Origin of the sequence: Hymenobacter lapidiphilus (assembly GCF_013377885.1) — a bacterium.
In the GTDB taxonomy this organism is placed as follows: Bacteria; Bacteroidota; Bacteroidia; order Cytophagales; family Hymenobacteraceae; genus Hymenobacter; species Hymenobacter lapidiphilus.
The window spans coordinates 1-57,671 of record NZ_JABKAU010000011.1 but is presented as its reverse complement, the minus strand read 5'-3'; the positions used below and the strand labels follow the sequence as shown (position 1 = coordinate 57,671).

The window sequence follows — 57,671 nt, the reverse complement described above, 5'->3', positions numbered from 1 at the left end:
GCGGCCGTCGAGTCCGTACAGGCTGATTTCCTCGGTTTCCTTGGGCTGAAACGTCCGGTCGAACAGGGCCGGGCCGTTGGGCTCGTCGCCCTCACTGGCGCGGTCGAACAGCTGCACCCGCACCGTGCCATCGGCCAGGCGGTTCACCAGGAATACCTCGCCCTTGTTGGAGCCCACCACATCCACGCGTTGGGCCAGCAGCAGGTAGTAGCGGTCCAGGGCCGCGGGCAGCTGCTGAATGCGGGCCTTAAGCTTGCGGTTGATGTTGTCGGCCGATAGGTTTTTCAGCTCGGGCGGCAGTGTGGCTGTGGCCTCATCAATGGCGGCCGGCGTGATGCTGGCCTGCAGATACTGCGCAATTCCCTGCCACTGCTGGCGGTTCAGGCTTTGCAGCAGGAACCGGTCGAGGTGGCGGGCGGGCCAGTTCAGGCTCTTCATGTCGCCAAACTCGGCCTGAAAATCCTCGATGCTGGGCAGCGCCCATTCCCGGTTGGCCAGGTAGCTCAGCTTGCCGTTCCAGAGGGTAAACGCCTGGTCCCGGTCGCGCGGAATAGGTTTGTAGAGGGCTTTTTTACCATCTTCGTAAGCCGCCCACTTCCAGTTGTCCTCGTGCTTGCCGAAGTCGGCCACCAGCATGTCAAAAGCCCGGGCCCGGCCCAGCGCCAGGGCATCTACGCGGTTGTCGTTGTCTTTATACAGCTGCCGGAAGAAGCTGAACGAGCGGCGGATATTGTCGGCGCCTGCGAAGCCCGGCAGATTGGGCTTCGGGTCCTCGGGCCGGTCTTCGAGCGTGCCCAGCAGGCCGGCATAGTCGGCGCGGTAAGGGCCGAGCTGCTGGTTGTCGGGCAGCACAAACAGCCGGGGCCGGGCGTGCAGAATGTCGGTTTTATCGAGCAGCGAGCTGATAACCAGCGCCGAGTAGGGATGGGCCGTGGGCGTGATGTCGCGCAGCACGTCGGCGGCAAACGAGCGGCGCAGCTCGGGCGGCAGAATCTTGGTTACGTCCTTGTCAACCGACCGGAAAACGTACTCCGACGAGTCGGCGGCAATCAGCTTGAGCGAAGTCGTCTGGCGTCCGCCGCCCCGCCCAAAGGGCCGCAGTCCGCCCAGTTCGGTGCCCAGGTTGAGCGTGCGCACCTGCACGGGCTGGGTCCAGGAGGTGCGGTAGCCCGGCCCCAGCCAGAACCGCGACGAGCGGGTGCCAGCGTACTGTGCCCCGGCCGGCAGCGTCTGCACGGCCACAAACGGCCCATCGGGCTTCACGTCGGCTACCCCCTTCGGGGCCGAGGGGCACTCCGGAATAAAGCTGTTCACGGGTACGCCTGGCAGGCGTGGCTCCTGGCAGGCGCTCTGGAACAGCGTGCTCGCGTAGGCTTCGCGCACAGGGCTGGCATCCACTTTATCGTCGTAGGCTGCGGATGTCGGACGGCCCCCGGTCTTTTCAACGTCTTTATCAAACGTGAAAAAGGTGGTTTTCACGGTGCCGTCGGTGTAGTAGTCAAGCTCCGAGAAACCCTGCTTGGCCGCATTGAACGCGGAGCTGGCGTTGCCGGCCACGTACCGGGCTTCGGCAAACGAACCCGCCACCAGGTGGTAGCTGCCCTGCTGCGACGTGAGCTGGAGGCTGTAGTCGTGGGCGGCGGCATACACCGCGCCGGGGTGGTCGCGCAGGGTGTTGAGTACTTCGCGCTGGAACTGCTGGTAGCCCGGGTTGGCCAAGTCGCGGGGGGTGCCCACGTTCTGGCGGTAGGCCGCATTAAGGGCGCCAACTACCGGGGGCCACAGGTAGCGGCCCAGCGGCAGGTGCCCGCCATACTCGCCGTTGCTGACGACCGGCTGGTGGCCTACCAGTAGCACGTTGCGGCCCTTGGTATCGTCGAGTACATCCTGGAGCTGTTCGCGAAACTCTTCCTGGGTCAGCGTCGAGCAGTCGGTATCGGGGGCTTCGGGCTTGCCATAGGGATGGGTGAACCAAGGCGAGTTGAGAGCCACCAGCCGCACCAGTGGCGCTATGTCTACGATATAGGGGCCGGGGCAGCCGTTTTCGGGAATGAAGGTATGCTTGCCGTTGTGCTCCTCGATATACTTTTCGAGCCGCCGCACCCGCTTCAGGCCATCGGGGCCGGAGTCAGCCCAGTCCTTATCACCAGGTACAAAGTAGATTTTACCATTGGGCAAGCCTTGCACCAGGGCCAGCAGGGCATCGATGCGCGCCGTCTGGCCGGTGTGGCTGGAGTCCTGCTTATTGCCCAGGCCTTCCTGGCTCACCATATCGCCCAGGTGCACAACCGTAAACGGGCCGGTTTGCTGCTCCAGCACCCGGCGCAGGGCGTTGAGGTGGCGGGCGGGCAGGTTGGGCCCGGCCGTGTTGCCCAGCAGAAAGACCTTGTGGGCCGGCGGCGTTTGGGCGAAAACCGACAACGAAGCTGTCAGGCTCAGGCCCGTTAGCAGTGTACGGGCGTAACGAACTACCATAGAAGGAAGGGTATAAGGATTTCTTCTACGTACCGGCCCGGATTCCGATTTAATCCGGCTTTAGTTTCTATTACCTACACGCTTCAGGCCACTCGCAGCCTGCGCAATACGGCCGCTTGTACCAGCAGTAGCAGTGCGCACGGCAGCAGTACCCATTTCACCTCGCTTCGCAGCACCCGGGCACCCCATTCGCCCAGGAAATTTTTTATACCAATGGGCGAAACGGCAATCGGCCGGAACCCGAAGAAGTGCCGCTCGGCATCAAAAGGGCTTAAAAAGGCCACACCCAATCCACCAGTAGTCATGGCATCGAGCACGCCGTGCGAGGCGGTAGCCAGAAACAGCAACGCCCACAGCCGCCCACGCGGCGGCGCGCCGGCCCTGCCGCCTACTAATACTACCACCACGCTGGCCACTACTACAGCCGCTACCAGCGAGTGGCTCAGGCCCCGATGGCCCCACAGGCTGTCGTAGGCAATGTGCAGCTTGAAACCGACTACATCGGCGTCGGGCAGAAAGGCGCAGGCGGCGGCCAGCAGCCACCAGGGCCAATAGCGCCGCTCTGGCAGCAGCAGCTTGGCCAACGTGGTACCCAACACGCAGTGCCCTACGATAGAAGCCATAGAAACAAGGGAGGGGAGAAGTAGCAGGAGTTACCGGTAGGCAGCCCGAAACTACTCAATCAGCAGCTTTTGGGTAGCAGTACCTTCGGCGGTAGGCAGCGTAACCAGGTAAAGGCCGGGGGAGGCCGGCAAGGCCAGCTCGGTAAGGCGGGAGGCCAGCGGCTGCCGGCTCACCAACTGCCCCAGCATGGTACGAATAACCGCTTCGGCTCCGGCCACGGGCTGGCTGGCCAGCGTGAGAGTAGCGCGGCGCTGGGCCGGGTTGGGGGCCAGCGTGAAGGCTGCTGGCTGGCGTGCGCTGGTAAGAGCCGTAACGGTTTTGCCCACCGTGAATTCGTGCTTAACTACCGTGCCTTCGTAGGCTACTTCGAACCGCCAGCTACCGGGTACGGCCGTTGTCGGCATTTTGAGCGGCCAGTACCAATATGAGGAGGCGAAGTGTGCCGCTGTCGAACTATGATTCCACTTCGCAAAGACCGTATTATCGGGCCGGTAAACGGTATAGGCGCTGGCTTGCCCCTGGCGCTGGTCGTGGTAATAGGCCGCGAAATAGGCGGTTTCGCCTACCATCAGGTTGTCGCTGAGATTGGTTTGGTCGGGTTTCGGGCAGGCTTCAAATACCGGCGCCTGCTGATGCGTGAGGACGGCATTGACGGTTGGCTCGTAATAGGGCTTTTGCGCCGCCCAGGAGCTGGTTGCCGCGCCGCATGGGCCCGCATACGGGTCCACAACCTTGCCCTGCGCATCGTGCAGTTCGAAGTGCAGGTGCGGGCCCGTAGAGCTGCCCGAACTACCCACCGTGCCCAGTACTTCGCCCGCCGCAACGGTTGCGCCGAGCTGCTTGCCGGTTACCGAACCTGTTTTCATGTGCCCGTACCAGGTCACCGACCCATCGGTATGGCGCAGATACACCGCGTTCCAGTTGGCATTGGACAGAACGCAGTTGAGGTCGAAGTTGCCGTCGAAGCGGCCGATGATAACGCCGGGAGCAGCCGCTGTAATCTGGGCCTGTCCGCTGTCCATCATATTTTGGTCGAAGGGCCAGAGGAAAATGTCGGTGCCGGCGTGGTTGTAGTTGCCCGTGTCGTAGGTGCGGGTATTGCAGTCCCAATCCTGGAGTTTCCCAATTATCGGGTTGTGGTCGACAAAGTTGGAAACCCCGTAAATGCTGTTGTATTTGAAGCCAGCGGCCTGGCGTAATGGCCAATCGAGCAGAACAGTAGCCTCCGGCCGGGCTGGCTCAGCAGGCAAAAGTCCCTGACCGACAAGCTGCCGCACGTTTCGGGCCAGCATACTATCGATTACAACTCTTTGCTCACCCGAGAGGCAAATACCGACCGGCGGCGAATAGCCACCCCCACCTGCCGGAATGCTGCTCTGACCCAGAGCCGAGCCCATGCCTAAGCTGGCCACTAAAGAGAGGAGTAAATGCTTCTGCACAGCCCGGGTAGTTAAGTTGATGTGTATGCTGATTTGAGTAAAACTTACCCTAATGAGGGCCGCGAGCTTATTTTCGATGTCCTGCGGTTCGCGCTACAGTTGCAGTGCGTAAGGTTGACTCATGATACTAAATTACATATAATTTATATTATATATTAACTTTTCAACTGTCTCTACTCGGGCCGATGCGAGTCAGACGTGGCCCCATGGCTACTCGTCTGCCAACTCCTGCCGCAGCAGCCGGGCCACATGGGGCAAACCGGTGGTGGCTGGCTCGGTGATGAAGTGCAGCCGCGGCCGGGAGGCTATCGGGGGGCGGCCAGGGTCGATGACGTAGATAGGCGCGTTACGAGGCACGTAATCGAGCAGGCCGGCCGCCGGATATACCTGTAGTGAAGTGCCCGCCACCAGCAGCACGTCGGCGGTTTCTACTTCTTCCATGGCTACCTCCATCATGGGCACCGCCTCGCCAAACCACACAATATTGGGCCGTAACTGGTAGCCCTTCGCGCAGTTCTCGCCCAGCTCAATCCGGTCGCTGCTCATGGGGTACACCAGTTCCTCATGGCGCGAGCTGCGGCTCTCGAACAGCTTGCCGTGCAGGTGCAACACCTTGGTTGAGCCGGCCCGCTCGTGCAAATCGTCCACGTTCTGGGTAATCACTACCACCTCAAACTGGTCTTCCAGCCCGGCCAGGGCTAGGTGGCCGGCGTTGGGTTGGGCGACGCGGGCGGCGGCCCGGCGCTGGTTGTAAAAGTCGAGCACCAAAGCCGGGTTTTTGGCCCAGCCTTCGGGCGTGGCTACGTCCTCGATGCGGTGGCCCTCCCAGAGGCCATCGGAGCCCCGGAACGTGGCCAATCCGCTTTCCGCCGATATGCCGGCACCAGTTAAGGCTACAATCTTCTTCATAATGCGTGATGATGGAGTGGGGGGTGTGATGCCGGTATTGATTGGTTGGTCTACTCAAACCGGCCCAGCTCGGTTTTTCTGAACGTCCATTCCGGCGTGCCTACGCGCTCCTGCTGCGGGTCGAGGTAGAACCAGGCACCCAAGCCGGTTTCGTCCCAGAGGTTGGTAAGTACGTGCATCTGCTGGGCGGGCATGTAGCTCTGGGCCAGCAGCACCAGCCGGCGCCCCGTGGCGGGCTGCTCGGCCACATCGAGCACCAGCACGGCGTGGCCCGGCGAGCCACCCCGGATGAGCACGTCGCCGGCCTGTACCTGGGCGAGGGGTGTGGGCTGCAGCTCCTTGCTCAGCGAAAGGGTACCGGCATAGGTGAAAATCTGGTCGAGGTAGCGGCGAAAGTTGGCGTGGCTGGGTGCTTCGGCCGGCCGGGCGGTGGGCAGCACGTCGTCGCCCTTCACCGTAAAGCCCCGGCCCGAGTACCAATCCTGGAAGCCGATGTCGTCGCCGCTGGTGAGGTGGAAGTGTACCTGATCGGGGTTCTGGCTGAACAGGTACTCGGCCCGCAGCCGGATAACGGCATCGGCACACTGCTGCAGGTCGCGCTGGCCCACATCAAGGTCGAGCACGGCGGCATGCACATCCTGGCGGTCTTTGGGCTGGCCATTGTAGAGCTTCACCGGCGTGCCGGCCGGCAGCAGCGGCAGGTACCGCAGCCAATGCCCAAACGAGCCCTCCGCTGCCGCCATCCGTTGGTAGCCGGCGGGCGGTGCAAACCGGGCGGCCACCGTCTGGCTGGGCTGGTAGCGGCCCGCCGGCAGCCAGGCGTACACCTTGGGGGCAGGGGGGGCGGGCAGCGGCGGCCCGGGCCCCTCCATCGTGGCATCAGCACTGTTTTCGGGAAGCGCACCGGCCGCCGATTCGGAGCTGGGCCCGGTACAGTTCAGCAGCAAGGGCAGCAAGAGTAAACAGCTTTTTCGCATTTAAAGTAGCCTCAGGAATAGTAGACCTGAACGCGAATGCAGGTTAGTTATTTGCTGCTTCAACCACAAAAAAAGCTCCGGCCAGTTACGGCCGGAGCTTTGCAAAAGTGCGGTTTGGCACAAATTGCTGACACCAGTAAAGGTGGTTCAGAACTCAGGCTATTCCGCTTTCTTGGCTGTGGGCTTCTTCGCCGCTGGTTTTTTAGCGGCCGTGGTGCCAGTGGCTTTCTTGGCCGGAGCTTTCTTCTTGGCAGCTGGTTTTTTAGCCGCCGCTTTTTTCTTGGCCGGCGTGTCGGTTTTTTCTTCGGCGGCAGGGGCCGCTTTCTTGGCGAAGCGGCCGCCGCGAGCGGGCTTGTCAGGCGTGGCCTCGGCCAGCTCCAGGCAGCGTTCCAGCGTCAGCTCCGTGGGCTCCTCGCCCTTCGGAATCTTCACGTTCTTCTTGCCCGCCACAATGTAAGGTCCGAAACGACCATTGAGCACCTGAATGTCAGGGTTTTCGGGGAAGGCCTTGATGAGCCGCTCGGCATCGGCCTTGCGCTTGGCCTCAATCAACTCCACGCCCTCGTCGCCCGTAATAGTGTGCGGATCCTGGTCTTTGCGTAGCGAGTAGAACTTGCTGTCGTGGCGGATATAAGGGCCAAAGCGGCCGAGGGCAGCCGTCATGCTCTTCTCCTCGAACTCGCCCACCACCCGCGGCAGCTTAAACAAGTCGAGGGCTTCTTCAATGGTCAGGCTCTCGATAAACTGGCCTTTACGCAGGCTGGCGTACACCGGCTTCTCATCTTCGGGGGCGCCTTCGAGCGGCTCAATCTGCACGTAGGGGCCGTAGCGGCCGAGGCGGGCAGTCAGCTTCTGGCCCGTTTCGGGGTGTAGGCCGATTTCACGGGTGCTGCCCAGCGTGCTGCGCTCAATCTCCTCGCCCAGCTCCACGGTTTTGTGGAATGGCGTGTAGAAGCCGCTCAGCATGTCGGTCCAGTTGTCGAGGCCGTCAGCAATACGGTCAAACTCGTCCTCCACCTTGGCCGTGAACTGGAAATCGACAATGGCGGGAAAGTGCTCTACCAGAAAGTCGGTGACCACCATGGCCACATCGGTCGGGAACAGCTTGGCCTTATCGGCGCCGTAAGTTTCGGTCTTGAGCTCCGTCTTTACCTGCGGGCCTTCCAGCGTGAGCACGTGGAACTTGCGTTCCTTGCCCTCCCGAGAGTCCTTTTCCACGTAGCCGCGCTTCTGAATGGTGCTGATGGTAGGCGCATAGGTCGAAGGCCGGCCGATGCCCATTTCCTCCAGCTTTTTTACCAACGAGGCCTCCGTGAAGCGGGCCGCCGGCGAGGCGTACCGCTCGGTAGCCGTAAACTGCTGCAAAGGCAGCTGCTGGCCCACACTCAGGGGTGGCAACCCGCGCGAAAACGACGATTCGGCCGGCTCGTCGCTGTCCTGCTCGTCGTCCTTGCTCTCGGTGTAAGCCTTCAAGAAGCCCTCGAAGGTGATAACCTCGCCGCTGGCCGTGAGCGTAACGCCCGGCTGGGTGCTGATGCCGATGGTAGCAACCGTGCGCTCAATCACGGCATCAGCCATCTGCGAGGCCATGGCCCGCTTACGGATGAGGTCGTAGAGGCGCTGCTCCTGCGAGTCGGAACCGGCCTTGAGCAGCGTGAAGTCGGTGGGTCGAATGGCTTCGTGGGCCTCCTGGGCCGAAGCCGACTTGGTTTTGAAGTGGCGCGTGTGGGCGTACTCGGCGCCGTAAGCATCGGTAATAGCAGATTTAGCGGCCGCAATAGCATCTTCCGATAGGTTCAGCGAGTCGGTACGCATGTAGCTGATGCGGCCGGCTTCGTAGAGCTTCTGGGCCACGCTCATGGTCTGGGCCACCGAGAAGCCGAGCTTGCGCGAGGCTTCCTGCTGCAGCGTGGAAGTGGTGAATGGCGGCGCGGGCGTGCGCTTGCCGGGCTTCTGCTCCAGGTTCTGGATGGCATAATCGGCGCCCACACAACGGGCCAGGAAGGCCTCGGCCTCGGCGCGGGTTTTGTAGCGGGTGGGCAGTTCAGCTTCGAGCACCGCCCCCCGGCCGGCATCGAAACGCGCCACTATCCGGTAAGCCGAAGTCACCGTAAAGCCACTGATTTCCCGCTCACGGTCTACCACCAGCCGCACGGCCACGCTCTGTACCCGGCCCGCCGACAGGCCGGCCTTCACTTTTTTCCACAGTACCGGGCTCAACTCGAAGCCCACCAGCCGGTCGAGCACCCGCCGGGCCTGCTGGGCATTCACCAGGTTCAAGTCGATTTCGCGCGGGTTCTCAATGGCTTTGAGAATAGCAGTCTTGGTTATTTCGCGGAATACAATGCGCCGCGTTTTCTCACTGTTCAGATTCAGCGTTTCGGCCAGGTGCCAGCTGATGGCTTCGCCCTCCCGGTCATCGTCACTGGCCAGCCACACAATTTCGGCTTCCTTGGCCAGCTTCTTCAACTGGCTGATAATGTCGCGTTTGTCGGCCGAAACGACATAGGTAGGCTTGAAGCCGTTGGCAATATCAATAGCGTTATTGTCCTTGGGCAGGTCGCGGACGTGCCCGAAGGACGAGCGCACAACGAAGTCTTTGCCGAGGTAGCCCTCGATGGTTTTTGCTTTGGCAGGTGACTCGACGATAACTAAATTTTTGACCATAAGGTGGGGGGACGCGGAGCGGGTATGAACTAGGAAACGGGCTGGCCCGCGCAAAAGTTGAATTTTGCCGCAAAGATGCTGCAATAATCCGCCCCCTTCCTAACGCCTTCCCAATAAGCGGGTCGGCTGCCCTCCTTATATATAGGAGCAACCGGGTAAGGATGGGGACAGCGTGCCGGGCTAGCAGGTTGGTGGCTAGCGGCTAAGCCCCATCCGGCAACGTCTGAGCAGAAACATGCGGGCTTTTTATGACGGATACCGGAATGAGTTGTGGCCGAATCGGCAGTTCTGCTACCTTTGTTGACTAAGAAATCCCATCCTGGCAGTTTTGTTTGCGCTCAGCCCATGCTGCGCGGATTTGGTTACTCTTCCTCCCTATGGCTTCAGCAAAGACGTCCCAATCCACCCGTCCGGCCACCACGACCCCGGACACCGTTACTGCCAAGGCCCCCGGCGCCGCTGTGCAACCGGTCCGCAGCGACCACACGCGTAAAAAAGGAGCCGAGGATTCCCGTCACTTATCGACTAAGAGTTCCGATTCGGATTATATCAACGACCAGCTCAACCGGGTGCTCTATGCGCTCGACGCCTTTAAAAAGGGCGACGTGAGCGTGCGGCTGACCAAGCAGAACGACGACATCTTCGCCGAAATAGCCGAGGCCTACAACTCGATGGTCGACATGATTGCCGGCGTAGGTGGTGAGGTGTCGCGCATTTCAAAGGTGGCCGGCGTAGAGGGCAATCTGAAGGCCCGGGCGTCGGTTGAAAGCGCCGCCGGCTTCTGGCGCGACATGATCAACAACATCAATGGCCTCGTCGACAGCATTGCCGTGCCGGTGCTCGAAGTGGGCAAAGTGCTCAAGAACATCAGCCGCGGCAACCTCGACGAAACGTTCCAGATTCCGGTTTCGGGCGACTTCAAGGTGATGGCCGAAACCATCAACAAGACCATCGACAACCTGAACCTGTTTGCCGGCGAAGTAACCCGCGTGGCCCAGGAAGTAGGCACCGAGGGCAAGCTCGGCGGCCAAGCCTCGGTGCCCAACGTAGGCGGCGTGTGGAAAGACCTGACGGATAACGTGAACACAATGGCCAGCAACCTGACGAGTCAGGTGCGCGACATTGCCAACGTGGCCACGGCCGTAGCCAAAGGCGACCTAAGCCAGAAAATCACCGTCGATGTGAAAGGTGAGCTGCTCGATCTGAAGCAGAATCTCAACCAAATGGTGGACTCGCTCAACCTGTTTGCCGGCGAAGTAACCCGCGTGGCCCAGGAAGTAGGCACCGAGGGTAAGCTCGGCGGCCAGGCCAGCGTGCCCAACGTAGCCGGCACCTGGAAAGAGCTGACGGACAACGTGAACACGATGGCCAGCAACCTGACTTCTCAGGTGCGCGACATTGCCAACGTGGCTACGGCCGTTGCTAAAGGCGACCTGACGCAGAAGATGACCGTGAACGTGAAGGGCGAAATCCTGGAGCTTAAGGACATCCTCAACCAGATGGTGGACTCGCTCAACATCTTCGGCGACGAAGTAACCCGCGTGGCCCGCGAAGTAGGCACCGAGGGCAAGCTTGGTGGCCAGGCCTCCGTGCCCAACGTAGGTGGTACCTGGAAAGAGCTGACCGACAACGTAAACACGATGGCCAGCAACCTGACGAGTCAGGTGCGCGATATTGCCAACGTGGCCACGGCCGTAGCTAAAGGCGACCTGACGCAGAAGATGACTGTGGACGTGAAGGGCGAAATCCTGGAACTCAAGGACATCCTTAACCAGATGGTGGATTCGCTGAACGTGTTTGCCGGCGAAGTAACCCGCGTGGCCCGCGAAGTAGGCACCGAAGGTATTCTGGGTGGCCAGGCCAACGTGCCGAGCGTATCGGGTACCTGGAAAGACCTGACGGACAACGTGAACACGATGGCCAGCAACCTGACTTCTCAGGTGCGCGACATTGCCAACGTGGCTACGGCCGTTGCTAAAGGCGACCTGAGCCAGAAAGTATCGGTTGACGTAAAAGGCGAGCTTTTCCAGCTCAAGGAAAACCTCAACCAAATGGTGGACTCACTCAACACTTTTGGTGATGAGGTAACCCGCGTGGCCCGCGAAGTAGGTACCGAAGGCCGCCTCGGCGGTCAGGCCAACGTACCCAACGTGCGCGGCACCTGGAAAGACCTGACCGACAACGTAAACTTCATGGCCGCCTCGCTTACGAGCCAGGTGCGCGACATTGCCAACGTAACCTCGGCCGTAGCCCGGGGTGATTTGAGCCAGAAGGTATCGGTTGATGTGAAAGGCGAGCTGCTCGACCTCAAGGACAACATCAACCAGATGGTGGACTCGCTGAACGTGTTTGCCGGCGAAGTAACCCGCGTGGCGCAGGAAGTAGGCACGGAGGGCCGCCTCGGCGGTCAGGCCAATGTGCCCAACGTGGATGGCGTGTGGAAGCAGCTGACCGACAACGTAAACACCATGGCCGCCAACCTCACCACCCAGGTGCGGGGCCTCGTGAAAGTAGTAACGGCCGTAAGCCAGGGCGACCTGACCCAGAAACTGACGCTCGACGCTCAGGGCGAGGTGGCCGACCTGGCCGAAACCATCAACCGCATGGTGGACGACCTCAACCGCCTGGCCGTGGAAGTAAGCCGGGTAGCCAAGGTGGCCGGCGTGGAGGGCAAGCTCACCGAGCGGGCCACCGTGACTGATGTGTCGGGCTCGTGGAAAGAGCTTGTGGACACGCTTAACGCCCTCATCGAATCTATTGCCTCGCCGGTACTCGAAGTGAGCCGGGTGGTACGGGCCATTTCGGAAGGTGACCTGCAGCAGCGGGCCGAGATTGAAACCACCGGCGACATCCGCGCCATGGCCGATGCCCTGAACCTGGCCGTGGACAACCTCAACGAGCTGCTGGGCGAAATCAACGAGTCATCGCAGATTGTTGGCGAGTCGTCGGAAGAGATGGTAGAGAAGGGCCAGGCCATGAGCCAGGTAACGGCCGATGTGGCCCGCGCCATGCAGCAAATGGCCGAAGGTGCTCAGAACCAGGCGCTCAAGACCGACCAGGCTTTCAAGCTGATTGAGGAAATCATGCAGGCCACCAAGGAAACTGCCGGTAAAGCCGATGTCGGTATTAAGGCGGCCATCCTCGGTGAGCAGACTTCGCAGCTGGGCTTGAAAACCGTTGCCGAAGTGGTGAAAAACATGGAGGAAATCAGCTCGGCTGCTGCCCAGACCTCGAAAACCATTGAAGTACTGAGTACGCGTTCGGGTGAAATCAGCAAGTCGCTGGGCGTGATTACCGACATTGCCTCGCAAACCAACCTGCTGGCCCTGAACGCCGCCATTGAGGCTGCCCGGGCAGGTGAGGCTGGCCGCGGCTTTGCCGTAGTAGCCGAAGAAATTCGGAAGCTGGCTGAAGGCTCGCGCAAATCGGCCAGCGAAATTGCCACGCTGGTGGAGGACGTTCGGAAGGACACCACCTCGGCCGCTACCGCCATCAGCACCATGGAAGGCCGGGTACTCAAGGGTAAAAACGCCACCTTCGAGGCCAGCTCGGCCTTTAAGAACATTGCTACCAGTAGCGGCGAAACCCTGCGCACCAGCCGTGACATCCTCACGGCCACCGAGATTCAGAAAACGAGTATCGGCGACGTGGTGAAGTACGTGGAGGAAGTGGTAGCCATTGCCGAGCAGACCGCCTCGGGCACCCAGCAGGTGGCCGGCACCGCCAAGCAGCTTTCCACCAGCATGCAGGAGCTGACCACTAGCAGTCAGAACCTGACCGATATTGCCGACGACCTGCAGCTGGGTCTTTCGGCCTTCCAGCTGATGGAATACCTGGAGCCTGAGCCCGAGCCGGAACCCGAACCAATCCGTCGGCGCCTGACGCGCCGGCCCGCCCCGGCCGCTGCTCCGGCACCGGTAGCTCCGGCGGCCGCTGCACCGCGCCGGCCGCGCCGCGCCGAGCCTACGCCGGCCCCCGAGCGTCGGCCAATCCGCCGGGCTGTTGCCCGGCCAGCGGCCGCTGCTCCGGCTGCCAAGGCCGCCAGCAAAGCCACTTCTCCGGCCGCCAAGGCAAAACCAGCCGCAAAGTCAGCTGCTAAAAGCAAGGCCGCCAAGGGCAAATAGAAGCCCGACTTCTGGTAGTCTGATTGCCCAATACCCACCACGCCGCACCACTAATGCCCGCTTCCGATAAATCTGCCGCGCCCGACCCGATTATTCAGCTTATCGTTTTTCGATTGGGGCAGGAAGAGTACGCCATTCGCATCGAGCAGGTAAAGGAGGTGACCCTCACGCCCGACATTGCGCGTATGCCCAAAACGCCGTCGTTCGTGAAAGGTATTGCCAACCTGCGTGGTGATATTATTGCCGTCATTGACCTAGAGGAACGGTTTCAGCTACGCGAAGCCACCGAGGAATTGGCTGCCCACACCTACACCATGGCCATCGAGGCCAAAGATTATACCATTGGCATCGTGGTGCGCGAGGTTCCTCAACCACTGTCGGTGCCGCAGTCGGCCATCGAACAAACACCCGAATTCATTCAGGAAGCCAATATTCACGATAAATACATTGAGGGCATCGCCCGCATTGGCGACCGGATTATTGTGGTGCTCGACATGTTGAAACTACTCACCCCCGCCGAAATTATGCAGTTGTCCACTCCGGCGGCATCTTAGCCCCGTAGTCGCCGTACAACGGGCCAGGCCTGCCATCAGACCAGACCCTGCACTCTCACTTCGCATTTCTCTTTCCCATGAAAAACCGCATTCTCATCGTCGACGACTCGTTCTACATGCGCACGATGCTCAAGAATATGCTCACCGATGCTGGCTACGAAGTAGTTGGTGAGGCCGCCAATGGCCAGCAGGCCCTGGAAATGGCCATCGAAACCAAGCCCGACCTGATTACGCTCGACGTAATTCTGCCCGACAACACCGGCCTCGACGTGTTGCGCGGCATCCGCCAGGAGCAGCCCGACGTGAAAGTGGTGATGTGCTCGGCCGTTGGCCAGGAGGTTATTGTGAACGAAGCGCTGGAAAGCGGTGCCTCGGCGTATATCGTGAAGCCTTTCTCGGAGGAAAAAGTGCTCGAAATCGTGGGCAACGCGCTGCAATAGGCAGGACCCGATTTAGCGAACCACACCCCCGGGGCTAACGCCCTGGGCTAGTCGTCGTTTCCACTATTCCATCCCGGATTCTCAGGGTTGAAGCCCTGGGAATCCGGCGCCCCGGCTGAATACTATTTTCGCGTATCCGTGTTTCTCGTGTCGTCTTTCCCATCTGTACTACTTGTTCCGGTTGATAGCCCCCGCCTAATTGGCGAGGGTCGCTGGATGGGTGCGGCCGGTAGCTTTCAACTTTTGTGGCGCGATGAGTAACCGGGAGCAAGAGTACCGCGAGCTTTTCATGGCCGAGGCGTTGGAATACTACGACGCCATGAGCCGGCACATCAGCGAGTTGGAGCGCGACCCGGCCGATGAGCAGGCCCTGCGTGAGCTGTTCCGGCTCATGCACAACCTCAAGTCGAATGCCCGGGCTATGGGCTACACCAGCATCGGCGAGGCGGCCCACCACATGGAAACCGTATTTGGCCAGTTGCGCGATGGCGAGACTACTTTCACGGGCAGTATGGTGCCGGTGCTGTTTGGCGGCATCGACACGCTTGGCGAGCTTATCCGGGCCGTGGGACAGGACCAGGAACTGCCCGATGTGCAGCGCCTGCTCGACAACCTCGACCGACTTACCCGCGGCGAAGAGCCCAACCTCGATGATGAGGAAGCCGACGATGACGAGGACGTCAGCCGCAAGCTGGAGCTTTCCGACCTGGTCTACATTCAGGTGCGAAAGCTCGACCACCTGATGAACCTGATGGGGGAGCTCATTATTGACCGGGACCGGATTCTCACGCTGAGCCGCGAAATAGATGCCCCCGCCCTAACGGCCGCCGCTGCCCATTTTTCGCGCATTGCCGACGAGCTGCAATACAGCATCATGGATGCCCGCCTGGTAGGGGTGGGGTCGCTGTTTAGTAAGTTTCCGCGGGTGGTGCGCGACGTGGCTACTGCCGAAGGCAAGGAAGTAAACCTGACGCTGCAGGGTGAGGACATTCAGATTGACCGCAACATCCTGCAGATTATCACCGATGCGCTGCTGCACCTGGTACGCAACGCTATTGCTCACGGCCTAGAAACGGCCGCCGAGCGGGAAGCCGCTGGCAAGCCGGCTCAGGGCCAGCTCACGCTATCGGCTCAGGCCGAACGCGACGATGTGCTGGTGCAGGTGCAGGACGACGGCCGGGGAATTAACGTAGAAAAAGTTCGCCGTAAGGCCGTAGAGCGTGGCCTGGTAACGCGGGCCGCTGCCGCCCAGCTGAATGATGCGGCCGTGCAGGCCTTTCTGCTGGAGCCCGGCTTCTCGATGGCAAGAGAAGTAACCGAAATTTCGGGCCGTGGCGTGGGGCTCGATGTTGTAAAGCTGGCCATCGACTCGCTCGGCGGGCAGCTGCGCGTTGATTCGGTGCTGGGCGAAGGCACCACCTTTACGCTGGTGCTGCCTACTTCCATTGCCGTAAAGGGTGCCCTGCTGTTCGAGCTTGATGAGCGCAGCTACGCCCTGCCCCTCATGCACACCGACTCGGTGGTGTCGTTGATGCCCGGTAGCTTCAGCGTGGTGGGCGGGGTGCTCCTTACCCGCCTCCAGGATGAGAACGTGCCCGTGGTATCGTTGCGCGAGCTGCTGCACCTTGAAGGTGACCAGCCGTTGGCCCCGGCCCGCAAATCGATGCTGCAGGGCCGCCAGGATATCATCATTGTCAACTACAACAACCGCCGGCTCGGCCTTATCGTCGACCGGTTTTTACGCCAGCAGGACATTGTGGTGAAAGCCATGAGCAAGCCGCTGGATACCATTGACCTGTTTGGGGGCGTAACACTGCTCGGTAGCGGGCAAGTGTGCCTGGTGCTCGATGTGCCAGCCCTAACCCGACTCTTTTTAGCCAAACGGCCATAACTCTCGTATTGCAGTCTGGCCGGTTACCCTGGTAGCCTGCCCTTTCACCTGAACCCTATGGAATTGCACATGACGGAACTGGAGCGCGACATAATTCGCGAAATCCTGAACATCGGCCTGGCCCGCGCTGCCGACTCGTTCGCGGTGGTAGCCCAGGAGAAAGTGCTGCTCGAAGTGCCCAATCTTGATATTGTATCGGGGCGGAGCATTCTCGAAAAAGTAAGCGACCTGCAGGCCGGCCATGTCGTTATTCAGTCCGATATCCGGGGCGACTTCAACGGCACTACGCTCATGTTCTTTTCGGGCCAGCATGTGCAGCGCCTCTCGCGGGTTTGCCTGCGCATGCAAACTACCGACGACATCAATATTGACTCCATGCAGGAGTCGCTGCTGCTCGAAATCAGCAACATCATTACCGGGGCGCTGGTAACGCAGCTAGCCAATATCCTGAAGGCGCGTATATACGGGGCCCCGCCTGCCCATCCGCAGGGCGATATGGGTGCCGCCCTGCGTAGTCTGTTGCACGACAACCCGATGGTGCAGCCGCTCATTTTTTCGGTGATAACCCAGTTTTCGGACAAGGAAAACTCGGTGGAGCTACCGCTTATGATATTCTTCGACCGCGAAACCTTCGAGAAAATCATTACCATCATTCGCACCTACGACTTCATGGGCGGCCAGTTCGGCAGCTAGGTGTACCATAGCAGTGCCCTACTACCGTAGCGCGAAAATCCGTTTCGCGACGGGCCGGACGAGTTCCTCTACGGAACACTCGCTTCGCCCGTCGCGAAACGGATTTTCGCGCTGGGGGCGTCCAACACCGGCTTCTGTACCTTCTGCTTTCACGCTTTAACCCATACGCTAATATGGCCGACTCTGCCTCCTCTTTCAAAGAAAAGCTTGCCAACTTCGACCCCAATGCCCTCGCCGATGCCGCTGGAGGACTGTTTGGGCTGCCATTCACGCCTGAGGAAGCTCAGGTAGTGGTGGTGCCCGTGCCGTGGGAGGTAACCGTATCGTATCGTGCCGGTACGGCCCAGGGCCCCGAGGCCATCCATGCCGCCTCACTGCAGGTGGACCTCTATGACCCCGACCTGCCCGACGCCTGGCGCATGGGGCTGGCCATGGAGGAACCCGACGCCGCCATTGCGGCCGAAAGCGAGGAGTTGCGCCCGCTGGCCGAAGGCTACATTGGCTGGCTTGAGGAAGGCCAGCCCGAAGCAGACCGCGCCGAGCACGCCCCCAGTGCTGAACGTATCAACGAGCGGGGGCGCGCCCTGCTGGAGTGGTTGAAAGCAAAAACCGGGGCCCTGCTCGACGCCGGTAAAGGGGTAGTAGTATTAGGCGGCGACCATAGCACGCCGCTGGGCTACCTGCACGCGCTGGCCGAGCGCCACGAGGAATTTGGTATTCTGCAGATTGACGCCCACTGCGACCTGCGACCCGCCTACGAGGGCTTCGAGTTCTCGCACGCCTCCATCATGTACAACGCCCTGCAGCTGCCGCAGGTGAAGAAACTGGTGCAGGTGGGCATCCGCGACTATTGCCAGCAGGAGGCCGATTTCATCGACCAGAGCAACGGCCGCGTGGCCCTGTTTGCCGACCGTTTCCTGCAGGCCGAAATGCTGGGCGGCAAGTCGTGGAAAAAGGAGTGCAAGAAAATCATTGCCCAACTGCCTCAAAAGGTGTACCTGAGCTTTGATATCGACGGACTCGACCCCAAGCTCTGCCCGGGCACCGGCACGCCCGTGCCCGGCGGCCTCGAGTTCGAGCAGGCCGTATATCTGCTGCGCATGGTAGTGCGCTCAGGCCGCATCATTATCGGCTGCGACCTGAACGAGGTGGCCCCCGGCGACACCGAATGGAACGCCATTGTAGGCGCGCGCCTGCTCTACCATATGGCCAACTGGATGGCTGTTTCGCAGGGCCGCCTGAAGGCCCGCGTCGTAGAATAGCGCCCGGGCCCCGGCAACTGAAATGGCAGGGGCTCGTATGGTATTCAACTCCCTGAATACTGTACTTCTTTCACCCAAACTCCCTTTTCTGTCTTATGAGCTTCATTCTCAAATTCATTCTCTCAGCCATCGTCACGTATCTGCTGGCTACCTTTCTGCCCGGCGCTTACATCCGTGGTTTCACCGACGCCATGATTCTGGTGGTGGTACTGGCTATTCTCAACGCCGTGGTAAAGCCCATTCTGCAAATTATTGGGTTGCCCATCACCATCCTCACGCTGGGCCTGTTCCTGTTCGTCATCAATGCGCTCATTATCATGCTGGCCAGCTACCTGATGGCCGGTTTCGAGATTAGCGGTTTCCTGTCGGCGCTGCTGTTCAGTGTTGTGCTTTCACTGGCAACTTCAGTGGTTGATATGGTAGTTGACTAACTCTCAATCCTACTAAGGCACCTACAGAATGCCCCGCCGACTTTCGTTGGCGGGGCATTCGGCTTGAATGGACTTACGTATCTGGGCACTTCTATCAACTGCTGAAGTGCCTTTACCGCCAGCTTCGGTAGTCCGGCCTCAGCATAGTGCTAGCAACATTATCAGTAAGGTCTTAAACAGCTTCGGCGGCTTGCAACTAGCGGTGGCTTACTTTGGCTGTCGGGCCCGGCGCCGGCGCCAGGCCTGCAAAGCCACAATCCCGGCCGTCAGCAGCAACAATAGGGGCCAGGCCGCCACGAGGCCCAGCATGAGGTTGGTGAGGAGTTCCCAGCCGCTGTAGAAGGAGGCCAGCAGGCGGCTGCCGAAGGAGAGGACGGGGGCATCGGGCCGGCGCTGGCTAAGCTCCTGGTAATAGGTGAGGGTGATGGTAGAGTAGGCCACTTCGTCGTTGAGGATGCGCAGGCGACTTTGGGTGGACTCGACTTCCTCGCGGATTTCGCCCACCTTCTCCTCAATCTCCAGCATGTCCGACACCTTGTTGGCCTTCTTGAGCAACTCCAGGTACCGTTGCTCCAGTGCCTGCTTGGACGCAAGTCGGGCCGTAACGTCGGCATGCTGGGTGGTTACATCATCGGTCGAAAGCTGTTTAAACTCTACTATGCCCAGCCGGCCCAAACCGCCCAGGAGTGTCTGGAAGCGGGCTGGTGCCACGCGTATCTTCCTCTCGTGCCGCCATTGGCCATCCTCACGCTCTTCCGACGCTTCTTGCACGTAGGCTCCGAGGGCTCTGGTGAGGCTGTCCATGTGCTGGTTAGCGCGAGGCAGGTCGTCCACTTTCACCCGCACCTTGGCATGGTAAACCAGCTTGCGGTTGGCGGCCGGCGCAGCAGATATGGGAACGTTGTTTGAGGAGGAGATAGGTGGCGCGTAGGAGGGGCCAGGGGCCTCCATCATTTCTGCTACGGCCAGCATTTTGTCCTGGGCAGCTTCTTCGCCTTGGTTGCAGGAGCCCAGCCCAGCCACCAATACCAACGAGAGCAGAATTGGGATGCGCATAACCAAAAAGGATAAAAGGTGGCCCCATCGCCTCGTGTCGCCCGCACAGTTACTCAACGTCGCCGCCACAGTTCCTGGTATACACCGGAGCCCGAAACAGTACTGCCCGGCTTCTGCAAGCAGAAACCGGGCAGTGGATATAGCAAAGCAGACTCGCTTATAGCCGCCGAATCTGGGCGCCAAGGGCGACAAGGCGCTGGTCGATATGTTGGTAACCGCGGTCAATCTGCTCCACATTCTCAATTACGCTGCGGCCCTCGGCCGAAAGGGCGGCAATGAGCAGGGCCACGCCAGCCCGGATATCGGGCGAGCTCATCGTGATGCCGTGCAGGCGTTTCTGGTGGTTGAGGCCGATGACGGTAGCGCGGTGCGGGTCGCAGAGAATCACCTGCGCCCCCATATCGATGAGCTTATCGACGAAAAATAGGCGCGACTCGAACATCTTCTGGTGAATGAGTACCGTGCCCTTGGCCTGCGTGGCTACTACCAGCACAATGCTCAGCAAATCGGGCGTGAAGCCAGGCCAAGTGTGGTCGGAAATCGTGAGGATGGAACCGTCGAGGTAGGTATCAATCTCGTAATGCTCCTGGGCCGGGATGTGGATATCGTCGCCCCGGAATTCGAGCTTGATGCCCAGTTTGCGGAAGGTGTCGGGAATGATGCCCAACTCGGCAATCTGACAGTCTTTGATGGTGATTTCGGAGCCCGTCATGGCGGCTAGGCCGATGAAGGAGCCGATTTCAATCATGTCGGGCAGCATACGGTGCTCGGTGCCGCCCAGCTGCTCCACACCTTCAATGGTGAGCAAATTAGAGCCGATGCCGTTGATTTTCGCGCCCATGCGCACCAGCATTTTGCAGAGCTGCTGCAGGTACGGCTCGCAGGCGGCATTGTAAACAGTGGTGGTGCCCGAGGCCAGCACGGCGGCCATCACGATGTTGGCCGTGCCCGTTACGGAGGCTTCGTCGAGCATCATGTAGGCACCGGTCAGGCCATTTTCAGCCTTGATGCGGTAGAAATCCTTGCCTTCGAGCGTGAGCTTGCCGCCCAGCTTTTCAAGGCCCAGAAAGTGCGTGTCCATCGGCCGGCGGCCGATTTTGTCGCCGCCCGGCTTGGGCAGCTGGCAGCGCCCGAAGCGGGCCAGCATGGGGCCCAGAATCATCACTGACCCACGCAACGCCCCGGCCTGGGCAATAAACTCGGGCGTGTCGAGGTAGGCTAGGTTCACATTGTCGGCCTGGAACAGGTAGGAGTCCGAACTCAGCTTGCCCACTTTTACACCCAAATCGCGCAGCAGCTCAATGAGCTTGTTCACGTCGCGGATATCGGGCACATTGCTGATGGTAACCGGCTCGCTGGTCAGCAACACCGCACACAGAATCTGGAGAGCTTCGTTTTTTGCACCCTGAGGCACGATTTCACCATGCAGCGGCTTACCGCCAATTACTTCAAAAGAGGCCATGTGTTAAGCTATTAGCTGACAGCTGCTAGCTGTTAGCTTGATGTTCGATACTGGATTGGGAGGAACTGGGCATTGAGAAAAGCTATTAGCTAACAGCTGTCAGCTAATAGCTCCATAAAACCCTACTGCGGGGGTTGCTGGGGCTCGTTGCGGTTTTTGCGGCCGCCGCGGCGCTGCTTGTCGCGCCGGTTGCCGCCGCCACTGTTACCGCCACCGCCGCTGCGGCGGTTACCGCCGCCGTCGCGCTCCTGCCGGGGCTGGGGCACGATAAAGGGTGCCGGCCGGCCGCCGGTAGTGACGAACTCAAACAGGTTTTCGTTCTGCACCCGGTCGGGGTCGAGGGCCAGTTCGCCGCCCGATAGCTCGCGCAGGTGCTTGATGATGGTGAGATCCTTGGCGTTTTCCTTGTTGTGGGAGCGGTACAGGAACTTCATGGTGCGGCCGATGATGATGGTGGCCTGCTCGCGCTCCGTAGCGTCTTCCAACGTAAGAGCCTGGGCCACGAGCTGCTCCACGGCCTGCCCGTAGGCCCGGAATTTGGGACCTTTGGCGGGATAAGCCAGGCGCTGGGGCGGCCCCAGGTTCACCTGGGCGGCCAGCGTAAAGGGAGCATCGACGTCCAGCTCGCCGTCGGCCATTTCAAATACGTGGTTCCAGACTTTGGCCTGGCTGTCGGGCTGGTCGCGCAGGGCGGGCTGAATGCGGAAGATGAGCTGCACGATTTGCTGGGCCCGGCGGGTCCGCTCGTCGCGGTCCTCGATGCCGGCCAGCTGTTGCACCAGGGTGAAGGTGCTCTGGCCGTATTCGCGCTGGAGCAGCTCGTGCTTGTGAAGGGAGGGAAGGGTCATTTGATGGGAGAAACCAGGAGGTAAAAGCAATAAGTCAGGAGCCATTCTGCAGGAGGAGCCAACGGCTAACCCAACAAGATGAGGAAAACCAGTTGGCGGCAACGGTGCAAGGAAAGCAACTATTGCGCAGAACCAAATTCAACATTGATGTCGGACACGATGGCCTTTAAAGGCGCATCGGTCACCGTAGCCTGCTCCGACTTGTCCTATATAGAAGCCAAATATACGGTAGTTGTCCCATCGGCCCGCTACCGAACCTGAACGACCACATAGGTAATAACGCGCAGCCCACCACTTTTACCACCGCCCTTGCTGCTTACCGCCAGCCGAATCTTATAGCACCCTTTGCCCAACGGACTGCCAAGCTGGGGATTTGCGGCGAGTTGCTGTCCTAGATCCCGGAGTTCTAGAGCTAGCCACTTAAACTTCTTTGTCAGTGGCTTGGTATCTCGCTTGAAGGAATCGGCCAGTAGAATACGAACCTTACCGCTCACGTTCGAAGCTGCTTACTTCTTCCGTCTGGTTCTCCGCTTCTAGTTCAGTTTCTACTTCAGCTAAAAACTCGTCTAGCGTTACTTTCGGCTTGCGGCCGGCTTCCATAGCAGCAATGTCGCGGAAGGACTCGTTGAGTGACTGGCGCAACGTTTCTTCCTGCAAATATCCTTGCAGCTCCTTTTGCAACACCAGCCATTGGTCGTACGGAATTTGCACGGCTTGGCGCTGGCCGGCTTCGTCGGTAACGTAGGTGAGGGAGAGGGGCATGAGCTAAGATGCAAGAAAGGTTGAAAAACATTCGTGACTTACAGTTCTATATCTACCGTAAATTACTTGATTTATATACGTGGTTCGTTCTGTTAAATATTTGTTTATCAGGAGATAGATAAAGAGAAATCAGGCTATCTTGGCGTAACAAATAGTTTTCAGTACATGAATTATTTTTACTAGCAACACAGAATTGTGTTCTACTTAGTTTGCGCTTGCGCTGGTCTTTTCTTAAGTTGCGTCTCACAAACTTAGTTTCACTTAATATTAAAGTGTCTCCAACTCTGTGAAACAAACCGTGTCTTTTCACTGTGTTAATCAGAGTCGTAGGATAGTCAATGATAACATATTTCTTTTTATTAAATATTATTTTCTGCTGAGGTGTATGACGAAAGCTTCCCGCGTTACCATAGTACACTCGTTCAAGTTTAGGAGTTTGCAGCAGTTGGAAAAAAGCCACTAATATGATATAATTCATAACACTTGCTATTTATTCAAATTCTGACTTTGGAAACATAGATTCAATCACATTACTTCTCAATGCACCCGCAGCTTGGCGAAACTTAGCAGCAACGTTTTCTCGCCCACTTCCTCAAATTGAATAATGGCTTTGGTGGAGCCCTGCACGGTTTCGAGGCTGGTGACTTTGCCGAAGCCGAACTTGGGATGCTCCACGCGCTGACCGGCTTCCAGCTTGCTCGTGTCAGAGGGCACGAAGTCGGCGGGGGCCACGTACTTGGTGGCGGCAAGCTTGCGGGCCGGTGCCGGCACCAGGTTCGAGCGGCGCTCAAACACGTGCCCAAACGGCGACTCACCCGGGCCGGCGCGGTCGGGACCGGGACCAGCCGAGAACTTGAAGTCGACGTATTTCGGGTCGATTTCGTCGAGGAAACGGCTTTTCTCGCAGCTCCGCAGGTTGCCCCACTGGTAGCGCGAGGTAGCGTAGCTCAACGTAAGCTTCTTCTCGGCGCGCGTGATGGCCACGTAGAACAGCCGGCGCTCCTCCTCCAAATCGGCCCGCGAGGTAATCATCATCTGGCTCGGAAACAGGTTTTCCTCCAGGCCCACGATGTACACGTTGCGAAACTCCAGGCCCTTGGCCGAGTGAATGGTCATCATCGTCACCTGCTCGCCTTCCTGGGCAGCGTCCTTGAGGTCCGAATCCGTCACCAGGGCAATATCCTGCAAGAAAGAGCCGAGCGTTTTGTCCTCGCGCTCGGGGTCCTCCACGAAGGCCTTGATGCCGTTGAGCAGCTCCTGAATGTTCTCATAGCGGCTCAGGCCCTCGATGCTTTTGTCGGAGTACAACTCCTCAATCATGCCCGAGTTCTTGGCAATAAACTTGGCCGCCTCAAACGCATCTTCCTTGGCCGCCACGGTGGTGTAGGCCTTTATTTTCTCCGCGAAATCGACAATCGGGTTGGCCGTGCGGGTGGGCAGAAACTTATCGGCGTTGCTGACGACCTCCCAGATGGTGTGGTTGGCCTCCTCGGCCGCGTTGATGAGCTTGGCCAGTGTGGTGTCGCCGATGCCGCGCTTGGGGTAGTTGATAACCCGGCGCAGCGCCTGTTCGTCGTTGGGGTTCACCGTGAGCCGCAGATAGGCCACCAAATCCTTGATTTCCTTACGCTGGTAGAAACTCAGGCCGCCCACGATTTTGTACTTGATGCCGAGCTTGCGCAACGACTCTTCCATGGACCGGCTCTGGGCATTGGTGCGGTACAGAATGGCGAAATTGTCGTAGGACAGATGCTGGTTCATCTTGTCCTCGTAGATGCTCTGGGCCACCAGCTTGCCTTCCTCATTGTCGGAGGAAGCCTTGAACACCTCAATCAGGGGGCCTTCCTCATTGTCGGAAAACACGTCTTTGCGCAGCTGGGCCTGGTTGTTTTTAATAACCGAGTTGGCCGCCTTCACGATATTCTGGGTCGAGCGGTAGTTCTGCTCCAGCTTGAACACCTGCAGCTCCGGGTAGTCCTTCTCGAAGTTGAGGATGTTCTGAATATCGGCCCCCCGGAAGGCGTAAATGCTCTGGGCATCGTCGCCCACCACGCAGATGTTCCGCTCCTTGGCGGCCAGTTTACGGGCAATCAGGTACTGCGAGTAGTTGGTGTCCTGGTACTCGTCCACCATCACGTACTTGAACATGTTCTGGTACTTGTTCAGCACGTCGGGGTGGTCCTTGAACAGCACGTTGGTCTGGTACAGCAGGTCGTCGAAGTCCATAGCGCCGGCCTTGAAGCAGCGGTTGGCGTACTGCTGGTAAATCACGCCCAGCTTGGGCCGCATGGCCGCCTCATCGTCCTGCTTGATGACCGGGTCCTGGAGGTACTGCTGCACGGAAATCAGCTTGTTTTTGGCCCCCGAAATCCGGCTCAGCACCATGTTGGGCTTGTACATCTTATCGTCCAGCTCCAGCTCCTTCAGAATCTGGCCAATCAGCGTCTTGGAGTCCTGGGTGTCGTAGATGGTGAACGAGCGGGGGTAGCCGATTTTATCGGCCTCCGAGCGCAGGATGCGGGCGAACACGCTGTGGAACGTGCCCATCCACAGGTTCTTGGCCTCGGGGCCAACCACCTTCTCAATCCGGGCGCGCATCTCCTTGGCGGCCTTGTTGGTGAAGGTGAGGGCCAGGATATTGAACGGGTTTACCTGCTGTTCGAGCAGGTTGGCAATGCGGTAGGTGAGCACCCGGGTTTTGCCCGAGCCGGCGCCGGCAATAATCATGCAGGGGCCTTCAATCTGCATCACGGCAGCGGCCTGCGAGGGGTTCAGTAAAGCGTGATAATCGAGTCCCATAGTCGGTAGTCAGCAGCGGAAAACTAAGCCGGTTGGCTTGTTAGCAAAGGTAAGGCTTTCGGGCGGGGGAAGGAAATGGCCGCGTATCTTCGTGCCATGAACACCCGCACCCCGTTTCCACTTTCCATTCTGTGTCTGTCGGAGAGCTGGGGCGGGCTGGAGCTGAACACGGCTCGTTTTGCGGGCTGGATGCAGGCGCGGGGTTGGCCGGTGCAGGTCATCACCCGCGCCAACTCGCCGCTGGCCGCCCGCGCCGCCGAGTTGGGCTTACCCGTCGTAACGCTCGAAAACCCCTGGAAAGCCCTCGACGTGTCGGCTGCCGGCCGTTTGGCCGCATCGTTGCGGGCCTTCGGGACGCGGGCGCTGCTCATCAGCCGCAACGGTGACTTGGGCCTGGCTGTGCTCTGTAAGCGGCTGTTTCTGCCCGAAATGCCACTCGTCTACCAGCAGCACATGCAGCTGGGCCTGGCCAAGCGCGGGCTGGTGCATACGCTGCGCTACCGGGCACTGGCGGCTTGGCTGGCCCCGCTGCCCGGCCTGGCCCGGCAGGTACTGGAAAAAACCCGACTGGCACCCGAGAAGCTGCATGTAGTACCGCTGGGCGTCGAGCTGGAGAAGTTCGCCGACGAGCAGCTGACCACCGCCGAAGCGCGCCGCCGCCTGAATCTGACGCTACCCAAAGATGCCGTGCTATTGGGCCTCATCGGCCGCTTGGATGACGGTAAAGGCCAGGATTTCGTGGTGGAAGCCCTGGCAGCGCTGCGCCAACATTTTCCGCAGCTGCACCTGCTGCTGGTAGGCGAGCCCACCCGCAACGAAGGCAACACCTACGCCGACGCGCTGCAAAGCCGCATTCAGGAGTTGGGCCTGACCGACGTGGTGCATCTGCGCGGCTTCACGCCCCAGCCCGAAGTGGCCTACCGCGCCCTCGATATTTCCATCACAGCCTCCACCAACGAAACCTACGGCATGGTAACCATTGAGGCGCTGGCGGCTGGCCGGCCTGTGCTGGGCGCCGCCGCCGGGGGTACCCGCGAGCTACTCGACGACAACCGCACCGGCCTGCTGTTCGAGTTGCGCGACCACACCTCATTCGGGGCAGCACTGGCGCGGCTGCTGCAGGAGCCCGGCCTAATGGAGCGCCTGGGCCGGCAGGGGCAGCAGGCGGCATTTGCCACGTACTCGCACCACCGCCAATGCGAGCTGACCGAACAAATCCTCTGGTCGGTGGTGTAATTGCGGGTATCTTTGCGGCAGAGTTTCCTGCGGACCTCCGCCAGAAATCAACCAGCGCATGATCCAGATTCAAAACACCATCATCTCCGACGACATTCGGGACAACTTCTTTGTCTGCAACCTTGAAGCCTGCAAGGGGGCGTGCTGCGTGGAGGGCGACCTGGGTGCGCCCCTGGAGCCCGAGGAGCTGGACATCCTCAACCAGGAATACGAGAACATCAAACCTTTCCTCACCGACGCCGGCCGCGCCGCCATCGAGCAGCAGGGCCGTTATATCAAAGACTGGGAGGGCGACTTTAGCACTACCACCATCAACGACCGGGAGTGCGCCTACGCCCTCTACGACGAGCGGGGTATCCTTAAGTGCGGCATCGAGCAGGCGTATCTGGCCGGGGCCACCAGCTTCAAAAAGCCTATCAGCTGCCACCTGTATCCCATCCGCATCACGAAGTACGACGGCTTCGAGGCCCTCAACTACGACCGGTGGACTATCTGCTCGCCCGCCTGCTCGTTCGGGGCCAGCCTGGGCGTGCGCATCTACCAGTTCCTCAAGGAGCCGCTGATCCGCAAATATGGCGAGGCGTGGTACGGCGAGTTGGTAACGGAAATCGAGCAGGGTGGCGAAGGAGCTGTAGGATAAACCGTAAGTCGCACACGATTTTCGTTGCGCCCTGCGCATATCCGACGTTCTATGCCCTGGCTGACCTCCGACGATTTTCTGGAAACCCTGGCCAAGCTACGGCAGCGCGGTCTTCCCTTCCTGCTTTCCAAGCTGGTGCCCAACAATCTGGCCCGCACCCGCAGTGCCTTCGACGACCCGCAGCTGCAGGCCGCCAACTGGTGGCAGGTGCCGGCTGTGCGCCAGCGCTGGAGCGAGAAAATCAGTGGTAGCGCCGTAATTCCCTACGAAGCCCACGTGGCCAGCCGCTACCTGGCTGGCCGTTCGGGTTTGCGGCTGCTGTCGTTGGGCAGCGGTGCCTGTTCGCACGAGTTGGCTTTTGCCCGGCAACCCCACTTTGCCGAAGTGCGCTGCGTGGATATTGCCGGCCGTCTGCTGCAACAGGCCGCCGAAACTGCCCAGGCGGAAGGGCTAACCAACTTCCGGATCGAGGTGGCCGACGTCAACCAGCGGCCCCTGGCACCGGGCTCGTACGATGTTATCCTGTTCCACTCGGCTCTGCACCACTTCCGCGACGTGGCCGGGATTGTGGCCCGGGTGCGGGCCGCCCTGGCCCCTGGCGGCCTGCTCATCCTCAACGATTATGTCGGGCCCGCCCGCCTGCAGTGGACGCCCACCCAGCTGCGTGAAGCCAACCGCGTACTGCGCGACGTTGTACCTGCCAGCTACCGGCAGCGGTTCCTTTCCCGGCAGCACAAACGCCACATCAGCGGCCCCGGCCGTCTGCGCATGTACCTGGCCGATCCTTCCGAAGCAGCCGAATCGGACCGGATTGTACCGGCCTTGCGCAAGCATTTTCAGCCCCTGGAAGAGGCCGCCCTGGGTGGCAACCTGCTCACACTGGTGCTCAAGGATATTGCTCATCATTTTCTGGCCGAAGACGCGGCCACGCAGGCGCTGCTGCTGGAGCTGTTCCGGCTGGAAGACGCTCTTTTAGAGACAGAGCCTAGTAATCTGCTATTCGGAGTGTACCGACCATTGGCCGATAACACAGCCAGTTAATTGCCCTAAGCGCCAAGGAAAGAGGCCGACCAACTGGCCGGCCTCTTTCCTTGGCGCGCCAACTGGCCGCAGTAACTTACTGCCACGTATCGGTGCGGGTGGCCGTAGTGCCGGTGGGGGTGAAGCTGCGGTTGTTGCCGCCTTCCCACAGCACGTTGCCGGCCGCGTCTTTGCGGATGTATTTGTACTGCACGGCCGTGCCGCTGGTTAGGTTTACGGTGCCGCTCCACTTGGGGTAAGCCGCGCCGCTGAGCTTCTTGGCGTTGGCCGCGTTCCAGGAACCAAGTTGAGTTGTGCTGCCCACCACGTACACATCCTGGCCGCTGGTGGTGTTGCTGTAAGTTACATTGAACGTAACGGCCGTGGTGCCGCTGGTAGGAGGCGGCGTGGTAGTGCCGCCGGTGGGTACCCACACGGCGTAGCTGCGGGCTGGTACCGAGAAGGTGGCGTAGCCGTTACCATCGGTGGTAATGATGCCGCTTACGTTGCCGGTCTGGTCGGTGAGGGTGGCGTTTTTGAAGGGTGTGGTGATGCCCTTGCTACGGCTGGAGCCGCCGTCATTCAGCAACAGCAGCAGGCCCTTGCGTGTAGCGTCGCCGGCCCGGGAGTAGGCGTACACATCGGCGTCGTTGGTGCTGGTGTACTCGGTGGCCGCCCCGTAGGCATTGGCCTGCCGGATCTGGATGAGCTTCTTGATCTGGGCGCCCAGGCCGTACTCATAGTAGTCCTTGTAAAACACGCAGGGATACCCCTTTTCGCGGGTCAGAATGTAGGCGTAGGCCAGCATCTTCAGGTTGGAAACTGGCGAGAACAGTGCGCCGGTTGTGTGGTCGGTATCGTGGTTATCCACGAACGAAACCGAAAGCGCCCCGTTGGCCTCCGTGAAACCTGCAAACTGCAGGCCCCGCATGTCCCAACTGCCGTTGCCATTGCTCATATCGGCAAAAGTGTAGTGCAGGGGCACATCGAAGAGGTTGGTGCGGCCTCCAGTGGCGGCGGCGTAGTTGTTCATGTCGGAAAGATTCCGGAACCAGGCCTCACTCACAACAAAACGGCCGCTGGTTTTCGCGTTATCCAGCCAGCGGTTCAGGTAAGTCGTCTGTATATGCTTGGTGGCATCGAGGCGGTAGCCATCCAGGTTAAGCTTGGTGGTAATCCAGTTGCTCCAGTTGATGGTTTCGTTGGCGTTGTTGATATCGTTGTAGCGGATTTCCGAGCCCAACAGGTTATCGTAAGCGTCGTTGTTGGCATAGGGCTGAAAATCGTAGGCCGCCCACTGATACCAGCCGTTGTTGGGTGCCTGCTGGGTGGCCGAGAAGTTGTACCAGTGCCACTTGTAATTGCTGTAGGTGTTGTTGCGGCCGGGGTAAGTGAAGCTGGTGTACACGTTGTACTGGTTGTTAGCCAGCTCTTGGTTGTCGGCCGAAGTCAGGTGGTTCATCACCATATCCTCGTACACCTGAATGCCCTGCCCATGCAGCGCCCCGATAGCCGACTGCAACTGCCCGATAGTGCCATAACGGGTTGCTACGGTGCCTTTCTGGTTGAACTCGCCCAGGTCGTAGCGGTCGTACACGCCGTAGCCGACATCGAACTTGCTGCTGCCTTTGTAAGCCGGCGGAATCCATAAGGCCGTAATGCCAGCCGCTTTCAACTCGGTGGCCTTTGCCCCTAGGTTCTGCCACCAAGTGCCGGCGGCGGTGCTCATCGGTACATCCCAGTAAAAGCCCTGCATCATCACGCCGTTGGCAATGGTGGCATCCGACGACGATTTGGTGGTTACCAGGGTAGGAGCGGAGCCAGCGGGCTCCATGCTTTCCTTGGTACACGAGCTCAGCAATGCGCCAGCCGCAAGCAGCCCCGCCAGGGAGGCCGCCGTGAACAGATTTTTCATAGGTGTGGTGTTTTGGTTGGAAGTAATAGAACACCACAAGTATAAAAGCTTCAAATGGGAATTGTGCAATAGTATTCGGGCCTTACTTAAATTAATAGTGAGTAATCACTTACCTAATAATGTTCATTTTTAACATGTTACTGATGTTGTGTTAGCTCGTTTGAGTAAATACTACATATTGCGAAAATAGGTAATGTTATATTTGCATCGAATGGTGTTCTGTTGCTTTCTATTGCGGCCTCCCATTCCGATAATAAAAAACGGGCTGCCTCCGGTTTGGAGGCAGCCCGTTTAATACGTCCTGTACTACTGGTTACTTCAACTGCGAGAAGTCGAAGGAGTCTTCCAGGAATTTGGTCGTGAAGTCGCCGGCTTTGAACAGTTCGTTGTCCATAAGGGCCAGATGGAAGGGGATGGTCGTCTTCACACCCTCTACCACAAACTCGCTCAGGGCGCGCTTCATTTTTACGATGCACTCCTCACGGCTCTGGGCCACAGTGATGAGCTTGGCAATCATGGAGTCGTAGTTGGGCGGAATCTGGTAGCCCGCATACACATGTGTATCCACCCGCACGCCGTGGCCGCCCGGAATGTGCAGGGTCGTGATTTTGCCTGGCGAAGGCCGGAAGTTGTTGGCCGGGTCTTCGGCGTTGATGCGGCACTCCATGGCGTGCATCTGCGGGAAGTAGTTGGCGCCCGAAATCGGGATACCGGCTGCCACCTTTATCTGCTCCTTGATCAGGTCGTAGTTCACCACTTCCTCCGTCACGGGATGCTCCACTTGAATGCGGGTGTTCATCTCCATGAAGTAGAAGTCACGGTTTTTATCCACCAGAAACTCAATGGTGCCCACGCCCTCGTAGCCAATAGCCGAAGCGCCGGCAATGGCTGCCGCGCCCATCCGCTCGCGCAAATCGTCGGTCATGAAAGGGGAAGGCGCTTCCTCCACCAGCTTCTGGTGACGGCGCTGAATCGAGCAGTCGCGCTCCGAGAGGTGGCAGACGTGGCCAAACTGGTCGCCGCACACCTGGATTTCGATGTGGCGGGGCTCCACCACAAACTTCTCCAGGTACATACCATCGTTGCCGAAAGCCGCTTTCGACTCGGTGCGGGCGTCGTTCCAGGCTTTCTCAAACTCGTCTTCCGAGTTGATGATGCGCATGCCGCGCCCGCCACCGCCGGCCGTAGCCTTAATGATGACCGGGTACTTAATTTCGGCGGCAATCTGCTTGCCCTGCTCCACCGATTCGAGTAGACCCACCGAGCCGGGCACCACGGGCACGCCGGCGGCAATCATGGTGGCTTTGGCCGAAGCTTTGTCGCCCATGCGGTTGATCATGTCGGGTGAAGCGCCGATGAACTTGATGCCGTTTTCGTGGCACACGCGCGAGAATTCGGCGTTTTCGCTCAGGAACCCATAGCCCGGGTGGATAGCGTCGGCGTTGGTGATTTCGGCGGCCGCAATCAGCGTCGGAATGCTCAGGTAGCTCTGGGCCGAAGGCGGCGGGCCGATGCACACCGCTTCGTCGGCGAAGCGTACGTGCAGGCTCTCCTTGTCGGCCGTCGAGTACACGGCCACCGTCTTGATGCCCATCTCCTTACAGGTCCGAATCACGCGCAGCGCAATTTCGCCCCGGTTAGCAATAAGTATTTTTTTGAACACGGTTTTTCAATTAAAAATTAAAAGGGAAAATCAAAAAGTTGAAAAAATGACACTACCCGATAATCACGAGGCAAGTAATTTTTAACTTTTAATTCTTAATTTTTAATTAACCTAAACCGCCTCAATCAGAAACAGCGGCTGATCGTACTCAACGGGCGAAGCGTTTTCCACCAGTGCCTTCACGATGCGACCCGACTGCTCGGCTTCGATTTCATTGAAGAGCTTCATGGCCTCGATGATGCAGATAACCTGGCCTTTTTCCACCATGTCGCCCACCTGCACGAAAGCCGGCGTTTCGGGGGTGCTGCTGCGGTAAAACGTGCCAATCATCGGCGACTTCAGGGGCGTGGCGCTGCTGGCGGCCGGAGCGGGTGCTTCGGCGGCAACAGGAGCGGGGGCAGCAGCCGGAGCCGCCTGAACAGCAGCGGCCGGAGCAGGAGCCGGAGCATGCGCAGCAGCCGGAGCGGCCATCGTCACGGTTTTGGTGCTGGGGTCACGCTGTACCGAAATTTTAAACTCTTCGGTTTCGATGTTGACCTTGTTGAGGCCCGATTTGGCGATGAAATCAATCAGGTCCTGGAGTTCTTGGGCTTTCATGGCAGAAGATAAGGCGTGGCCGGTGGATGGTTGACGTGCGTTACTTAACCCGCTCTACATAGCTGTAGTCGGCGGTTTTAATCCGAATCTTGGTGTCGGTATCAACGAAAAGGGGCACCTGAATGCGGGCACCTGTCTCGACGGTAGCGGGCTTGAGCGTGTTCGTAGCCGTGTCGCCCTTCAGGCCGGGCTCGGTGTAGGTTACCACCAGCTCCACGGTAGTCGGCAGCTCGGCGGTGAGGGGCATCTCGGTTTCGGCATGGAACAGGATGCCTACTTCCTGGCCTTCCTTCATCAAATCGGCAAAGGGCACCATGGCCTCGGGCAGCACTACCTGCTCGAAAGTGGCATTGTCCATGAACGTGAAGCCGTAGTCGTCTTTGAACAGGTACTGGTGGGGACGCTGCTCCACGCGGGCCGTTTCAATTTTCACCCCCGCATTGAAGGTGTTATCGAGGGTACGGCCGGTTTTGATGTTACGCATCTTGGTGCGCACAAACGCCGGGCCCTTACCAGGCTTTACGTGCTGAAATTCGGTGATGACGTGCAGCTCGTTGTTGTAGTTGATTACGAGCCCGTTGCGGAAATCTGCGGTGGTGGCCATTTTCTGAATTAAAAATTAAAAGGTAAGAATTAAAAATTGAGAGGGTAAGATTGACTTACTGCCGATTTTCTGATCGGGCAGTCAGCCAACTTTTAATTTTTAATTCTCAATTTTTAATTGTGCCGGCGGCACCATCGTATGCCCATTTCAGGTAGAGCGCACCCCAGGTAAAGCCGCCACCGAAGGCGGCGATGATGAGGTTGTCGCCTTTGCGCAGCTGCTGCTCGTAATCGGAGAGGCAGAGCGGAATGGTACCGTTGGTGGTGTTGCCGTAGCGGTGGATGTTGAGCATCACCTTCTGGGGACCGATACCAACGCGGTTGGCCGTGGCATCGATGATGCGCTTATTGGCTTGGTGAGGCACGAGCCAGTCGATGGATTCGGCCGTGAGGCCGTTGCGCTCCGACACCTGGGCAGCTACGTCGGCCATGTTTTTCACGGCAAACTTGAACACGGCCGCGCCCTCTTGGTGCACGTAATGCTCGCGATTGGCCACGGTTTCGGCCGAAGGCGGACGGCGCGAGCCACCGGCTTTCTGGTGCAGGTATTGCTCGCCGTTGCCATCAGAGTGTAGCTCCTGGTCGAGCAGGCCCAGGCCCTCGTGGTTGGGTTCGAGCAACACGGCCCCGGCCCCGTCGCCGAAGATGATGCAGGTGGAGCGGTCGGTGTAGTCGATGATACTCGACATTTTGTCGGCTCCCACTACTACCACCTTTTTGTAGGTGCCAGTGGCAATAAACTGCGCCCCGGTGGCCAGGGCATACATAAAGCCCGAGCAGGCCGCCTGCATATCGAAGCTGAAAGCCTTAGTGGCGCCTACGGCAGCCGAAATAATGTTGGCCGTGGCCGGAAACACTAAGTCGGGGGTTGTAGTTGCGCAGATAATCAGGTCGATATCGGCAGCGGCTACTCCGGTTTTGGCCAGCAGGTTTTCCACCGCTTTCACGCCCATCACCGAGGTGCCCTGGCCTTCACCCTTCAGTATATGCCGCTCCTGAATGCCCGTGCGGCTCAATATCCACTCGTCAGTTGTATCAACCAAAGTTTCCAGTTCCTGGTTGGTGAGCACGTAGTCGGGCACGTAGGCACCCACCCCGGAAATGGCGGCGGTAATCTTCATGAGTGGAGCAAAGAGACAAGAGATCCGGCCCGCAAAAAGTCCGGCCTCCCCAAAGGAAACCGGACGAAGCCGAAAATCAGGACTTGAAAGTAGCTTTAATTTGGTCGGCAATGCCAGCCGTGGCCATTTGGTAACCCTGCAGCAGCATGTTGCAGATGGCTTTGGGCGTGCTCACGCCATGCCCGATAATGGCATTACCGTTGACGCCCAGGATGGGAGAACCGCCCACCGACTCGTAATTGAACTGCTCGAAAAACGGGTCACGGAAGTTTTTGTCGACCAGCGCATCGTATACCGACTCCGCCATTTTCAGCAGCACGTTACCCGTAAAACCGTCGCAGATAATGACGTCGGCTTTCTCGTTGAACAGGTCGCGGCCCTCGATATTGCCGATGAAGTTGATATGCGGATTGACTTTGAGCAGCTGGTGGGCCGCCTGGGTGGCCGCCGTGCCTTTGCCTTCTTCCTCCCCCAGATTCATCAGGCCAACTTTAGGCCGCTCGATGCCCAGCACATACTGGGCGTACAAGGAACCCAGTTCGCCGAACTGCTCCAGCATTTCGGGTTTGCAGTCGGCGTTGGCGCCCACATCGAGCATGATGCAAGTGCCGCCGTGCAGCTTGGGAACGAAGTTGGCAATAGCCGGACGCAGCACGCCGGGAACAGCCTTTACGCTGAACATGGCCCCCACGAGCATAGCTCCGGTGTTACCGGCCGAGCAGAAGGCCTCCACCTCGCGGGTGGCCAGCATGCGGTAGCCCACGGCAATGCTCGAATCCTGCTTGTGCTGGTAGGCTTTGGCTGGATGCTCGCCCATCTCAATAATCTGCGAAGCGGGCACCAGCGTAAGGCCCTCGGCGGCGGCCCCATGCGCGGTCAGCAATGGCCGCACGGCTTCCTCCTGACCAATAAGCACAATCTGAGCCTTACCTGCCAGCTGTTGAGCGGCAAGCACGGCCCCATCGACGGCGGCTTGGGGAGCAAAATCGCCTCCCATTGCGTCCAGGGCTATCTTCATGAAAGAAAAGTCAAGAGGGTCGAAAGTTTTTGAGCTGTCAACTAATAGCTGTTAGCCGTTAGCTTCTGTTTTGGCAAAAGCTAACAGCTAACAGCTATCAGCTATCAGCTTAAAAAAGAAAGGCTATTCGTCGTCGCTGTCGAGCGGGGCGGCAGCAGCTACGGGAGCGTAGTTCTTGATGGCTACTTTACCGTTCAGGTAAAGGTCGCCATCTACTACGTAAGCCTTATGGCGCAAATGTAGCTCGCCGGTGGCCGAGCACAAGGTTACTGCTTTTGGGGTGAGCTTGTAGTGGCTGCGACGTTTGTCGCGGGTGGCGGAGGAGGTCCGGCGTTTAGGATGTGCCATGGGTCAAAAAAAGTAAAAAGAAACGTTAAAAAGGGCAAAGGCCAGCAAAGGCCGTTAATTCAGATTGCGAAGCGCGTTCCAGCGCGGGTCGGAGTCATCCTCGTCGTCGTCGGCATCCTCGCCGCGGGTCGTGAAGATGAGCTTGGTTTTGGCATCGGGCTCGTCGTCGGGCTCGTTCTGGAAACGCGGGTGCAGCTTCTTCATCGGCAGGGCCAGCCCCACGAAATCGAACAGGTGCTGGGCCAGCGGCAGGGTCTGGGCGTCGGGCGTGATTTGCAGCACGTTGTCGTCGAGCTCCTTGTTCTCGTCGCCGAAGCGCACCAGCAGCTGCTCGTGGGTTTCGATAGCCTGGTCGTAGTCGTCGAGGCTCCGGTCACACACTTGGCGTACGGTGCCGTTCAGGTCGAAATCAACCGTGATGAGGCGCTCGGTTTTGTGCAGCGTTACGTCCACATGCACGTTGCCGTCCGGGATCAGCTCCTGATCGAACTGTTCGAAAAAGGCACGGTCGAGCGTGAACTCGAAGTGGTGCGTTTTATCGGCCAGCCGGGCTATGTTGATAGTAGTGGGCGAATCCTTTTTCACGGGAGGTAGTGGCAAGGGGGCAAAAGTAGGCACTTTTGCCCGGTATGTACAAGAGGGGGCGGGGCGGGGTCAGGCGTTTTTCAAAATGAAATCCGACGGTATTCCCAGCCGCTCATACAGGCGTTTGGCCAAGTCGAGCGTTACGCGGCGCTTGCCGCTCAGGATCTGCGAGAGGCGCCCGGCGGGCACTTCGAGCAGCTCGGCCAACTCCTTCTGCTTGAGGCGCATCTGCTGGCGCTTGAGCTCAATCATCTCGGCCAGCGAGGTGGGCAGGTTCGGAATCGGGAGCAGCCCCAGCTTGCCTTCGTAGATATCGAGGGCCGCAATCAGCGTGCGAAACTCGGTTTCCAGTGCCTCGTTACCCTCCACGCCAGCGGCCGCCAGCGCGTCGAGGCGGCGCAGGGCAGTACGGTAGTCGATGGGAGTCTGGAGGAGCATGTTTTTAAGCTGTTAGCTACTAGCTTTTAACTGATAGCCAGTAGGCAAGCAAAACGCCGGAGCCTGCTGGTTCCGGCGTTTCTGCTGCAAAGGTAAAACGTAATTCTGAATTCGCAAAGAATCTTTCGATTTTGGAAAGAAAGTTTCGAAAAATGCGAGAAGTGAGAAGTGAGAAGTAGGAACGTCATTCAGAGCGTAACGAAGAATCTCGCGTGTTGATGCCAGGGCTTCGTTCAACGATTAGCCTGCGAGATTCTTCGCTACGCTCTGAATGACGTTCCTACTTCTCACTTCTCGCTTCTCGCTTCTCACATCCTACTTCTCACTTCTCATCTATTCCCTTCTCCCCCTGTCCCGGGGGGCAGGGCCGGGAATCATCGGTTTGATTTCGGCTTCGGCCTGACGGTATTTTACCAGCTCGCAAGCCAGGTACAGCGCTTCGCGGAACGAGGTTTCATCAGCTTTGAACTGGCCGGCGAGGCCGTAGGCGGTGCCGTGGTCGGGGGAGGTGCGGATGACGGACAGGCCGGCCGTGTAGTTGACGCCGCGCTCGAAGGCCAGGGTTTTAAACGGAATCAGGCCCTGGTCGTGGTAGAGCGAGAGGGTGGCGTCGAACTGCTTGTACTGGCCGGTGCCGAAGTAGCCGTCGGCAGGGTAAGGGCCAAACACCAAGTGGCCGCTCTGGAGCAGTTGCTGAATAACGGGCGTCACTACGGCGGCTTCCTCAGTGCCGAGCAGGCCGTTTTCGCCGGCGTGAGGGTTAAGGCCCAGCACTGCTACGCGCGGCTTCTCGATGCCAAAATCGTTCTTCAGGGAGGCCAGCAGAATCCGGAGCTTGTTGGTGAGCAGCTCCTTGGTGAGGCGCGTGGGCACATCCTTGAGCGGAATGTGGCCCGTGGCGGTGGCTACCCGCAGCTCGTCGGCCACGAGCAGCATCAGACTCTCCTTGGCTTCGAAGAAGCTGGTCAGGAACTCGGTGTGGCCGGGAAAGCGGAAGTCGTCGGCCTGGGTGTTTTCCTTGCTGATGGGGGCCGTGACGAGGCCGTCGAGCAGGCCGGCCTTCAGGTCGCGGGCGGCGGCGAGCAGGCTCTGGCGGGCCGCCGCGCCACTGGCCGCGCTGGGCTGGCCGGGCGTGAGCTGCACGTCGTCATCTTCCCAGCAGCTAACGGCGTTGTGCTTGCCGGGGGCAATGTCGGCCGCCTCGCGCACCTGCCGGAACCGCAGTGGCTCGTGGTTGGGGTCGGCGGGGAAGTCGTCGAAAAGTACGGCGGCCGTGCCGTACACTACCGGCGTGCAGAACTTGAGCAGGCGCGGATCGAGGAAGGTTTTATAGATGACCTCGGGCCCGATACCGGCCAGGTCACCGACGGAAATACCAATTCGTGGGAGCATTCTTTATTTAGAGCTTAGTGCTTCGTTGTTAGTGCTTAGGCAGTCGTTGGTGGGCTGGGCAAAAATAACGGTGTCATGCTGAGCGCAGCGGAGCGAAGTCGAAGCATCTCTACCGTTTCATTGCAGTCGTCAGGATTAGCGTTGCAGTAGAGATGCTTCGACAAGCTCAGCATGACACCGTAATTTTCCCCGCCGTTCTAAATACTACGCCCGGCCTTTCAGATACTCATACGTCAACCTGACCGCCGTGCCGGTGCCGCCTTTGCCGCGGTACGAGTCGGGGGTAGTGAGGAAGGCGGGGCCGGCAATATCGAAGTGGACCCAGGGGTAGCCCTCGGCGTAGCGCTCCAGAAACTTGCCGGCTGAAATGGCGCCGGCCTCGGCCTTGCCCAGGTTGGTCATGTCGGCAATGGGGCTCTTGATGTGGTCGGCGTACTCATCCCAGAGCGGAAACTCCACTAGCCGCTCGTGGGTGGTGTTGCCGGCTTTCTTCAGGTCGGCCATAACGTCCTCGTCGGCGGTGCCCATGTACACGATGCCCTCGATGCCGATGGCGCGGGCCGCCGAGCCGGTGAGCGTGGCGTAGTCCATCACCAGTTCGGGGTTATACTTCTTGGCGAAGGCCAGGGCATCGGCCAGAATCAGGCGACCTTCGGCGTCGGTATTGAGCACTTCCACGCTCAGGCCGCTGTACATCGTAATCACGTCGCCGGGGGCCAGGGCGGGGCCGCCGGGGCGGTTGTCGGTGGCCGGCACCAGCCCGATTACGTGCAGCGGGACCTTGTTTTTGGCCAGCGCCGTGAGCACGCCCACCACTACGGCCGCGCCGCCCATGTCGCACTTCATCATGTCCATGCTGTTGGGCGTGGGCTTGAGGCTGAGTCCGCCGGTATCGAATACCACGCCCTTGCCCACCAGCACAATTGGCTTGGCGTTGGTGGCGCCGGCCGGCTTGTACTCCATAATAGTGAAGGTGGGCGGCTCGGGGCTGCCTTGGTTCACGGCCAGCAGGCCACCCATGCGCAGGGCCTCAATGCGTACCAGATCCAGCACTTCCACCTCGAAACCTGCTTCCTCGCCGGCCTTCTCGAACTGCTGCGCCAACTGGCTGGCGTTGAGGTGGCTGTAGGGCTTGTTTACTAAGTCGCGGGCCAGGTACACGCCCTGCAGCACGCCCGCTAGCTCGGCCACCTTCTGCTCCGATAAATCGGGGCCGACCAGCGTGAGCCGCTGCAGGGTGGGGGCTTGCTTGGATTTCTCGTCGGTTTTGTAGCCCGCGAATTGGTAGGCGGTCAGGGCAATACCTTCGGCCAGGGCCAGCGAAGCGCCGGCGGGCGTGAGGTTGCAGACGAACAGCTCCTCCACCTTATCGGCCTTGAGGCGGGCGTGCAGCTTGTGGCCGGCTTTGCGCAACGCCTCCAGGCCCAAAGCCGACGTCTTCTTTTCCTCGGCTACTATATAATAGTGCTGGTGGCTGTACTGGTTGACAACGACCAGCTTCTCGTCGGCGGCCAGCTGGGCGGCCACGTACTGACGGGCGGCCTCGGACAGGTCGGCGGCGGCCGTTACGGGCAGCTCGGTGGTGCCGGCGGGCAGAATGAAGACCGTGCTGGCAATGGCGGGAAAATCGGCGGCGTAGGCTAAGGTCAGGGACATGGGCGGGATAGAACTGGAATGAAGCACCGGCCGAAACGACCGGCCGCGGCGTATCTTTGGCCGTGAAGGTAGGAAGTTTGATGCTTTGCAGGAACGTCATGCTGAGAGCAGCCGGAGGTGAAGTCGAATCATCTCTGCCAATGGCTAGCTTTTACTGAAAACAATGAAACGGTAAAGATGCTTCGGCTGCGCGGACGCCAGATGAAGCATGACAGCCTATTTCTCTGCCAACGTCCAGCCAACCTAATTGCCTGCCCCTCCGCCATTCACTACGCCCAAATGGATTCCGTTAAAGCCAAAAAGCACCTCGGTCAGCACTTTCTCAACGACCCCAACATTGCCCGCAACATTGTGGAGGCCCTGCGCCTGCCCGATGGCGTGAAGCACGTGCTTGAAATCGGGCCCGGCATGGGCGTGCTCACCCAAACGTTGCTCCAGCATCCGGAGTACGAAACGGCCGTGGTGGAAATCGACCGCGACTCGGTGACTTACCTGCAAAAGCATTACCCGGCCCTTGAGGACCGGATTTACTCTCAGGACTTCCTGAAAATGGACCTCACGGCGCTTTACGGCGAGCAGCCGCTGAGCATCATCGGCAACTTCCCCTACAACATCAGTACCCAGATTTACTTCCAGATTCTGGCCCACCGCCAGCTGGTGCGCGAAAGCGTGGGCATGCTGCAAAAGGAGGTAGCCGACCGCCTGGCTACCGGCCCCGGCTCGAAAACCTACGGCATCCTGAGCGTGCTGCTCCAGGCATTCTATACCATCGACTACCTGTTCACGGTGCCCCCGCACGTGTTCAGCCCGCCGCCCAAGGTGCAGTCGGCCGTTATCCGCCTCACCCGCAACGATACCGTGCAGCTGGCCTGCGACGAAAAGCTGTTCTTTCGGGTGGTGAAACAAGCTTTCCAGACCCGGCGCAAAACTCTGCGCAACGCCCTCAAACCGTTCGGCATGCCCCCCGAAACTACCACAGATGCCGTGTTCGACCTGCGGGCCGAGCAGCTCAGCGTGGCCGATTTCGTGGACCTGACCAACCGCGTGGCGGAGAATAAGAGCGAATAAAGAGCGCACTTTCTCATGCGCCCAAAAAGATGCGCGTAAAGTGGCCGTTATCGGAGCATCTTAAGCACTCATTCCTTCACCTTTTCTCATGAGCAATACTGCACGCTCGGCAATCAGAGGTTTAGTAGCAATAGCAGTAGTACTGCTGCTCGGAGTATCTGCTATTTATTTCGTTTTCTTTTCTGGTCCTGAGGTGGAGCGGGCAGCACGCAATTCCAGCAATTCCCACCGGGTGAAAATTGGAATGAATCGCCATCAGGTTTTAAGCATTATGGGTCCCCCTAAACGAACAGAGCCTCGGCTGCAACAAGCAGGTACTACTCACGTGTATGAAACGTCCGCCCTTGCTTCTCACGAAATTGCAGTTGCATTAGGACCGGATAGTTTAGTTGTAGCTGTCTATCATGGCTATTAGAATAACTATAGCCCCCTATCCTTTTTTATTCTGGGCATGAAGCGACGTATGGGAGGCGCAGCTGAAGTGGTTACTTCTTCTCCTTGAAATTCTGCACTGAATAGATGAGGCCCAGCGTCAGGCCCTGGCTGTACTGTAGGGCGGTGTCCTGGTCGTAATCGTAGAGCAAAATGCCGGTCAGGGCTACATTCACGTAGCGGTTGACCTTGGCCGTGAGGCTGGCGTCGAGGCGGTGGTCGATGCGGCGTAGGGCGAAGTCGGAGCCATAGTTGGCGAACAGCAGGTAGCGGGCCTTCAGGTTCACGTTGGTGGCAACGTCCTTGTCGAACTCGGCTAGAATCTGGGCGGCCAATATCTCAAAACGGGTGGAGCGGCCCAGGTTAACGCCGTAGGGCTTTTCGCCCAGCGCGGCCACAAACCGCTCGGGGCGGCTCACCACCGTCAGGCGCGGGGCGAAGGGCGAGAGGCGCAGCTTGAAGTAGCTGGTAGGGTGATACTCGAAGCCATAGGCGGCCGTGAGGAAAGCCGGCGCGAAGGTGGAGGAGACGAGCTGTGCCCGCTGCCGTCCGTTGGCATCGTCGGAGTACTTGTAGCCGGGCGCGAACTGGGTAAGCAGATTCAGCGACACGAACATGTCCCAATTCGGGCTCATTGCCCGGCCGTATTTGGTGTCCAGGTAAATCCGGTCGAGGCTTTTGCGGTAGCCCTGGCCCTTGTTCGAAACGAAGGCATAGAGCAAGTCGGCCTGATTGTCCCAGCTATAAATACCCCGTTGATAATCGGCTTTGGCATTGATCGAGGCATTTAGCCCTAGGGAGCTGACGCCGCCGCCGCGCCAGTTGGACGAGAGCAGGCCCTGCTGAAAGTTAAGCGTCGAGGTGAAGCTTTTCTTCCAGGCTGAGTCGGGCACCACGGCAGCATCGGGCGCCGTTTGGGCCGCTGCCTGCGAAGGGCCCCAGGCCGCCAATACGAGTAACAGAATCAGGGTAAAGGTGTGTTTCATGGGGGCTGAATTAGGAAATAAGGAAGCTGTTTAGAAAGTCAAAATACCGTCATGCTGAGCTTGTCGAAGCATCTCTACCGCTTCGTAGCAGCTATTCAACGAAGCGGGAGAGATGCTTCGGCTGCGCGGACGCCAGATGAAGCATGACGTTCTGATTAGTTCCGGGTACTTTCTAAAAAGCTTCAAAGTCAATAGCGGCGGGCCAAAGGTATCAAATGATCGAATGGGCTACAGCTGAAAAGGAGAGGAGCCCGCGCAAAATCAGGCCGCTTGCCGACGGATGACCGGGGTAATTGAAGCCCCACCTGGCGGCTGGTTGGGGCAGATAGCAATACCTTCGTAGAACCATTTGCCACCCGCCATTTACACCCGAAAAAGATGTCCCTCTGCCTCATCATCGACGACATGCATTCCAGCCTGCCGGCGTACCTGGAGCCGCTGGGCCTGACGCTGCACTACCGCCCCGACCTGACGGCCGCCGAGGTGCCTGCTGCCCTGGCCGCCCACCCCTACGAGGGGTTGGTGGTGCGCTCGAAGCTGCGCGTAACGCACGAGTTGCTGGCCCACGGCCCGCAGCTGCGCTACGTGTGCCGCGCCGGCGCCGGGGTCGATAACATTGATGAGCAGGCCCTGACCGACGCGGGCGTAACGCTGCTGAATGCCCCCGAGGGTAACCGCGACGCGGTGGGCGAATACGCCATTGGCCTGCTGCTGGCACTGTTCCGGCACCTGCCGCGGGCCGATGCTGAGGTGCGGGCCGGGCAGTGGCACCGCGAGGCCAACCGGGGCGAGGAGCTGGGCGGCAAAACCGTGGGCCTGCTGGGCTACGGGCATATGGGCCGGGCCTTCGCGCGCCGCCTCAGCGCTTTCGGCTGCACCGTGCTGGCCCACGACCACGCCCCCGCCTGCCCGTCCGATGCGTACGCCACGCTGGTGCCGCTGGCCGAGCTACAGGCCCGCGCCGAGGTGCTGAGCCTGCACATTCCGTACGAGAAGGCTAACCACCATTTCGTGAACGAGGAATTTCTGGCCGGCTTTCCGAACGCCATCTGGCTGCTGAATACGGCCCGGGGCGAAGTGCTCGATCATGCCGCGCTGGTGAGCCGCCTGCGCACCGGCCAAATCCGGGGGGCGGCGCTCGATGTGCTCGAAAACGAAAAGCTCGCCACGCTTGACCCCGGGCAGCAGGCCCGCTTCGAGTACCTGCGCACGGCCCCCAACGTGGTGCTCGCGCCCCATATCGGCGGCTGGACGTTCCAGAGCTATGAGCGTATCAACGCCGTGCTGGCCCGCAAGCTGGCGGCGTTTTTGGGGCGCTGAAATGAAGGTGTAATGCGCCACATGCTCAGAATGACACTCCTGCGTCTTCTGGCTCCATTACTTCCTTGCCCATCACTCTTTCCCCAATTTTCGTATATTTGCTTGCACCTACCAAGGGGAGAACGGCCAGCCACGCTGGCCGTTCTCCTTATTTTTTTGAGCTAATTCCACCCATGTCATGTCTACCATCAACTACTATACCCCCGAAGGACTTCAGAAGCTCAAAGTTGAGCTACAGGACCTTAAAATCAGGGGCCGGGCCAAGGCCGCCGACGACCTGCGCGAGGCCCGCGACAAGGGCGACCTGAGCGAAAACGCCGAGTACGACGCCGCCAAGGATGCCCAGGGCCTGTTGGAGCTTAAGATTGCCAAGCTGGAAGAAGTATTGGGCAACGCCCGCCTGCTCGACGAAACCAACCTCGACCTGAGCAAGGTGCTCATCATGAGCAAGGTGAAGCTCAAGAACCTCAAAAACAATATGGTACTCGACTACACCCTGGTAGCCGAGGAAGAAGCCAACCTGGCCACCGGCAAAATCTCCGTCAAGTCGCCTATCGGCAAGGGCCTGCTGGGCAAGTCGGTTGGCGAAACGGCCGAAATAACAGTGCCGGCCGGTAAGCTGCAGTTTCAGGTGCTGGAAATCAGCCGCTAGTGTTTTAGGAACGAGCAATCAGATGGGAGAGGTGAGGCCCAAACCGGGACTCACCTCTTCTTTTTTGCGGTAAGTTCGTAGACTTACTGCCGGAGCCTCTCCGCTGTCTTATCTCACGTCTCACCTCCAAAATAGTATGCCTTCTATTTTCTCGCGTATTGTAGCCGGCGAACTGCCCGTTTATAAAGTAGCCGAAGACGAGCACCACTTGGCTTTCCTCGACATTACGCCGCTCGTGGAGGGGCATACGCTCGTTATTCCGAAGCGCGAGGTGGATTATATCTTCGACCTGCCGCCGGCCGAGCTGGCGGCGCTGCACCTGTTTGCCCAGCGCGTGGCGGCCGGCGTGCGGGCCGCCGTGCCCTGCAAGCGGGTGGGCGTGGCCGTTATCGGGCTCGAAGTGCCCCACGCCCACATCCATCTGATTCCGATGAACAAAGTGGCCGATATGAACTTCGCCAACCCCAAAATAAAGGTGGACGAGCGACGCATGAACGAGCTGGCTGCCGCCATTGGTGCTCAAGTGCCCACCGTAGTAGCCGGCACCCCCGAAATGCCCACCGACCCGCGCGACACCAAGGGCGGCCGCGAAACGGTGGAAGCCTCCGAGCCCGATGCTTTCCAGGCCCCAATTCCCGACGCCGCCTCGGCTGCTGATGACGCAACCTTGGGACCCTTGCGTGAAATGACCAAGGGCCTCACCTACATGAGTGAATCGGAGGCGCCGTTGACGGCGGTGAGCTTCGCAGCCCCGGCTGGCGGCCTCACCGACGCGGCCCTGGCCAAGCTGGCCGGCGTGCCGGTCGGCACGCCCGTAGAGCGGCAGGAGCTTACGTACTTCCTGCGCAACCACACCGCCGATAATGGGGTAACCGGCAGCGCCGAAATGGCTAACCGCTTCAAGCAGCTGCAGATGTTTCTGAAGCAGGAGCTGAGCGGTACGCAGGTTTACCGCTTCGGCAAGGGCCCGCAGGTGCCGGTGCTGGTGCTCGGCGAGGGCGAAGGCGGCCAACTGCAGGGCTTCAAAACGGTGCTTACCGAAACCTAAGCCGGTTGCGGGTCTGTGAACAGGCAGTAGAGACGCGACCCTTCGCGTCTCTACTGCCTGTTTAGGTGATGGCGCGTAAGCAACTGTAGCGAAAAGGGCGGTCATGCTGAGCCTGCCGAAGTATCTCTACCGTTTCGTAGCACGCATTCAACGAAGTGGTAGAGATGCTTCGGCAAGCTCAGCATGACTGTCTTTTTCGGATCAACTATCGGCTTAGGATGGCCGGTTTTCTTTCAGGCCTTTCTCCGGCAGCTTTGGTAATGCGGGCTCCGGCAGGGGGCCGGCGGGCTCGGTCTGGAACCGTTTGAGAATGTGGTTCTCGCGCTCGAATACGCCTACCAACACAATCAGGTAAGAGAGTAGCAGTGGCCCCATTACCAGGCCCAGCAGGCCAAACAGCTCGACGCCCAGCACTACGCCGGCCAGCGTGATGAGCGGGTGGATGTCGCCCATGCGCTTGGCCAGGACGATACGCAGCAGGTTATCGATGTTGATGATGACGATGACGCCCACCAGTAGGATGCCCACGCCCTGCCCTGTGTCGCCCTGGGCCAGTTTGAGGATGGCCGCCGGACCCCACACCAGCGGTGTGCCCAGCACCGGAATAAAGGCTGTGAAAAAAGACAGCGTACCCCAGAACAGGGCATCCTTAACCCCAAACACCTGCAGCGTAAGCGTGGTGAGCAGGGCCTGCACCAGAGCAATGAGGGCCTGCCCGAGCACGTTGGCGTTTACCGTGTTGCGCAACGAGTCGCCCAGCTCCTGCAGCGTATCGGCGCGGAAGGGCAGGTAGCGGCGCAGGCCCCGCACGAAGGCTTCTTCCTGCACAAACATGAAGTAAAGCGTAAACAGCATGAGGCCAATAACCACGGTGAAGTGCAGCAGCCCGCTGGCCAGCGACGGAATACGCGTGCTGAGCCAGGCCACCGCCTGCTGAATTATCTCGCGCACGTTGGTTTCGGTGGTGAACTGGTAGCCGGTTTTCTGCTCAATCAGGTGCAACACCGTCATAATCTGGCTTGTGTCCTGGGCATATAGGCGGATGCGGTTGACGAGCATCAGCACCAGCCCCGTGAAGGGCATAATAATGACCACCACGGCAAATGCCAACAGCCCGGCCGTTACCAGCTGCCGGCTCCAGCCGCGGCGGTGCACCAGGGCCGCAAACCAGGGCCGTAGCACCACATACAGCACCCCGGCCCCCAGAAACGCCGTGATGTAGGAGCCCAGCCCCAGCAGGATCAGCGTCGCCAGGCCTACGAGGCACACAATCAGCAGCACATACTGCTGGCGGGGCGTGTAGATGTTATCAGAAGCCATAAGCCGGGGGCGTCGAAGGGTGGAAGTCAAAAGTAAAGGCTTGCCCGGCATTCTACTCAAACCTTCACTACAGCCTGCCTATTCGCGTCGGATGGCTGGTAGCTGCTCTGGGCCAAGGAGGAATATGTATCGGCTTCCTACTATTGATTTGGGGCTTCCATCAGGCCACCTTTCGGCCCAGGGCGGCTACGGCCAGGCCCATTATAGCAATAAGGGCGAAGGAAACGCGCAGGCTGCTGAGGCCGGCCACGAAACCGATAAGCGGCGGCCCCAGCAGAAAACCTGTGAACCCGACCGTAGTGACGGCTGCCAGCGCCATGCCCGCCGGCATGGTTGTCGAGCGGCCGGCCGCCCCGTACACCAGCGGCACCACTGCCGCCGTGCCCAGTCCTACCAGCATAAAGCCCAGCGTAGCCGCCCAAAGCGTCGGGAAAGTCACGGCCAGCAGCAGCCCGGTGGCCTCCAACAGCCCGCTCAGTACCAGCGTGCGGCGGCGGCCGAAGCGGTCAATAAACCAGTCGGCCACGAAGCGGCCCGTGGCCATCAGGGCCATGAAGGCGGCGAAACCCAGGCCTACCCAGGCCTCGGGTGCCCGCACCACCTGCCGGAAATACACGCCGCTCCAGTCGAACATAGTGCCCTCGCATAGCAGCGAGCAGAACGCCAGCACCCCCAGCAACAGCAGCGAGCGGTCGGGCAGGGCTAGCAGCGGGGCACCGGGCGGACGGGGCGCATCGGCGGGCAGCAGGCGCGGGGCCAGTAGCAACAGGGCGGGCAGCACCAGTAGCGCTACGCCGGCAAAATGGGGAAATGGCCCTACTCCCTGTCCAATCAGCAGTACGGCCAGCCCGGCGCCTGCAAAGCCGGCCAGGCTCCAGAGGCCGTGGAAAGTAGCCATAATGGAGCGCCCGTACAGCGCCTCCACGCCCACGGCCTGGGTGTTTACGCCGATGTTGCCCAGCTCGCCGGCCATTCCGAATAGCACCAGCGCGGCCAGCAGCTGGGGTACAGTGGTGGCCAGCCCCAGCAGCGGCAGCCCCAGCCCATAAAGCAGCATGCCCAGCAGCACCACCCGCCGGCTCCCAAAGCGGCTCACGAGCCAACCCGCCAGCGGCAGCGTGCCCAACGAGCCCACCGGCAGCGCCAGCAGCACCCCGCCCAACTCGGCCGGCGACAAACCCAGCCGATGCTGCACCGCCGGAATCCGGGAGGCCCAGGTAGCAAAGCACAGCCCCTGCACGGCAAAAGAGGCTGCCACTGCCCAGCGGTAGGTTTGGGGAGTCGGGGTCATGGGTCAAGTATTAATGAGGAAGAACGTCATGCTGAGCTTGCCGAAGCATCTCTACCGCTTCATCTGAACCGATGCAATGAAGCGGTAGAGATGCTTCGGCAAGCCCAGCATGATGTTCACCTCAACGGTTACACTACAAGCTACCCTTTCCTTCTAGCGTGTCGGGCCGCTGTCTATCTGGGCTTCCAACCGCTCCTGCGCGGCTACGGGCAGGGACGAGAGCAGGTCGAGTCCGGTGGCAGCTTCCAGGACATCGACACTGACGCGGTAGCGGCTCCAGTCGGGGCTCACCTGCTGGTCGTTGGGCGTGTCGATGGCTAGGATGCGGGCCTGGCCGGATGCAATCCGCTGCAGGTCGTTGGAGCCGGCGGGTAGCAGCACCAGCACCTTCCAGACGCGGGCCGGCACCGTTACGCGGCCTTCATCAATGGTGGTTTTGAAGCCTTGCAGGCCGGTGCCGCCCTGCCCATAGCTGCCCATGATGATGTACACTTCCTGCCCGCGCTGTACCTGGGTACGGGTCCATTCTTCGAGGTTGCCCCAGGTGCGCTGGTTGTTGTTGGCAGCCTGCGGAATCATGTTGGTCATCAGGAAAGTGGCCGAGTTGTCGTCGAGCGTGCGGGTACGGTCGGCGGAGGGGCAGTTGTGGCCCCTATCGAAGCCCGAGCCGCTGTAGCTGCGCGAGGTGGCGGCGTAGAACTGCCGGGGCAGGGCCGGGTCGGGCCGGAAATCGTCCTGGCGCGGCGCGCTGCCCATATCGGCGGCGCCCAGGTGCCAGCTCACCCAGGTGGGCGTGCCCCGGCGGGCATGGTAGCCCACCGCGTACTGGGGCCGCGTGAGCAGGTAGTTGTTGGGCGTATTCAGCGAAGCCGTGGCCCCGCTGGGGTTGCCGAGGGCCAGGTTGTCATCGGGCTGAGAAACGGACGACTGGGGAACCGGACCAGGGCTGGGAACCGGAACCGGAGCCGGAGTCGGCGGCGGGCCGGGCTGCGTGGCCGGGCCGCCGGCCACGGGCGCGCCGGTGCCGGTTTCAAGACCGATATCGTCGATGTTGAGGCGGCCGGAGCCGGTATCGGTTTTGCGGATTTCCAGCCGCAGGCTGCGGGCACTGCTGCCCTCGAAGGTGGTACTGAGCAGGCGCGGGCCCTGAGTACGCACGGGCTGGCCGATGCGGCGGTAGCTGCGGCCGCCGTCTTGGCTGCCCCACAGCTCCCAGGTGCTGGCCGCATCTTGGCCGTAGGCAGCCGAGCTGATGCGAATAAGCTGCACGCCGGCCGGGGCGTCGAAGGTCATGGTGAGACGGCCGCCAGTGCGCAGGCGGGCCGCACGGGCTCCCTTCTTGTGGTCCTGGTCGGAAGCGCCGATGAGGGCCTCGGTGAGTTGCCAGGTGCCCGTGCCCAGCGTTTCGGTGGCGCTGGCGTAGCTACCCTTGGTACCGGCCTCAAAAGTTTCGGGAAAGCGGCCGGCAGCCTGGGCCGGGCTGCTTTGCACAGCAATGGCCGGCGGGCCGGCAGGGGCGGGCGGGCGGAGAGTTTCGGCGGGCTGCTGCGAGCAGGCATTCAGCAGCAGCGAAAGCAGAGCGGGGGCAAGGCGAATCATGGAGGAAAGGTAACCATAAGCTGTTTGCGAGGAAGCCCGCGGGCCTGTTTTGGGGTGGCTGTTGCCCCAACACAGGCCGCCTGGTGTACCGGCGAGGGCTTATGCAAAGAGGGCCGTAGATATGTAGCACGAAGCTCGCGCATCGTTGCTGACTTCCGGAAGATTCCGTTCAACGACACGCGAAGCGGCAGCTTTGCGCTACATACCCATATGCCTCCTCTTTCGTATAACCGCTTCCCTGTTTGCCAACCCTATTCCTGCCGCCAATGCCCCGCCTCCAACGGTTTGTGCTTCAGATACTGCTCTTCATCAGTCTGCCAGCCGTGCTGGTTACGCTGCTCTCGGCGCTTACGGCCCAGGTGTGGTGGCTGAAGCTGCTGGATTTCCCGCGCTTTCAACTGCTGCTGCTACACCTGGCGGTGCTGGTGCTACTGGCGGGGCTGCTGTTGGTGGGGAGGCGGCAGGCGCAGGCCGCCCGGCGCTGGGTGCTGGGCCTGAATCTGCTGGGGGCGGCCGTACAGCTGTATTTCCTGCTGCCCTACCTGCCGCTGGCCCCGCGGTCGGTGCCCGACGCCACCGCCGCCCAGGCCGCCGATACCACCGCCCGCCTGCGCCTGCTGGAGGCCAATGTACTGCAGAAAAACAACCGTGCCGATCTGCTACTGGCCCACGTAGCCGAGCAATGTCCCGATATAGTGCTGGTCCTCGAAACCGACCAAACCTGGGTTACGGCGCTCCGGCCGCTGCGGAAAGAATACCCTTACTTCGTTGAGCTGCCCCGGCCCAACACCTACGGCATGGCGCTGTATTCGCGCCTGCCGCTGCTGGGGGCGCGGGCGTACGATTTCCAGGAGCCCGGCGTGCCCACCATCATCACCGACGTGCGGCTGCCCAACGGCCGGCTGGTGCGCCTGTATGCCGTGCATCCTTCCCCGCCGGTGCCCAGCGAGCATCCTACCAGCCTCAGCAAGCCCAACATGATCCTATTGCAGGTAGGTCGGCGCGTGAGGCAGCACCCCGGCCCGGCGCTGGTGCTGGGCGACTTCAACGACGTGTCGTGGTCGCACACCACCCGCATGTTCGAGGCCAGCGGCGAGCTACACAACGTGCGCCGGGGCCGCGGCATGTTCAGCACTTTTAATGCCACCAGCTGGACTATGCGCTGGCCCCTCGACCACCTGTTCGTGACCAAAGAATTCCGGCTGGCGCGGCTGCAGCGGCTGCCTGATATCGGCTCCGACCATTTCCCGCTGCTGGCCGAGGTGGTGCTGGCCGAGTAAGGCTGGGAAGAATCGGCTGGATTTTTGCCCGTTCGCCCGCGGCTTCAGCCCGATCTTCTATCCTTACTTTTTCCGCATATGAAAAGCATTCTACTCGTGGCCGCGCTGGCCCTGACCGGCCCGGCTGTTTTTGCGCAGACAACCCCGGCGGGGAATCTCACTGCCGACAAGAAAGACAACACGCTGGTCGTGGAGCTGCCCCAGGAAGGGGTGGCGGCCTGGCAGCGCGTGGCGCAGGTGCTCACCGACCGGGGCTACCCGTTTGCACACAGTGATATAAACCTGCTGGTCCTCACTACCGCCTTCAACCCCATCAGCAGCACCAGCAGCCTGAGCGTGTCGGCCGTAGTAAGGGGACATCAGCTGACGTTGCGCGGGCGCTCCGAGTCTGTTTCGGTGGTGGGTACGCAGAGCCAGCTTACTACGGTGCGGCGCAGCACTTCGCTGGCCGGCGTCAGTGAGGGGTGGCAGGAGCTGGAGGCCATTGCCCGCGAGCTGGGCGGCACAGTGCGATACTCCCGCCTGGTAGTCCGATAAGCGCCTCCGCGCCGGACGGGCAGTCCAGTGTACCGGCGGGTTTTTGCGCCGCCGTTTTTGCTGCATCTTACTTTATTTTCTGCTTATGCTACGCTACGTACTCCTGTTGTCCGGGCTGCTGTTTCTGACTGCGGTTCCAACCTTCGCCCAAACGGGCGGGCTGCGCACCAAGCCCATCGATTTCGACAATACCATTGTGCTAACGCTGCCCGACGAAGGCCCGGCGGCCTGGAAGCGGGCCGGCCGGCTGATTGCCCAGCGAGGCTACCCCATCCGGTTTGCCAGCCCCGAGCTGCTCACGCTCAGCACCGAAGTAATGGGTGCCCGTAAAGCCACACCGCTGGGCTTTACGGTAGCCGTGAACGGCCATGAGCTACACCTGCGAGGCTTCACCAGCTACACCGATATTGCTAGCTACCAGACGTCGTCAAGTGCCCAGCTGTTGCTGATTGAGTACATGGACAGCGGCAACGCGCGGGGCCGGCAGTGGCAGGAGCTGGAAGACGTAGCCCGTCTGCTGGGTGGTACCCGGCAGTATACCCGCGTGGGCATCGACTAGCCCCTGGCGGTGCACTTCATTCCCACGCCCTTGGCGTGGCGCCTCACAGAGAGGAAGTTGGGGGTGGAGTTGCCGCGGCGGGCCCCTCTAGTCGTCGCCCTTCCCGGGCTCTAGGCTACTTCTGCTTGATTTTGAGCTTGGTAGGACTGGCCGGGGCGTTGGCTTGCTGCATCTGGGCGGCCAGTGGGCGGCTGCTCATGGCCATGATAGTCTGCTCGTCGGAGAGGGAGGCGTAGGAGAGGGCCACCAGAGCGCCCTGCCACTTGCAGCTGAAGTCTTCGATGCGGCCGGGGCCGTAAAGGGCCTCCAGCGCGGGGCGCACCTTCCGCGTTTCGGCCGCGCCCTTCACAATGATGGTGACGGCCGCGAACTGCCCCCGGAAAAACTTGTAGTGAATGCGCGTCGCCGTGAAGCCGCCCACCTGCAATTGCTCATCGAGGCGCTCATACACTTTCTCGTCGCCTTTGTCGCGCAGCAGCTTCAGGTGCAGTGCCTCGGTAAGCGGCGCCCCGAAGGGCAGGCCGCGGAAGCCATTGGCCACATCGAGGCGGGCAAGCGACTGGGAGCGGGCCGGCTGGGCCATCAATAGGGCCAATAGTAAGGCCAGCAGCGTGGCAGGCAGGATTTTCATACAGAGGGAAAGAGGGGCAACTGGCGCCGGACGACCAATGCAAACGCTGCGCCAGAGACGGTAACAGAGTTGCAAGCAAAACTACTACACAGAAAAAAGCGGGCTGGAAAACAAATGGGAATTAGGAGGCTTGCTGGCGGATGGAAACAGCGAGGACGACCGCGCAACGCCGGGCACGCTACTCTCGTCCTTGCCGTGTACCTTGCCCGCTTATCCCTCGCTCCTTTATGAAACACCGCTACTTCCTGCCCGCCGCCGTGCTGCTGGCCGGCGCCAGCCTGCTGGCCGCCTGCGACTCGGGCAGCAAGCCCCGCACCGGCACCGTCGAAACCGCCGACGCCACCTTCGACGACTACAAAAACCGGTTCATCGACTCGCTCTGGTATTACAACCCCGAGTGGGCTTCCTCGCAGGGTTTCCACCGCTACGACTCGGTGCTGATAGTGCCCTCGGCCGCCCGCCGCCAGACGGAGGCCGCCGCCATTGCCCGCCGGGGCAAGGAGCTGCAAAGCTTCGAGCTGGGTAAGCTCTCGGTGAACAACCAGACCGATTACCGGCTGATGCAGAACTACCTGGCCTCGGCGCGCTTCTACAACGATACGCTGCGCACCTGGGAGTGGAACCCGGCCAACTACAACGTGGGCGGCGCAGTAGCCGAGCTGCTCAACGGCCGCTACGCTCCCCTCGACCGGCGTCTGCGCGCCATCAGCCAAAAGCTCATTCAGGTTGCTGATTACTACGAGGCCGCTAAGCAGAGCGTCAAGCGGCCTACCCGCGAGCACACCAACCTGGCCATTCGCCAGAACCAGGGCGGCCTGAGCGTGTTCGGCCCGGCGCTGCTCGACTCGGTGGCCAAATCGGGGCTGAGTGAAGCCGAAAAGCAGGAGCTGCGCGAACGGGTAGCCACCACCCGGCTGGCCATGGAAGGCTACATCGGCTTTCTGCAGACTGAAGTGCTGCCGGCTGGTAGCTTCCGCAACTTCCGCATCGGGCCTGCGCTGTTCAACCGTAAGTTTGCCCTCGATATCCAGAGCCGCTATTCGGCCGATGAAGTGTACCGGAAGGCCTTGGCGCACCGCCAGGAGCTGCTGGCCGATATGAAAGTGCGGGCTCTGCGCATCTACCCCAAATACGTGCAGTACCAGGCCCTGCCGCAGGATACGCTGGCCATTGTGCGCGACGTGGTGGCGGCCCTCTCGCGCGAGCACGCCACGCCCCAGCGGTTCGTGGACGCCGTGCGCGAGCAGATGCCCGAGCTGGTACGCTGGGTGAACGAGCACGATTTGTTGACCCAGGACCCCACCCAGCCGCTGGTGGTGCGCGAAACCCCGCTCTATATGCGCGGCAGTGGCGCCGGCGCCAGCGTGTCGGCCCCCGGCCCCTACGATAAGGGCGCGGATACCTACTACAACGTGGATCCTATTGTGGGTTTGCCGGCTCCCCAGGCCGAAAGCTACCTGCGCGAGTACAACACCTACACGCTGCAGATTCTTAATATCCACGAGGCCATTCCGGGCCACTACACCCAGCTCGTGTACGCCAACCGTAGCCCTTCGCTCATCAAATCCATCCTTGGCAACGGGGCCATGATTGAGGGCTGGGCCGTGTACGCCGAACGCATGATGTTGGAAAGCGGCTACGGCGGCAACACCGACGAGTTCTGGCTCATGTGGGACAAGTGGAACATGCGCGTCACGCTCAACGCCATCCTCGACCACGAGGTGCAGGCCGGTACCATCACCGAGGCCAAGGCCGTGGCAATGCTGCGCCGCGACGGGTTTCAGGAAGAGGCCGAAGCCCGCAACAAGTGGCTGCGCGCCACCCTCAGCCAGGTACAGCTTAGCTCGTACTTCACCGGCTACACCGAAATCTATGACCTGCGCGAGGAGCTAAAGCAGAAGCAGGCCCAGGAGTTCAACCTCAAATCCTTCCACGAGAAGTTTCTCAGCTACGGCAGCGCCCCGGTAAAGTATATCCGGGAGATGATGCTGGCCAAGGGGAAGAAGTAATGGGGTAAATCGCCTGTCATCCTGAGCGCAGCGAAGGACCTATATGGAGGCCATTCTCTTTTGGAGTTGGCTTCTGTATAGGTCCTTCGCTGCGCTCAGGATGACAGTTTTGAGTGACCGTCCGGCCTTTCTACCCTCTACTTCTTTTTCGTCGGCGCACTGCTGCCGGCGGGTACCACCTGGCCATTGCGGTAGGTTTTGCGCTCCTTCACCGTGGTACCATCGGGGCCGAAGTACGACCACACGCCGGTTTCCTTGCCGTTGCGGAAAGCACCACTGGCTTCGGGCGTGCCGTCTTCGCGCAACAGGCGGTAGGGGCCGGTTTTGAGGCCGCGCACGTAGGTGGTTTCGGCCTGCAGCTTGCCCGAGGGGTAGTATTCCTGTCCCAGGCCGGCAGGCTTGCCGTTCTCGTTCAGCAATTTGCTTTTGAGCGTGCCGGTGGGGTAGTAGGTGAGTTGCTCGCCGCCGAGGCGGCCGTTCTGGTAGGTTTCGAGTTGCTGTACCTGCTTGCCACCGGGGAAGTAGGTGCGCCACTGGCCCACGGGCAGGTTGTTCTTGTACTGCTGCTCGCGCTGCACGGTGCCGTCCTCGAAGTAGCTGGTTATTTTCCGGTCGCGGGCCTGGTTGCTGTACTCGGTTTTCTGGCGGGGTTTGCCCGTGTCGTAGAAGTCCTGCTGGGTGCCTACCAGCGTGCCCTGGCGGTACGTCATCGTGCTCCTGACAGCGCCGTTTTCGTGGTAGGATTTGGCAGGGCCGTCGAGGTTGTTGGTGCCGCCGGCCAGGGCGCGGGCCTGCTTGGTGAGGTCGTCGCCGAGCGGGTTTTTCACGGCCCGGCCCACCAGCGGTACGGCCACGTAGGTACCTTCGGTCTGGAGCTGGCCCGAGCGGTAGTAGCTGCGGTAACGGCCGCGGCCGGTCTGGTCGGCCAGCACTTCGGTTTCGAGCTGGCCGTTGTCGTAGTACGTTTTGTAGGGGCCGGCCAGCAGCCCGCGGCGGTAGCTGCCCTCGCTCTGGAGCTGGCCGTTTTCGTAGTAGGTCTTCACCGGCCCGTTGGCCTGCCCGTCGGTAAAGGTTATTTCGGCTTTGGGCTTGCCCGAATCGTACAGCTCGCGCACCAGGCCGGTCGGCTGGCCCTTGGCCAGCGTCGTTTCCAGCTTGATGCGGCCGTCGGGGAAGAAGTAGCGCAACTCGCCGCTGGGCTCATCCTCAGCGAAAGAGCCTTCCTGGGCCAGCTTGCCGGTGTCGTAGTAGGTTTTAAAGGGCCCCTGACGCACGCCGTCCTGGTAGGTTACTTCGAGCCGGCGGCCGCCATTGGGGTGAAACTCCACGTAGGACGAGTCGCGCTTGCCGGCCGTGTAGCGGGTCTGGGCCTCCAGCTTGCCGGTGTAGTAAAACCGCTTGTACGGCCCCTGCATCACGGTATCAGCCCCCACAAGGGCCGAGAACTTCTCCCGTGGATGTACCCGCGTCGAGTCGAAGTAGGTTGTCAGCCGCCGCAGCTTCTGGGCCTGGGCGGCGGTGGTGGCAGTTAGGAGGAATATAAAAGCGGGCAGAAATCTCATAGCGACAAGAACGGGGAAAAGGACGAAGTAGTGCCTTGCAGGCAGGCTGGCAAACAAAAGCCCTGCCGCAAAAGGTGCGGCAGGGCTTTTAGCGTAAAACGAGATTCTTCTACCGGATCAGCGTAATCAGCGAAAAATCAACATAATCTGTGGTTAGACTTTCTCCAGCACAATGCTGCTGGCACCACCGCCGCCGTTGCAGATGCCGGTAACACCGATTTTGCCGCCTTCATTCTCCAGCACGGCCAGCAGCGTCGTCACGATGCGCGCGCCGGAAGCACCCAGCGGGTGGCCCAGCGAAACGGCACCGCCGTACACGTTTACCTTGGTGCCTTCCAGGTTCAGGAGCTTGTTGTTGGCCAGGGAAACCACCGAGAAAGCCTCATTGATTTCATAGAAATCTACCTCCGAAGCGTCGAGCCCGGCGTTTTTCAAGGCCTTCGGAATAGCTAGGGCAGGAGTAGTGGTGAACCACTCGGGCGCCTGCTCGGCATCAGCGAAACCGCGGATAATGGCCAGGGGCTTGATGCCCAGCTCGTCGGCCTTCTCGCGGCTCATCAGCAGCACCGCGGCGGCACCGTCGTTGAGCGTAGAGGCGTTGGCGGCCGTTACGGTACCTTCCTTGGTGAAGGCGGCCCGCAGGCTGGCAAACTTGCTGAAATCAGCCTTCAAGTACTCCTCGTCGTCGGAAATAACGGTTTCCTTGCCGCGCACCGTAATGGTTACCGGCACTATTTCGTCCTTTTTCTTGCCGGCTTTGGCCGCGGCAGCGCTACGCTCGTAGCTCTGCTGGGCAAAGGCGTCCTGGTCTTCGCGGCTGATGCCGTAACGTACCGCCGTAGCGTCGGCGGCGTTGCCCATGGCGTAGTCGTTGTAGGGGTCCCAGAGGCCGTCCTTCATCAGGCCGTCAATCATCTGGCCGTTGCCGTATTTGGCGCCGAAACGGGCTTTGTCGAGGTAGTAGGGCACATTGCTCATGCTCTCCATACCGCCGGCCATCACCACATCGGCTTGGCCCAGCATAATGGCCTGAGCGCCGTACATGATGGCTTTCGAGCCCGAAGCGCACACTTTGTTCACCGTCGTGCATTCTACGGTATCGGGTAGGCCGGCTTTCTTGGCAGCCTGACGGGCCGGAGCCTGGCCCAGGTTGGCCGAAATCACGTTGCCCATAATCACCTGCTGCACTTCCTTGCCATCAACGCCAGCCTTCTCCAAAGCGCCCTTAATGGCAATAGCGCCCAGCTCCACGGCCGACAACGAGGCCAGGCTACCGCCAAACGAGCCAATAGGAGTCCGCACAGCGGCTACGATTACTACTTCTTTGATTTGCATAAGTTGAATTGGGTGGGGTGAGATTAGAGCCTAAAGGTACGAAAGGTGAAATAGTGAGTTGGCTGGCGGGGTAAGAGGAGTTTGCTGAGTGGGTAATTCGATGAACCGTCAAGGGCTGTCATGCTGAGCGGAGCGAAGAATCTCGCGTGCCACAGTAACCACAGTGAAGCTGTTTAGGAAGTGCCAGGACTCAATTAGGCCGTCATGCTGAGCGGAGCCGAAGCATCTCTACCGCTTCGTTAAACGACTACAGCGAAGTGGTAGAGATGCTTCGGCTCCGCTCAGCATGACGGCCTTTTGACTTTCTAAACAGCTTCAATATCAAGAGTTGGCATTGCACGCGAGATTCTTCGCTGCGCTCAGAATGACATGCGTTTCTTCCTTTAACCGAATTCCC

Annotated in this window: 48 protein-coding genes (1 of these 48 running past the window's edge); 19 read left to right on the top strand and 29 right to left on the bottom strand. The window is 60.1% G+C overall.

Going from position 1 to position 57,671, the window contains the following annotated elements; translation table 11 throughout:
* The 6 genes from HW554_RS07905 to topA all read right to left on the bottom strand — a co-directional run.
* Positions 1-2,475, bottom strand: partial view of a BamA/TamA family outer membrane protein gene (locus HW554_RS07905; protein ID WP_176908041.1) — the 5' portion only. Its footprint begins 1,302 nt before the window's first position; the window shows 2,475 of its 3,777 coding nt (coding positions 1-2,475); it begins with the start codon at positions 2,473-2,475; its stop codon lies beyond the left edge, outside the window.
* A gap of 83 nt (positions 2,476-2,558) precedes the next feature.
* Entirely contained in the window at positions 2,559-3,098 is a 540-nt protein-coding gene (locus HW554_RS07900; protein ID WP_176908040.1) for a metal-dependent hydrolase, read from the bottom strand.
* 51 nt (positions 3,099-3,149) lie between these two features.
* Positions 3,150-4,391 (bottom strand): peptidoglycan DD-metalloendopeptidase family protein, encoded by a 1,242-nt coding sequence (locus HW554_RS07895; protein WP_176908039.1) that lies wholly within the window; start codon positions 4,389-4,391, stop codon positions 3,150-3,152.
* Positions 4,392-4,748: 357 nt separating this feature from the next.
* Complete coding sequence (locus tag HW554_RS07890) at positions 4,749-5,447, bottom strand: SIR2 family NAD-dependent protein deacylase (protein WP_176908038.1); 699 nt, start codon at positions 5,445-5,447, stop codon at positions 4,749-4,751.
* Between the two features lie 50 nt (positions 5,448-5,497).
* Entirely contained in the window at positions 5,498-6,403 is a 906-nt protein-coding gene (locus HW554_RS07885) for a DUF4846 domain-containing protein (RefSeq protein ID WP_218134638.1), read from the bottom strand.
* Positions 6,404-6,583: 180 nt separating this feature from the next.
* The gene (gene topA / locus HW554_RS07880; RefSeq protein WP_176908037.1) at positions 6,584-9,091 is read right to left on the bottom strand and encodes a type I DNA topoisomerase; all 2,508 of its coding nucleotides are present in this window, start codon (positions 9,089-9,091) and stop codon (positions 6,584-6,586) included.
* Between the two features lie 377 nt (positions 9,092-9,468).
* Here topA and HW554_RS07875 point away from each other — a divergent pair, with 377 nt between their 5' ends.
* From HW554_RS07875 to HW554_RS07845, 7 genes are all read left to right on the top strand, one after another.
* A complete protein-coding gene (locus tag HW554_RS07875) occupies positions 9,469-13,215 on the top strand; it encodes a HAMP domain-containing protein (protein WP_176908036.1) in 3,747 nt (1,248 codons plus the stop codon).
* 23 nt (positions 13,216-13,238) lie between these two features.
* A complete protein-coding gene (locus HW554_RS07870; protein ID WP_246285151.1) occupies positions 13,239-13,769 on the top strand; it encodes a chemotaxis protein CheW in 531 nt (176 codons plus the stop codon).
* A 77-nt stretch (positions 13,770-13,846) separates the two neighbouring features.
* Positions 13,847-14,209, top strand: a complete 363-nt coding sequence (locus HW554_RS07865; protein WP_019948088.1) for a response regulator — start codon at positions 13,847-13,849, stop codon at positions 14,207-14,209.
* 253 nt (positions 14,210-14,462) lie between these two features.
* Positions 14,463-16,100 carry a chemotaxis protein CheA gene (locus tag HW554_RS07860; protein WP_176908035.1) on the top strand — a complete coding sequence of 546 codons (1,638 nt, stop codon included), beginning with the start codon at positions 14,463-14,465 and terminating at the stop codon, positions 16,098-16,100.
* Between the two features lie 57 nt (positions 16,101-16,157).
* The gene (locus HW554_RS07855) at positions 16,158-16,793 is read left to right on the top strand and encodes a chemotaxis protein CheC (protein WP_246285150.1); all 636 of its coding nucleotides are present in this window, start codon (positions 16,158-16,160) and stop codon (positions 16,791-16,793) included.
* Between the two features lie 173 nt (positions 16,794-16,966).
* Positions 16,967-18,055: an agmatinase family protein gene (locus tag HW554_RS07850; protein WP_176908034.1), complete on the top strand. Its 1,089-nt coding sequence runs from the start codon at positions 16,967-16,969 to the stop codon at positions 18,053-18,055.
* A 95-nt stretch (positions 18,056-18,150) separates the two neighbouring features.
* Positions 18,151-18,486 carry a phage holin family protein gene (locus HW554_RS07845; protein WP_176908033.1) on the top strand — a complete coding sequence of 112 codons (336 nt, stop codon included), beginning with the start codon at positions 18,151-18,153 and terminating at the stop codon, positions 18,484-18,486.
* A 207-nt stretch (positions 18,487-18,693) separates the two neighbouring features.
* Here HW554_RS07845 and HW554_RS07840 read toward each other — a convergent pair whose 3' ends face one another.
* The 5 genes from HW554_RS07840 to HW554_RS07820 all read right to left on the bottom strand — a co-directional run bounded on the left by HW554_RS07840 (position 18,694) and on the right by HW554_RS07820 (position 25,413).
* The gene (locus HW554_RS07840; protein WP_176908032.1) at positions 18,694-19,542 is read right to left on the bottom strand and encodes a DUF4349 domain-containing protein; all 849 of its coding nucleotides are present in this window, start codon (positions 19,540-19,542) and stop codon (positions 18,694-18,696) included.
* Between the two features lie 157 nt (positions 19,543-19,699).
* The gene (murA, locus tag HW554_RS07835; RefSeq protein WP_176908031.1) at positions 19,700-21,004 is read right to left on the bottom strand and encodes a UDP-N-acetylglucosamine 1-carboxyvinyltransferase; all 1,305 of its coding nucleotides are present in this window, start codon (positions 21,002-21,004) and stop codon (positions 19,700-19,702) included.
* Positions 21,005-21,126: 122 nt separating this feature from the next.
* Complete coding sequence (locus HW554_RS07830) at positions 21,127-21,852, bottom strand: DUF4290 domain-containing protein (protein ID WP_176908030.1); 726 nt, start codon at positions 21,850-21,852, stop codon at positions 21,127-21,129.
* 483 nt (positions 21,853-22,335) lie between these two features.
* Positions 22,336-22,614, bottom strand: coding sequence for a hypothetical protein (locus HW554_RS07825; RefSeq protein WP_176908029.1), 279 nt, complete (start codon positions 22,612-22,614; stop codon positions 22,336-22,338).
* A 537-nt stretch (positions 22,615-23,151) separates the two neighbouring features.
* Positions 23,152-25,413 (bottom strand): ATP-dependent helicase, encoded by a 2,262-nt coding sequence (locus HW554_RS07820; protein ID WP_176908028.1) that lies wholly within the window; start codon positions 25,411-25,413, stop codon positions 23,152-23,154.
* 96 nt (positions 25,414-25,509) lie between these two features.
* Here HW554_RS07820 and HW554_RS07815 point away from each other — a divergent pair, with 96 nt between their 5' ends.
* Genes HW554_RS07815 through HW554_RS07805 form a run of 3 tightly spaced genes read left to right on the top strand, consistent with a single transcriptional unit; the run spans position 25,510 to position 28,330 of the window.
* Entirely contained in the window at positions 25,510-26,649 is a 1,140-nt protein-coding gene (locus HW554_RS07815) for a glycosyltransferase family 4 protein (RefSeq protein WP_176908027.1), read from the top strand.
* A gap of 58 nt (positions 26,650-26,707) precedes the next feature.
* Positions 26,708-27,289 (top strand): DUF3109 family protein, encoded by a 582-nt coding sequence (locus HW554_RS07810; protein WP_176908026.1) that lies wholly within the window; start codon positions 26,708-26,710, stop codon positions 27,287-27,289.
* Positions 27,290-27,340: 51 nt separating this feature from the next.
* Positions 27,341-28,330, top strand: a complete 990-nt coding sequence (locus tag HW554_RS07805) for a class I SAM-dependent methyltransferase (protein WP_176908025.1) — start codon at positions 27,341-27,343, stop codon at positions 28,328-28,330.
* A gap of 76 nt (positions 28,331-28,406) precedes the next feature.
* On the opposite strand, the gene HW554_RS07800 is transcribed toward HW554_RS07805, so the two are convergent.
* From HW554_RS07800 to HW554_RS07750, 11 genes are all read right to left on the bottom strand, one after another.
* Positions 28,407-30,224 (bottom strand): alpha-amylase domain-containing protein, encoded by a 1,818-nt coding sequence (locus tag HW554_RS07800; RefSeq protein WP_176908024.1) that lies wholly within the window; start codon positions 30,222-30,224, stop codon positions 28,407-28,409.
* A gap of 313 nt (positions 30,225-30,537) precedes the next feature.
* On the bottom strand, positions 30,538-31,887 hold the full coding sequence (gene accC / locus HW554_RS07795) for an acetyl-CoA carboxylase biotin carboxylase subunit (protein ID WP_176908023.1): 1,350 nt from the start codon (positions 31,885-31,887) through the stop codon (positions 30,538-30,540).
* A 111-nt stretch (positions 31,888-31,998) separates the two neighbouring features.
* Positions 31,999-32,484, bottom strand: coding sequence for an acetyl-CoA carboxylase biotin carboxyl carrier protein (accB, locus tag HW554_RS07790; RefSeq protein WP_176899714.1), 486 nt, complete (start codon positions 32,482-32,484; stop codon positions 31,999-32,001).
* Between the two features lie 40 nt (positions 32,485-32,524).
* Positions 32,525-33,088 carry an elongation factor P gene (efp, locus tag HW554_RS07785; RefSeq protein WP_176908022.1) on the bottom strand — a complete coding sequence of 188 codons (564 nt, stop codon included), beginning with the start codon at positions 33,086-33,088 and terminating at the stop codon, positions 32,525-32,527.
* 106 nt (positions 33,089-33,194) lie between these two features.
* The gene (locus tag HW554_RS07780; protein ID WP_176908021.1) at positions 33,195-34,208 is read right to left on the bottom strand and encodes a beta-ketoacyl-ACP synthase III; all 1,014 of its coding nucleotides are present in this window, start codon (positions 34,206-34,208) and stop codon (positions 33,195-33,197) included.
* A 76-nt stretch (positions 34,209-34,284) separates the two neighbouring features.
* Positions 34,285-35,226: a phosphate acyltransferase PlsX gene (plsX, locus tag HW554_RS07775; RefSeq protein WP_176908020.1), complete on the bottom strand. Its 942-nt coding sequence runs from the start codon at positions 35,224-35,226 to the stop codon at positions 34,285-34,287.
* Positions 35,227-35,349: 123 nt separating this feature from the next.
* Positions 35,350-35,574: a 50S ribosomal protein L32 gene (rpmF, locus tag HW554_RS07770; protein ID WP_176908019.1), complete on the bottom strand. Its 225-nt coding sequence runs from the start codon at positions 35,572-35,574 to the stop codon at positions 35,350-35,352.
* A gap of 54 nt (positions 35,575-35,628) precedes the next feature.
* On the bottom strand, positions 35,629-36,174 hold the full coding sequence (locus HW554_RS07765; RefSeq protein ID WP_218134637.1) for a YceD family protein: 546 nt from the start codon (positions 36,172-36,174) through the stop codon (positions 35,629-35,631).
* 54 nt (positions 36,175-36,228) lie between these two features.
* Positions 36,229-36,597, bottom strand: a complete 369-nt coding sequence (locus HW554_RS07760; RefSeq protein ID WP_176908018.1) for a helix-turn-helix domain-containing protein — start codon at positions 36,595-36,597, stop codon at positions 36,229-36,231.
* 333 nt (positions 36,598-36,930) lie between these two features.
* Positions 36,931-37,989: a 4-hydroxythreonine-4-phosphate dehydrogenase PdxA gene (pdxA, locus tag HW554_RS07755; RefSeq protein WP_176908017.1), complete on the bottom strand. Its 1,059-nt coding sequence runs from the start codon at positions 37,987-37,989 to the stop codon at positions 36,931-36,933.
* A 204-nt stretch (positions 37,990-38,193) separates the two neighbouring features.
* Positions 38,194-39,645: a leucyl aminopeptidase family protein gene (locus tag HW554_RS07750; RefSeq protein WP_176908016.1), complete on the bottom strand. Its 1,452-nt coding sequence runs from the start codon at positions 39,643-39,645 to the stop codon at positions 38,194-38,196.
* Positions 39,646-39,924: 279 nt separating this feature from the next.
* Here HW554_RS07750 and rsmA point away from each other — a divergent pair, with 279 nt between their 5' ends.
* Together rsmA and HW554_RS07740 are read left to right on the top strand one after the other, a co-directional pair.
* The gene (rsmA, locus tag HW554_RS07745) at positions 39,925-40,713 is read left to right on the top strand and encodes a 16S rRNA (adenine(1518)-N(6)/adenine(1519)-N(6))-dimethyltransferase RsmA (RefSeq protein ID WP_176908015.1); all 789 of its coding nucleotides are present in this window, start codon (positions 39,925-39,927) and stop codon (positions 40,711-40,713) included.
* An 88-nt stretch (positions 40,714-40,801) separates the two neighbouring features.
* Complete coding sequence (locus HW554_RS07740) at positions 40,802-41,128, top strand: hypothetical protein (protein ID WP_176908014.1); 327 nt, start codon at positions 40,802-40,804, stop codon at positions 41,126-41,128.
* Positions 41,129-41,198: 70 nt separating this feature from the next.
* On the opposite strand, the gene HW554_RS07735 is transcribed toward HW554_RS07740, so the two are convergent.
* A complete protein-coding gene (locus tag HW554_RS07735) occupies positions 41,199-42,131 on the bottom strand; it encodes a DUF3078 domain-containing protein (protein ID WP_176908013.1) in 933 nt (310 codons plus the stop codon).
* Positions 42,132-42,509: 378 nt separating this feature from the next.
* Here HW554_RS07735 and HW554_RS07730 point away from each other — a divergent pair, with 378 nt between their 5' ends.
* From HW554_RS07730 to HW554_RS20950, 3 genes are all read left to right on the top strand, one after another.
* Positions 42,510-43,451 carry an NAD(P)-dependent oxidoreductase gene (locus tag HW554_RS07730; protein WP_176908012.1) on the top strand — a complete coding sequence of 314 codons (942 nt, stop codon included), beginning with the start codon at positions 42,510-42,512 and terminating at the stop codon, positions 43,449-43,451.
* Positions 43,452-43,629: 178 nt separating this feature from the next.
* A complete protein-coding gene (greA, locus tag HW554_RS07725) occupies positions 43,630-44,103 on the top strand; it encodes a transcription elongation factor GreA (RefSeq protein ID WP_176908011.1) in 474 nt (157 codons plus the stop codon).
* Between the two features lie 136 nt (positions 44,104-44,239).
* The gene (locus HW554_RS20950; RefSeq protein WP_176908010.1) at positions 44,240-45,151 is read left to right on the top strand and encodes a nuclease A inhibitor family protein; all 912 of its coding nucleotides are present in this window, start codon (positions 44,240-44,242) and stop codon (positions 45,149-45,151) included.
* Positions 45,152-45,364: 213 nt separating this feature from the next.
* Here the strand turns inward: HW554_RS20950 and HW554_RS07715 are convergent, their stop codons facing one another.
* The 3 genes from HW554_RS07715 to HW554_RS07705 all read right to left on the bottom strand — a co-directional run bounded on the left by HW554_RS07715 (position 45,365) and on the right by HW554_RS07705 (position 49,361).
* A complete protein-coding gene (locus HW554_RS07715; protein ID WP_317170850.1) occupies positions 45,365-46,501 on the bottom strand; it encodes an AI-2E family transporter in 1,137 nt (378 codons plus the stop codon).
* A gap of 130 nt (positions 46,502-46,631) precedes the next feature.
* On the bottom strand, positions 46,632-47,762 hold the full coding sequence (locus tag HW554_RS07710; protein ID WP_176908009.1) for an MFS transporter: 1,131 nt from the start codon (positions 47,760-47,762) through the stop codon (positions 46,632-46,634).
* A gap of 153 nt (positions 47,763-47,915) precedes the next feature.
* Positions 47,916-49,361, bottom strand: coding sequence for a DNA/RNA non-specific endonuclease (locus HW554_RS07705; RefSeq protein ID WP_176908008.1), 1,446 nt, complete (start codon positions 49,359-49,361; stop codon positions 47,916-47,918).
* Positions 49,362-49,627: 266 nt separating this feature from the next.
* Here HW554_RS07705 and HW554_RS07700 point away from each other — a divergent pair, with 266 nt between their 5' ends.
* The 3 genes from HW554_RS07700 (at position 49,628) to HW554_RS07690 (ending at position 51,737) form a co-directional block, all read left to right on the top strand.
* Positions 49,628-50,641 carry an endonuclease/exonuclease/phosphatase family protein gene (locus HW554_RS07700; protein ID WP_176908007.1) on the top strand — a complete coding sequence of 338 codons (1,014 nt, stop codon included), beginning with the start codon at positions 49,628-49,630 and terminating at the stop codon, positions 50,639-50,641.
* A gap of 78 nt (positions 50,642-50,719) precedes the next feature.
* A complete protein-coding gene (locus tag HW554_RS07695) occupies positions 50,720-51,178 on the top strand; it encodes a hypothetical protein (RefSeq protein ID WP_176908006.1) in 459 nt (152 codons plus the stop codon).
* An 85-nt stretch (positions 51,179-51,263) separates the two neighbouring features.
* The gene (locus tag HW554_RS07690) at positions 51,264-51,737 is read left to right on the top strand and encodes a hypothetical protein (RefSeq protein WP_176908005.1); all 474 of its coding nucleotides are present in this window, start codon (positions 51,264-51,266) and stop codon (positions 51,735-51,737) included.
* Between the two features lie 115 nt (positions 51,738-51,852).
* Here HW554_RS07690 and HW554_RS07685 read toward each other — a convergent pair whose 3' ends face one another.
* Positions 51,853-52,368, bottom strand: coding sequence for a hypothetical protein (locus tag HW554_RS07685; RefSeq protein WP_176908004.1), 516 nt, complete (start codon positions 52,366-52,368; stop codon positions 51,853-51,855).
* Between the two features lie 227 nt (positions 52,369-52,595).
* Between HW554_RS07685 and HW554_RS07680 the strand changes: the two genes are divergently transcribed.
* Positions 52,596-54,377 (top strand): DUF885 domain-containing protein, encoded by a 1,782-nt coding sequence (locus HW554_RS07680; RefSeq protein ID WP_176908003.1) that lies wholly within the window; start codon positions 52,596-52,598, stop codon positions 54,375-54,377.
* Between the two features lie 137 nt (positions 54,378-54,514).
* Here the strand turns inward: HW554_RS07680 and HW554_RS07675 are convergent, their stop codons facing one another.
* Positions 54,515-55,939 carry a toxin-antitoxin system YwqK family antitoxin gene (locus HW554_RS07675; protein WP_176908002.1) on the bottom strand — a complete coding sequence of 475 codons (1,425 nt, stop codon included), beginning with the start codon at positions 55,937-55,939 and terminating at the stop codon, positions 54,515-54,517.
* Between the two features lie 153 nt (positions 55,940-56,092).
* Complete coding sequence (locus HW554_RS07670) at positions 56,093-57,274, bottom strand: acetyl-CoA C-acyltransferase (protein ID WP_176908001.1); 1,182 nt, start codon at positions 57,272-57,274, stop codon at positions 56,093-56,095.
* Between the last annotated feature and the right edge of the window lie 397 nt (positions 57,275-57,671).

Excerpts from the sequence above, each read along its gene's own strand:
- efp (WP_176908022.1), bottom strand. The coding sequence starts at position 33,088 with ATGGCCACCACCGCAGATTTCCGCAACGGGCTCGTAATCAACTACAAC.
- HW554_RS07855 (WP_246285150.1), top strand. The coding sequence starts at position 16,158 with ATGGAATTGCACATGACGGAACTGGAGCGCGACATAATTCGCGAAATC.
- accB (WP_176899714.1), bottom strand. The coding sequence starts at position 32,484 with ATGAAAGCCCAAGAACTCCAGGACCTGATTGATTTCATCGCCAAATCG.
- HW554_RS20950 (WP_176908010.1), top strand. The coding sequence starts at position 44,240 with ATGCCTTCTATTTTCTCGCGTATTGTAGCCGGCGAACTGCCCGTTTAT.
- HW554_RS07810 (WP_176908026.1), top strand. The coding sequence starts at position 26,708 with ATGATCCAGATTCAAAACACCATCATCTCCGACGACATTCGGGACAAC.
- topA (WP_176908037.1), bottom strand. The coding sequence starts at position 9,091 with ATGGTCAAAAATTTAGTTATCGTCGAGTCACCTGCCAAAGCAAAAACC.
- HW554_RS07730 (WP_176908012.1), top strand. The coding sequence starts at position 42,510 with ATGTCCCTCTGCCTCATCATCGACGACATGCATTCCAGCCTGCCGGCG.
- HW554_RS07900 (WP_176908040.1), bottom strand. The coding sequence starts at position 3,098 with ATGGCTTCTATCGTAGGGCACTGCGTGTTGGGTACCACGTTGGCCAAG.
- greA (WP_176908011.1), top strand. The coding sequence starts at position 43,630 with ATGTCTACCATCAACTACTATACCCCCGAAGGACTTCAGAAGCTCAAA.
- HW554_RS07875 (WP_176908036.1), top strand. The coding sequence starts at position 9,469 with ATGGCTTCAGCAAAGACGTCCCAATCCACCCGTCCGGCCACCACGACC.
- HW554_RS07800 (WP_176908024.1), bottom strand. The coding sequence starts at position 30,224 with ATGAAAAATCTGTTCACGGCGGCCTCCCTGGCGGGGCTGCTTGCGGCT.
- HW554_RS07740 (WP_176908014.1), top strand. The coding sequence starts at position 40,802 with ATGAGCAATACTGCACGCTCGGCAATCAGAGGTTTAGTAGCAATAGCA.
- HW554_RS07695 (WP_176908006.1), top strand. The coding sequence starts at position 50,720 with ATGAAAAGCATTCTACTCGTGGCCGCGCTGGCCCTGACCGGCCCGGCT.
- rpmF (WP_176908019.1), bottom strand. The coding sequence starts at position 35,574 with ATGGCACATCCTAAACGCCGGACCTCCTCCGCCACCCGCGACAAACGT.
- murA (WP_176908031.1), bottom strand. The coding sequence starts at position 21,004 with ATGGCCTCTTTTGAAGTAATTGGCGGTAAGCCGCTGCATGGTGAAATC.
- HW554_RS07690 (WP_176908005.1), top strand. The coding sequence starts at position 51,264 with ATGCTACGCTACGTACTCCTGTTGTCCGGGCTGCTGTTTCTGACTGCG.
- HW554_RS07670 (WP_176908001.1), bottom strand. The coding sequence starts at position 57,274 with ATGCAAATCAAAGAAGTAGTAATCGTAGCCGCTGTGCGGACTCCTATT.
- HW554_RS07830 (WP_176908030.1), bottom strand. The coding sequence starts at position 21,852 with ATGACCCTTCCCTCCCTTCACAAGCACGAGCTGCTCCAGCGCGAATAC.
- pdxA (WP_176908017.1), bottom strand. The coding sequence starts at position 37,989 with ATGCTCCCACGAATTGGTATTTCCGTCGGTGACCTGGCCGGTATCGGG.
- HW554_RS07680 (WP_176908003.1), top strand. The coding sequence starts at position 52,596 with ATGAAACACCGCTACTTCCTGCCCGCCGCCGTGCTGCTGGCCGGCGCC.
- HW554_RS07705 (WP_176908008.1), bottom strand. The coding sequence starts at position 49,361 with ATGATTCGCCTTGCCCCCGCTCTGCTTTCGCTGCTGCTGAATGCCTGC.
- HW554_RS07685 (WP_176908004.1), bottom strand. The coding sequence starts at position 52,368 with ATGAAAATCCTGCCTGCCACGCTGCTGGCCTTACTATTGGCCCTATTG.
- HW554_RS07805 (WP_176908025.1), top strand. The coding sequence starts at position 27,341 with ATGCCCTGGCTGACCTCCGACGATTTTCTGGAAACCCTGGCCAAGCTA.
- HW554_RS07710 (WP_176908009.1), bottom strand. The coding sequence starts at position 47,762 with ATGACCCCGACTCCCCAAACCTACCGCTGGGCAGTGGCAGCCTCTTTT.
- HW554_RS07895 (WP_176908039.1), bottom strand. The coding sequence starts at position 4,391 with ATGCTGGCCCGAAACGTGCGGCAGCTTGTCGGTCAGGGACTTTTGCCT.
- HW554_RS07700 (WP_176908007.1), top strand. The coding sequence starts at position 49,628 with ATGCCCCGCCTCCAACGGTTTGTGCTTCAGATACTGCTCTTCATCAGT.
- HW554_RS07750 (WP_176908016.1), bottom strand. The coding sequence starts at position 39,645 with ATGTCCCTGACCTTAGCCTACGCCGCCGATTTTCCCGCCATTGCCAGC.
- HW554_RS07860 (WP_176908035.1), top strand. The coding sequence starts at position 14,463 with ATGAGTAACCGGGAGCAAGAGTACCGCGAGCTTTTCATGGCCGAGGCG.
- HW554_RS07780 (WP_176908021.1), bottom strand. The coding sequence starts at position 34,208 with ATGAAGATTACCGCCGCCATTTCCGGGGTGGGTGCCTACGTGCCCGAC.
- HW554_RS07825 (WP_176908029.1), bottom strand. The coding sequence starts at position 22,614 with ATGCCCCTCTCCCTCACCTACGTTACCGACGAAGCCGGCCAGCGCCAA.
- HW554_RS07890 (WP_176908038.1), bottom strand. The coding sequence starts at position 5,447 with ATGAAGAAGATTGTAGCCTTAACTGGTGCCGGCATATCGGCGGAAAGC.
- HW554_RS07845 (WP_176908033.1), top strand. The coding sequence starts at position 18,151 with ATGAGCTTCATTCTCAAATTCATTCTCTCAGCCATCGTCACGTATCTG.
- HW554_RS07850 (WP_176908034.1), top strand. The coding sequence starts at position 16,967 with ATGGCCGACTCTGCCTCCTCTTTCAAAGAAAAGCTTGCCAACTTCGAC.
- HW554_RS07840 (WP_176908032.1), bottom strand. The coding sequence starts at position 19,542 with ATGCGCATCCCAATTCTGCTCTCGTTGGTATTGGTGGCTGGGCTGGGC.
- HW554_RS07815 (WP_176908027.1), top strand. The coding sequence starts at position 25,510 with ATGAACACCCGCACCCCGTTTCCACTTTCCATTCTGTGTCTGTCGGAG.
- HW554_RS07760 (WP_176908018.1), bottom strand. The coding sequence starts at position 36,597 with ATGCTCCTCCAGACTCCCATCGACTACCGTACTGCCCTGCGCCGCCTC.
- HW554_RS07820 (WP_176908028.1), bottom strand. The coding sequence starts at position 25,413 with ATGGGACTCGATTATCACGCTTTACTGAACCCCTCGCAGGCCGCTGCC.
- HW554_RS07865 (WP_019948088.1), top strand. The coding sequence starts at position 13,847 with ATGAAAAACCGCATTCTCATCGTCGACGACTCGTTCTACATGCGCACG.
- plsX (WP_176908020.1), bottom strand. The coding sequence starts at position 35,226 with ATGAAGATAGCCCTGGACGCAATGGGAGGCGATTTTGCTCCCCAAGCC.
- HW554_RS07675 (WP_176908002.1), bottom strand. The coding sequence starts at position 55,939 with ATGAGATTTCTGCCCGCTTTTATATTCCTCCTAACTGCCACCACCGCC.
- HW554_RS07735 (WP_176908013.1), bottom strand. The coding sequence starts at position 42,131 with ATGAAACACACCTTTACCCTGATTCTGTTACTCGTATTGGCGGCCTGG.
- rsmA (WP_176908015.1), top strand. The coding sequence starts at position 39,925 with ATGGATTCCGTTAAAGCCAAAAAGCACCTCGGTCAGCACTTTCTCAAC.